The sequence below is a fragment of the Bacillus sp. SG20033 genome (assembly GCF_044570195.1).
In the GTDB taxonomy this organism is placed as follows: domain Bacteria; phylum Bacillota; class Bacilli; order Bacillales; family Bacillaceae; genus Bacillus; species Bacillus subtilis.
The window spans coordinates 3,225,001-3,282,671 of sequence record NZ_CP172606.1 but is presented as its reverse complement, the minus strand read 5'-3'; the positions used below and the strand labels follow the sequence as shown (position 1 = coordinate 3,282,671).

Genomic DNA, 57,671 nt, shown 5'->3' with positions numbered 1-57,671 from the left:
GATCAATATTTTTATCAAGCACCTGATCCAGGGACTTCATTTGTTTTACTTCTTTTCCGGAAGCGATAACTGTAAATGCAAACAATGGGATTATGCAAAGGAGCAAAATCCATCCGATTATTTTTCGTAACATGGTCACTCTCTTTTCTCCTAAATTCTAGCCATATCGTACCATTCTTTTGAGATTACGAGAAGGTTAAATTTAGAAGATTCCTCAGTTTTTTCTCGGAATCAGCTTGCTTTGGCATAAGAATCTTTCCGAAGTTTCTGCATGATCCAAAGCATGCAGGCGCCGGCGAAAAAGAGAAACGCCGTGACGTAAAAGGTGGCCGAAATGGTAAAATGGCTCGATATGATTCCGCCGAGCAGAGGCCCGAGCACGTTTCCTAAAAAGCGAAAGCTGACATTGTAGCCGAGAACTTCACCCTGAATGCTGCCGGGAGCCTGAACGCGGATCGCTGCCGTAATGCATGGCAGCAAACCGCCCATCGCCATTCCGAATAAAAATCTGAAAACAAGGAGCACGCTGAGTGAGGACGCGAGCGCCTGCGGAATAAAAAAGAAAGAGGCGGCGAGCAAAAGTCCGATTAAAATGCGGCGGTGGCCGTAGCGGTCGCCCAGATCACCCCATTTTCTAGCCAGCAGCAAACTTCCGAGCCCCGTTGCTGAAAATGCCATGCCGGAGAAAAAGGCAAGATTGACAGGCCCGTGCAGCTCATTTACATATAAAGCGAGCAGGGGCTGGATACTGAAATTGCCTGTTTGAATCAGCATGGTTAACAGCATCATGACCCACAGCGCCGGATGGTGAAAAATATAGGAGAGCACTTCTTTTCTCGAGTATGACGTACGTTTGGCTGTTTTCTCTGCAAGAGGCTTTTCTTTGACACCAAATAACACGAGAAGAACAGACGAGAAAATCACAAAGGATGTGATAAAAAAGGTATACGTAAAGCCGAAATGATCAGCAAGCATGCCTCCCAAAAGCGGGCCGAACAAGCTTCCGGACACTTGCCCCATTTGCAGCGTGCCAAGTGTTTTGCCGGCTGAGCTCTTCGGAGTCTGTGCCGAAATCATCGCAAGAGATGTCGGGATGAATCCGGTTACAAGACCCATTGCCATACGCAGAAAAAACAATTGGTACACCGATGTAACAAAGCCTATGAAGAAAATGCTGAGGGCAATGCCCGTTCCGGTTGCCATAAGGATTTTCTTGTATCCGCGTTTGTCTCCGAACCGTCCCCAAAACGGGGATACCAAAAACGCCATGAGAAATGTAATGCCGAACACATAGCCGCTCCACCTTTGCACAAAGCCGTTTGAAAAAGAGCTGAGCGTCTCAATGTATAAGGAGAGAAAAGGAACGATCATCGTTGTGCTAGCGGAGACAAAAAAGTTCGCCAGCCACACAATGACAAAGTTTTTCTTACGGATAGAAATAACATCACCTTCTTATTATTTCGGGTTCCTTACTAATTATAAAGAAACGATTCACAATTTAAAAGAAACGAAGCGGCTGGGAAAATTCATTATTTTTAGAAAATGAAGAAATGTCGAGAAGGGGAATTGATATACTATAAAGATAGCATTTTCTGATCGGAGGAAAGGCAGGTGTAAAAAGGTGACGACAAACAGCTTACTCATTATTGATTTCGAATTTACAATGCCCGATGGAAAGTACAGTCCTCAAAACTTCTTCCCGGAAATCATTGAAGCCGGGATTGTAAAGTCGATTGATGATGAAGTGGTTGAGACGTTTTCTAGCTATGTTAGACCGAAAAAGTTCCCGAAGCTTACGAAACGCTGCAAATCATTTTTAAAAATAACCCAAAAACAGGTTGACGAAGGAATGAGATTCGAGGATTTCATCCGTAAACTAAACGAGCTGGATCCTGAGAAAAACAGCACAATTATTACGTGGGGAAACATGGATATGAAAGTGCTGAAACAAAACTGTATGTTTAACCATATCCCTTTCCCGTTTAAGGGAGAAATGAGAGATTTATCGCTTGAATACAAAAACTTTTTTGGAGACCGGACATTGACGGGTTTATGGAAAGCTGCCGAAGAGTATGGAGATTCCGGAACCGGCACCCATCATAAAGCGCTTGATGATGCTCTCACAGCATATAAACTTTTTAAGCTTGTTGAGCAGGATAAGCAGTATCTCGAAAAGCCAAAACCGCCCACAATCGGCGAAAGAATCGATTTAACCGAACTGTTCAAGCGCGCGACGTGAAAAACCCAATCTTTTGTCAGACTGGGTTATGGCAGGTTAAAATATTCTTTTTCTAAAATGTCCAGATTATGAAGGGAGCGTTTTGCCCACTCCGAACCATCCTCATTCAATTTGGCTCTCAGCTGTGCTGTCGCCTCCCGCAGAGATTCGGTATAATCCGGCACTTCACCGTCATAAGGCTTCACCATATGGTGGGGGATATTGGTCTGTTCACCATATGCGAGCGCTTTTCTCTCATGGAAAAATGGCACATCCGCCTGTTTTGGATGATGAAGGTCTCCTTGAGAGGGATGGGTAAGAACCGCTTTCACTTTCACTAAATAGTGCTGCGGCCTGCAAGCCGTGATTTCTCCTATGTATACACCTGTTTTGTAAAATCCTTTAACGATAGAGCCTGTCTCAAACGTGCTCATCTGTCATCACCTCGCATTCATTCTATTAAAGTTCCAATAGATTTGCTAGTGAGGAAGATCAGCGGGAAGCTTAATGGTCACCGTAGTGCCTTTTTGGAAGCTGCTGTTAAATGAAATGGTCCCGTGATGATGTTCAATAATGGAAAAGGTTACGGTGAGGCCGAGTCCCGTTCCGTTCGTTTTTAAGGAATAATAAGGTTCGCCGAGTTTTTGCATTTGATGGTCTGTCATCCCGACCCCATTGTCAGTGATGTTAATCATGATCGTATGGCCGTTTCTTTTGGCTGATATGTGGATCATCCCCTTCCCGTGAGGAACCGCTTCAATACTGTTTTTCATCAGGTTGATGACAGCCTGCTTCAGCTTTGTTGCGTCTCCGTATATCAAAAGGTCCGGTTCTGTTTCAGCCTCGACGGTTACTGACTTGTAATTGGCGTACGACACCATAAGGGAGCTTGTCTCTTTGATAAGGGCTGATAGGTCAAAAACCTCTTTTTCGTATAATTGCTGTTTGGCCATATCGAGATAGTTTGTAATAATGCCTTGCGCCCGGTCAAGCTCTGACAGTACAAGCTTTTTGTAATCCGCACTCGACTTGTTTTGTAGGGTTTCGTCATTAAAAAGCAGCTGGACAAACCCGCGGACAACTGTCAGCGGATTCCTGACCTCATGAGCGACGCTCGCTGCCAGTTCACTCACAATCGTCATTTTTTCAGAATGGATAAGCTGTGAGCGCAGGGCGATATTTTCGGCGATGCTTTCGATAATATAGATGCTTAATAGAAGAACACTGGAGCGGAAAAGCCCTGAGATTGCCGCCTCGTAAACGAAAATTCCTGATTTTTGAAAATTTAAAATATTCAAGGCGGAAAGAATCCAGCTTGAGGCGAAAAATAGGAAAATCTCCACGCAGCTGATCAATAAAGACAGCAGCAGTTTTTTCGCTTTGGACATGAATGGCCATTTTTTCTGAAATAAGATTGGGATAATGATAAGAAAAGGCAGCAAAGTGAAAACAAATATTGCGGAAGGTTCGTAAAAAAGCAGTTCAAAACATAGGACAGATGCGGCGACTGTAAGTCCGGAAGCGGTACTAATGTAAAATAAACAAATGATAACGGGAATCATCTGAAGGCCGTATTGTATGTAGTCCATTTCATGAATCGGGAAAATAATGCATAAAACGGAGGCGCCGCAGGCGAAGAGCGTGACCAAACCGCTGTTTATTTTTGGCACAAGAATCGCAGGTTTTCCAAGCCAAAACACTTGGTAAAGAAGAATAGGAAACAAAATAAAGCAGATATGCAGAAGATAGTCTTTTAGAATTTCCATTCGTGTGAAATCCTTTCGTATAAAATATGAATCTATTATAACACTAAATATTAGAAGTAAAATATAAAATTCCTTTATTAAGAACGCCTTTACAAATGAAGACGTAAAGGCGTTTACAGCTATATTTACGATAATGCGGCTTTGATGCGGCGCAGGCCGTCCTGCAGGGTTGCAAGAGAGCATCCCGCGTTCAGGCGCATAAATCCTTCTCCGCCAGGCCCGTATTTCGTCCCGGGCTCTAAAATAACTTTTCCTTTTTTTAGCATTCTTTGCTGAAGCTCTGTATCGGACAAGCCGTAAGCGCTGAAGTCGAGCCAAATCAAGTATGATGCATCCGGCTTCATCATTTTGACCTTTGGCAACTCGGTGCTCAAAAAGGCTTCCGCTTCGTTCATGTTTTTCTCAATGTAAGAGATCAATTCATCAAGCCACGGTCCCCCTTTTGAATACGCGGCTTCGATTGCAGTGACGGCAAACGAGTTCAGTCCGCCTAAACCATTTCGCTGAAGGCTTGCGGAAAACTTGGCGCGCTTCAGGCGATCCGGAATAATGATCGCTGAAGCCTGCAATCCGGCGATATTAAATGTTTTGCTTGGAGCAGCACATGTCACAGAAATATCAGCGAAATCGTCAGAGAGCGAAGCGAACGGTGTGTGTTTGTGTCCGTACAGCATTAAATCGGAATGGATTTCATCCGATACAACTGTGACGCCATGCTCAAGACACAATTCGCCTAGCTTTAGTAAATCTTCCCGGCCCCATGAACGCCCAGAAGGGTTATGAGGATTGCATAAAATAAACAATGTAACGCTTGGGTCACGAAGCTTCGTCTCCAAATCTTCAAAATCCATTGCATATGCGCCGTCTTTTTCTAGCAGCGGATTATGTAAAATGTGCCGGCCGTTTTTCTCCACCATATGGTAAAAAGGCGTATAAACTGGAGGCTGAACAACTACTTGATCGCCAGGCTCCGTAAAAGCTTGTACCGCCATGCTCAAAGCTGTTACAACGCCGGGGCTGAATGTGATGCTTTCCGGATTCACCTTCCAGCCGTGCCTGTTTTGCATCCATCCGCACACAGCATCCTTCGTTTTTTGATCTGGAGTTGTATAACCAAAAATACCGTGGTCAAGACGCTCTTTTAACGCTTCAATTATCGCTTCCGGGGCGCGAAAATCCATATCCGCCACCCACATCGGGAGTGCGTCTGTCACGCCAAATAATTCGCCTGTTTTGTCCCATTTGACAGATTGGGTGCCAAGGCGTTCTTCTCGTTTATCAAAGTTCATTCTGTTACCCCCTCATGTATGTTTATTCTTCTAAGCTTCACTATGATAAGATAGAACTGCAAATTTTATTATAAGCGGTGATGAATATGGAAGAAAGTCAAGCGGTCAGGGAAATGATTAAGATCATTGCCAAATGGGACCCGTTTAAATATGGAGAAGAGTTTTACGAAACGGAGTCTGTTGATGTCGTGCAGGCAGTCTATGATGAAGACGATCCCGACGTGCTGGCGAAAAGCATTCAGCAAATATTTGAAACTTCTTTTGAACAAACGCTGCCGATCGACAGCTGCCGGGAAGTGGCTGGCCAGCTTTTATTCATTAAAAACAGCAGCTCCTGCACGCCTTAAAAAAACCGGTTCAGCACCGGTTTTTTTAATTGATAAAATGAGCAATGTGTTCAGAAACAAGTTCAGGGCGTTCTTCAGGCACCAGATGTCCGGTCTGGCCAAGTGAGTACAGCACGGAATTAGGCAAATCTGCGTGCAGCCGTTTACCGATCTCCATTGGGACAATTCGATCCTCCTCGCCCCAAATCAATAGAGCAGGCTTGTTCATTTTCTTCAATTGCTCGGGTTCTAAATCTCCTTCTCTGTGGCGGATAAACCTTGTCATGGCTTTGAAAATCTGCTCGTCCTGAAACGGTCTGCCATAGCCGTCAATCATCTCCTCATCAATCAGCGATTTGTCATGCACCACATTTAATAAATTTTTCATCACGCCTTCTTTCGAGAGCCAGCGTTTGATGTAAAGATGAAAATACGGGATATGGGTCCCGAAAATGATCGTCGGGTGTGAACGTTTTAAATACCCTGAACTGCAAAGCAGCACAACCTTTGAAAAAAGCTCAGGTTTTTGGAGAGCAGCAGACAGCGATATCTGCCCGCCCATAGAATGCCCGACAAGCACAGCCTGTTTCACTTGCAAGTGCTCCAAAATCCCAATGACAAGCTTAGCAAGGTTTTGATAGGTATAGATAAACGTTCTTGATTTTTCAGATTGGCCGAAAGGAGGCAAATCAAGCGCGATGATGTCGTACTTGTCCCGAAGGAGAGGAATTACTTTTCTGAAGCTGAATGCAGATGATAAAAAACCGTGTACGCAGACCAGCGTTTGCCTGCCAGGATTTTGATAATGTTCGTAGTATACATTGACTCCATCGACCGTAAACCGCCTTATTGGTGAAACCGCCTCCATTCTGTGTCACTCCCTTTTTTTGATGGTTGTATTATGCCCTGAAATTGTCAATTCTAGCGGAAGTTTCTCCTCGTTTTTTCTTAGCATTCGTCAAAAAACGTGATATAATGTCATGAGATTTCTTGACATTGCAAAGGTGTGAATCAAATGAAATTGACAGAAAAAGAAACAGAAATATTAGAAATTTTAGACGAAAACAGCCGCGCCGATTTAGAAACAATCGCAAAGATGGCGGGCATCCCTGTAAATGAAGTAAAAACCATTATTGACAAACTGGAGAAAGAAAAGGTTATTATCGATTATTCCGCTATGATTGATTGGCGAAAAGTAGACGGACATGAGGGCGTTACGGCCATGATCGACGTCAAAGTAACGCCGAAGCGAGGCGTCGGTTTTGATGAAGTGGCGGAACGGATTTACCGATTCCAAGAGGTTGAATCAGTTTACCTGATGTCAGGCGTATACGATTTGTCTGTCGTGATTCGCGGCAATTCGATGTCTGACGTAGCGCGTTTTGTTTCGGATAAACTCTCAACGCTTGATTCAGTTGTATCTACGACAACCCATTTTATCCTGAAAAAATACAAGCATGACGGCAAAGTGTTTGAAACAGGAGACGACGACAAAAGAATCGTGGTGTCACCGTAAATGACTTCGTATTTATCAGACTATGTACAACAAATAAAACCATCCGGCATCCGCAAATTCTTTGATTTGGCGGCAACGATGGAAGGCGTCATTTCTTTAGGCGTCGGCGAGCCTGATTTTGTTACCGCGTGGAATGTCCGCGAAGCAAGCATTCTCTCTCTTGAACAAGGATATACGTCATACACGGCCAATGCGGGTTTATACTCATTGCGGGAGGAAATCGGCCGTTATTTGAGCAACAGGTTTGATCTTAGCTACTCGCCAGATAATGAGCTGATTGTGACAGTGGGGGCAAGTCAGGCTTTGGATATTGCGATCCGCGCCATTGTGAATCCAGGTGAGGAAGTCATCATTCCTGAGCCGTGTTTTGTGGCGTATGATGCGCTTGTTTCTTTGGCAGGCGGTATCCCGGTTCACGTTCATACAACGGCAGACAAAGGATTTAAAGCAACGGCTGCTGATTTTGAAGCGGCAGTCACTGAAAAAACAAAGGCCATTCTCATCTGCTCACCATCGAATCCGACAGGTTCGGTTTATTCGAAGGAAGAGCTGAATGAGATTGCTGAGTTTGCCAAAAAACATGATGTCATCGTTTTAGCCGACGAGATCTACGCGGAGCTGACATATGATGAGGAATTTACAAGTATAGCGGCATTACCGGGAATGAAGGAACGGACGGTAGTCATCTCAGGCTTTTCAAAAGCATTTGCAATGACGGGCTGGAGGCTCGGTTTTGCCGCGGCACCATCCTTGCTTCGGGATGCCATGCTTAAAATTCATCAGTATGCGATGATGTGTGCGCCCGCAATGGCGCAGTTTGCCGCCCTTGAAGGCCTGAAGAACGGCATGGAAGACGTAGAAAAAATGAAAAAAAGCTATCGAAGAAGAAGGAATCTGTTTGTAGAATCGCTCAATGAAATCGGTCTCAGCTGTCATCATCCGGGCGGCGCTTTCTATGCTTTTCCATCAATTAAAAGCACGGGGATGAGTTCAGAACAGTTTGCCGAGGAGCTTCTGACGCAGGAAAAAGTGGCCGTTGTTCCTGGAAGTGTGTTTGGTCCGAGCGGTGAGGGATATATCCGTTGTTCATACGCAACCTCGATTGAACAGCTTCAAGAAGCGTTAGTCAGAATGAAACGCTTCCTGCACAAAACAACATAAAAAAAGATACGAACCTTTTGTTCGCATCCAATAAAAGGGGGGAATACTAGAAAGCCTTTGGTATTTTCAGTTTACCCCCTTTTTGCTGTGCATAAACCTGATTTTTTATAAAAAAGTTTTCTTTGCGGAAATAAGACATGTGTGATATAATTTTAAATTGCGTATAAACAGATATTTAATTTAACTTAGGAGTTGTTATGAATGGCAGCAAAATTTGAAGTGGGCAGTGTTTACACTGGTAAAGTTACAGGATTACAAGCGTATGGTGCGTTTGTTGCATTAGATGAAGAAACTCAAGGGTTAGTACACATTTCTGAAGTGACTCACGGTTTCGTAAAAGATATCAACGAGCACCTTTCAGTTGGCGACGAAGTACAAGTAAAAGTACTTGCTGTTGATGAAGAAAAAGGCAAAATCAGCCTTTCAATTCGTGCGACACAAGCTGCGCCTGAGAAAAAAGAAAGCAAACCAAGAAAACCTAAAGCTGCTCAAGTAAGCGAAGAAGCTTCTACACCACAAGGTTTCAACACATTAAAAGATAAGCTTGAAGAGTGGATCGAAATGTCCAACCGCAAAGACCTTATCAAAAAATAAGTATGAAAAAAAAGCACCGGACAGGAATGTTCGGTGCTTTTGATTTAAAGCAAAATCCTATTTCAGCGTGATTGATATCCTATCGCATTTCAGGATTTGCTGCTTCTTCACGTGATCTTTCCTCGTTTGGCTTAAATAGCAGACCGAGGTTGATTAAGCCGGCGATTCCGACAAGTCCGTAAATGATTCGGGAAAGAGCTGACCCTTGGCCGCCGAAGATAGCCGCTACTAAGTCAAATTGGAAAAATCCGATCAGTCCCCAGTTAATGGCGCCAATGATGGTTAATACAAGACAAATTCTTTGAATGGTACTCATGTTTTGCAACCTCCTCCATGAATTATTAAAACAGTTATAGATTGTGACATATTGGAGAATCTATACATGCATTCTCCATATGAGGGAAGCTGGCCTGCCCTCGCTTATATCAGCTTCTTTCCCAGCATCTTGCAAAATAAAACCATCTGGTATGCTGATCGGTGAGAGCTGATTGCTTTACATGTGGTGAGGACATTCTGCATAATAAAAAATCTAAGGAGGAGATGTCATGCAAAACTTTACATACTGGAATCCGACCAAATTAATTTTCGGGCGCGGCGAAGTGGAAAGACTTCCGGAGGAACTCAAACCTTACGGAAAAAACGTATTGCTTGTGTACGGAGGCGGCAGCATTAAACGCAGCGGCCTGTATGATCAAGTGATTGAACAGCTGAATAAAGCCGGTGCGACCGTGCATGAATTAGCAGGTGTGGAACCGAATCCGCGTGTGTCGACTGTTAATAAAGGTGTTGCCATCTGTAAAGAACAAAACATTGATTTCTTGCTGGCTGTCGGAGGCGGAAGCGTAATCGACTGTACAAAAGCGATTGCCGCAGGAGCGAAGTATGATGGTGATGCGTGGGATATCGTTACGAAAAAGCATCAGCCAAAAGATGCTTTGCCATTCGGAACGGTATTGACTCTCGCTGCGACTGGTTCAGAAATGAACTCAGGATCTGTGATTACAAACTGGGAAACAAAAGAAAAATACGGCTGGGGCAGCCCGCTCGTATTCCCTAAATTTTCGATTCTTGATCCGGTGAATACATTCACCGTACCTAAAAACCACACGATCTACGGGATGGTTGACATGATGAGCCACGTATTTGAACAATACTTCCATCATGTATCAAACACGCCGTATCAGGACCGCATGTGTGAATCACTTCTGCGTACAGTCATTGAAACAGCGCCTAAGCTGATCAATGATCTCGAAAATTACGAATTGCGTGAGACGATCCTGTACACAGGAACAATCGCATTAAACGGCATGCTTTCTATGGGGGCAAGAGGGGATTGGGCTACTCATAATATTGAACATGCAGTATCAGCCGTTTATGATATTCCGCATGCCGGCGGACTGGCGATTCTGTTCCCGAACTGGATGAGACACACATTGTCTGAAAACCCTGCCCGCATGAAACAGCTTGCAGTTCGCGTGTTTGATGTTGAAGAAGCAGGTAAAACAGATGAAGAAATTGCCCTTGAAGGAATCGATAAGCTGTCCGCATTCTGGACAAGTCTTGGCGCTCCGAACCGTCTTGCTGATTATGATATTAATGATGAGCAGCTTGACACAATTGCTGACAAGGCAATGGCTAACGGTACATTCGGCCAATTTAAATCACTCAACAAAGAAGATGTGCTGTCAATTTTGAAAGCATCTCTATAAAAAAAGGGGAAATAGCCGTTTGGCTGCTTCCCTTTTTCTTTTTGTCAACTTATGTTACAATGGAAAATCTGTTTTTCACCAGCATCATTTGGAGGTTTTACTATGGAAAATTTCACTTATTATAATCCGACAAAGCTGATTTTTGGAAAAGGTCAGCTTGAACAGTTAAGAAAAGAATTAAAACGATACGGCAAGAATGTACTGCTTGTTTACGGAGGCGGCAGCATTAAACGCAACGGCCTTTATGATCAAGTCACAGGCATTTTAAAAGAAGAGGGCGCTGTTGTTCATGAGCTGTCAGGTGTAGAGCCGAACCCGCGTCTTGCAACAGTGGAAAAAGGCATAGGACTTTGCAGAGAGCATGACATTGATTTTCTGCTTGCTGTCGGCGGAGGCAGTGTGATTGACTGTACAAAGGCAATTGCAGCTGGCGTCAAATACGATGGCGACGCTTGGGATATTTTCAGCAAAAAAGTAACAGCGGAGGATGCGCTGCCGTTTGGCACTGTTCTAACTCTTGCTGCAACAGGCTCTGAAATGAACCCTGATTCCGTGATTACAAACTGGGAAACAAACGAGAAATTTGTATGGGGCAGCAATGTCACTCATCCGCGTTTCTCTATTTTAGACCCTGAAAATACGTTCACCGTTCCAGAAAATCAAACAGTATACGGCATGGTTGACATGATGAGCCACGTATTCGAACAATACTTCCATAATGTTGAAAACACGCCGCTTCAGGATAGAATGTGCTTTGCTGTTTTGCAGACGGTCATCGAAACAGCTCCTAAGCTTCTTGAAGATCTGGAAAACTACGAACTTCGTGAAACGATTTTGTATGCTGGTACAATCGCTTTAAACGGCACGCTCCAAATGGGCTACTTTGGTGACTGGGCTTCTCATACAATGGAACACGCTGTTTCAGCTGTATATGATATTCCGCACGCGGGCGGTTTGGCGATACTGTTCCCAAACTGGATGAGATACACGCTTGATACAAATGTAGGCCGTTTTAAAAACCTTATGCTCAACATGTTTGACATTGATACTGAAGGCAAAACAGATAAAGAAATTGCGCTTGAAGGAATCGATAAACTGTCTGTGTTCTGGACAAGCCTCGGTGCGCCTTCTCGTCTTGCTGATTACAATATTGGAGAAGAAAAGCTTGAGCTGATTGCTGATATCGCAGCCAAGGAAATGGAACACGGCGGCTTCGGCAACTTCCAAAAACTGAACAAAGATGACGTGCTTGCCATCCTTCGCGCGTCTCTATAAACCCAAAGGGCGGAATCCAGTCATTCCGCCCTTTCTTCTTGACTTGATTTCACAGATAAGTTCATATAAAGTGAAAGATGAAAACATTATACCGTTATGGAGGGACAAGCAATGACGCATGTACGCTTTGACTACTCAAAAGCGTTGACTTTCTTCAACGAACATGAACTTACATATCTGCGGGACTTTGTAAAAACAGCACACCATAATATCCATGAAAAAACAGGCGCGGGCAGCGATTTTCTAGGCTGGGTGGACCTCCCTGAACATTATGATAAAGAAGAATTCGCGCGCATCAAAAAAAGCGCGGAAAAAATCAAATCTGACTCTGATGTCTTGCTTGTTGTCGGCATTGGCGGTTCTTATCTAGGAGCGCGGGCAGCGATTGAAGCGCTGAATCACGCGTTTTATAACACTTTGCCAAAAGCAAAACGCGGCAATCCGCAAGTCATTTTTATCGGAAACAACATCAGTTCATCTTATATGAGAGACGTCATGGATCTTCTTGAAGATGTTGACTTCTCTATTAATGTGATTTCTAAATCAGGTACGACAACTGAACCTGCAATCGCTTTCCGTATTTTCCGCAAGCTTCTTGAAGAGAAATACGGTAAAGAAGAAGCGAAAGCGCGGATTTATGCAACAACTGATAAAGAGCGCGGCGCATTAAAAACGCTTTCTAACGAAGAAGGCTTCGAATCATTCGTTATTCCTGACGATGTCGGCGGCCGTTATTCAGTTTTAACAGCTGTAGGTCTCCTGCCGATTGCTGTCAGCGGCGTCAACATTGATGACATGATGAAAGGCGCCTTGGATGCGAGCAAAGATTTTGCAACATCTGAACTGGAAGATAACCCAGCATACCAATATGCGGTTGTTCGCAATGTCCTTTATAATAAGGGCAAAACAATTGAAATGCTCATCAACTACGAACCAGCGCTTCAATATTTTGCGGAATGGTGGAAGCAGCTGTTCGGAGAAAGTGAAGGGAAAGATGAGAAGGGCATTTATCCTTCTTCAGCGAACTATTCAACAGACCTTCATTCTTTAGGCCAGTATGTACAAGAAGGCCGCAGAGATTTATTCGAAACGGTCCTGAACGTAGAGAAGCCTAAACATGAACTGACAATTGAGGAAGCGGATAACGATCTTGACGGCTTGAACTATTTAGCAGGTAAAACCGTTGATTTCGTTAATAAGAAAGCATTCCAAGGCACGATGCTTGCCCATACAGACGGAAATGTTCCGAACTTAATCGTTAACATTCCTGAGCTGAATGCATATACTTTTGGATACCTTGTATATTTCTTCGAAAAAGCCTGCGCGATGAGCGGTTATCTCCTTGGCGTCAATCCGTTTGACCAGCCTGGTGTAGAAGCGTATAAAGTCAATATGTTTGCGTTACTCGGCAAACCTGGCTTTGAAGAGAAAAAAGCAGAGCTTGAAAAACGTCTGGAAGATTAATGTGAGAAAGCTGACTGGCATTTGCCGGTCGGCTTTTTATAAAATCAGAAAGGTGCTGATGTTCATGAAACAATTGGTTAAACATCTCATCATTGCCGGTTTTTCTGCAGCTGTTTTAAGCATCCTTATCTCCTTTGATGCCGTGTATACAGAGTTTTCTTCAAGCTTTGGCGGCACGCTGTCACATGTTTTCATCCACGCCTTTCTTCTCATTGGTTTGCCGCTTGCCCTTTTTACCGATGCGGTACATCGGATTTTACATTTAAAACGAACCCATACTCTTTTCACTAAATTAGGACTCTATGCAACGGTTGTTTATGTGTCTTGGGATTCAGCTGCATGGCTTGCAGCGGCAATGGCTGTTTATTTCTTAATTGAATGCGCTTTCTTTTCTGTTGGCCGCGCGAAAGAAACAACGATTTCCATGTAGGCGCCTCTGAATGAAGTCTTGTTCGGCGGGACAGGATAAGTGAAAAAAGGGGCATTCTGATGATACCAATACCTTCCTTGATAGATGGGCAGTCTTTTCTGCTTCAAGAACTGGAACAAGTGATGAAGCCGCTCGGTTATGTGATAAACGGCGGCTGGGAATACGATCATGGCTACTTTGATTATAAAATTGATGATAGAGACGGCTATTTATTTTTAAGAATTCCCGTCAATGCGGTACAAGGCAGTCTCGATGAACGAGGGGCGGCCGTCCGGATCGGAACGCCGTTTATGCTGAGACAGGTGTTTCAGGCGGATGTTGACGATCACGCCGAGGGAGGGCCTTTCCAATCACTGTTTAATCAATTTTCCGAACCGGAAAGGCGGGACGCGGAAATTGATCCGGCATTTTTGGATATCGGCGCCTCTCTCGTGAAAGAACTGGAGGATGTTCTGTTACACTAGATGGCAAGGAATTGATCTGTTTCGAGCACCTTGTATGTAAGAGGAGGGGAAAGCATCGGTCCCTCCTTTTTTTGTACGCCTATAATTGTTGTGTTGTGATCAAGGAAATAGAGAACACAGGTTTTGTAAGCCGCTCCCTTTAGTTCGTCAGGAACAGCAAGAAGCTCCACATGCTGATCAAGTGTCAGCTTGATTCCGTTCTGCTGTTTAGACGGCCGTAACTTGACTTGGTAATGCTGCAGCATCGCCCGGCTGATAAATTCTGAAGTTCCGATGATTTGGTTTGCGCCTGCCCGCTCCGCATTGGTGACAAAACGGTCAGTCAAAATCTCGACGATGCAGTAAGCAAGGGGATTAAGCCCTTTAACAGATAAAAGAGTCAGCACTGACAGCATATCAGCATCAGTTTCACTTTTATACTGATCGGCAGTAATCATCACTGATTCCGCTTCAGTAATATTGGCCCGTTTCAGTGTCCCATCATCGGCAGCGTGCCCGCGTATGAAATGAACGTTTTCAATAAGCGGGCCTTCTGTTAAGGATTCATCGATTAGTACGACTGTTTTGGAAGGGGCGGCAAGCTGAAGGTCCTTCAAAAGCCGGTTTGTTTTTTCATTCCACCCGATCAGAATGATGTGGTCCCGGCCTTTGTAAGCAACTTTTCCTTCGATGTAGCGATGCTGTCTGCTGAATGCGGCCGCTGATAACGTAGCGAAATATGCTGTGACAAAGCTTGCTCCGCTCAAAATCAGCAGTATTCCGGCTGCCTGTCCCAGCGGCGTGTGCGGCACATAGTCTCCATAACCGACTGTAGAAACCGTAACGACAGCCCACCAAATACCTTCGAATACCGAAGTGAACTGCTTAGGCTCAAGTATATAAATGATTTGGCCGAACAAAAGAATCAGACATAAAATAATAACCCCGATTCGGATAAATAACGGCCACCTGAGCCATGAAATAAATATCCGATTTGATTTCATTCTTTTTCTCCTTCTTCAGATACTGAGATGGATAAAATCTGTTTAATAATTGTATTTAATTTCTCATTTAGCTTTTCCTGGCCGTACTTATCTCGGGCCTGCTTCATTAACTCGGCTGTATCATCATCAAGCTGAATAAGCGGTTCATCAATTTCCGATTCATTATACAGCTGGATAAACGCGTCCAGTCCTTCATTCATTCGGTCGATTGCTGTGCTCAGCTGTTCCTTTTCCTCACTCGTCACTTTCATAGCTTCCATCACACCCGTGCTTTTTTCTAACAGTATGTCCCACTTCCGGTGATGTTTTTCAAAAAATGTACAAAACATATAAAACCGGATTTCTCCATAAACTAAAACAAAAAGGATGAAAAAGATGACGATCTTTCAAAGAACGATCGTGGTTTTGATCGGTACGCAGCTGGCGGCATCCGCGGTGATTTTGTTTATTTTTGATTTGAATTCATATAATCACTTTTCCGGCAGCTTCTCCTGGCTTCATTTTCTGAAAGAACTGGCCGGCAGTTTCGCCTTTTATTTGTTTTCAGCAGGCCTGTTCTTTTTGCTGATTGGATTGTGTGCTCCAAGCCGGAAGAAAAAGCGCATTTCTGTACACGGGAAAGAAAACTCATTAAAATAATCGTAATAGAGAAATGATCATGGAAAAAGGATGATGAAAAAATGCTGTTTATATTTTTAACAATAGCCGCATTGGGATTGTCGTTTTGGGCACAATTTAAAGTAAAGAGCAACTTTGAAAAATATTCAAAAGTGGAAGCCTCAAGCGGACGTACAGGGGCAGAAACGGCAAGACGGATTTTAGATATAAACGGTCTTTACGACGTGCCGGTCGAACCGGTAAGAGGCACTTTAACAGACCATTACGACCCGACAAGACGGGTGGTGCGTTTATCTGAGCCGGTCTATTACGGCCGCTCAATTTCCGCCATATCCGTAGCTTCCCATGAAGTCGGACATGCCTTGCAGCATCAGGAGTCATATGGTGCGCTTGTGCTGAGACATAAAATCTTCCCAGTCGTGAATTTTGCATCCGGTGTAGCTCCTTTGCTTTTCTTAGGAGGCATGCTTCTCGGCAGCCTGAATTTGATCGGGCTTGGCATCATACTGTTTTCAGCGGCAGTCTTTTTCCAGCTGATTACATTGCCTGTCGAATTCAATGCAAGTTCACGCGCCAAGCAGATTATTGTGTCAGAAGGATTCATCCGAAACAATGAAGAAAATGGGGTAAATAAAGTGCTGAGCGCTGCTGCCTTAACGTATGTGGCCGCCGCCCTGGTTTCCCTGTTTGAGCTTCTTCGTTTTGTGATGATTTTCTTAAACGGTCGTGATGAGAATTAACGTTAAGGAGGTGGCCCCTTACCATTTATGGTAAGGGCTTTTTTTGCTTATTTTACAATTGATCGCCATTTTTGTTTTGATTGGCATTACGGCTGTTTTCGTTGCAGCGGAATTTGCGATCGTCAAAATCAGAGGTTCAAAAATCAATCAGCTCATCGAAAGCGGTGACAGCCGAGCACTAGCCGCACATAAAATCATCTCCAATCTTGACGAGTATTTATCAGCCTGCCAGCTCGGGATTACGATTACAGCCCTCGGCCTTGGATGGCTTGGTGAACCTACATTTGAACGTTTTCTTCATCCCTTATTTACAATGACAGGCATGCCGGAACCGTTTAACCACATTGTCACATTTGTAGTTGCATTTATCATCGTCACTTTTTTGCATGTGGTGATGGGGGAGCTTGCCCCAAAAACGGTTTCTATTCAAAAAGCTGAAGCTGTAAGCTTATGGATTGCAAAGCCGCTGATCTGGTTTTATAAAATCACGTACCCGTTTATTAAGGCATTAAACGGCTCTGCAAGCTTTCTTGTGAAATTGTTTGGCTTTCATTCAGTAAAGGAGCATGAGGTTGTCATCAGCGAGGAGGAACTAAGACTGATCCTTTCAGAAAGCTATGAAAAGGGGGAAATCAATCAGTCTGAATTCCGCTATGTAAATAAGATTTTTGAATTTGACAACCGGGTAGCGAGAGAGATTATGATTCCGCGGACAGAAATTGCGGTTATCTCTCTGGAGCAGTCGCTTGAAGAGGCAATTCATCACATCATTAATGAACGGTATACACGCTACCCTGTCATCAAAGATGACAAGGATCATATTTTAGGGATCATCAACAGCAAAGATATGTTTAAAGCTTATTTTCTCGGCCAGCCGATAAAGCTGGAGCAAATCATGAGGCCCGTTATCAGGGTCATTGAAAGCATTCCTGTTCAACAGCTTTTAATCCGCATGCAGAAGGAACGGATTCACATGGCGATTCTCGTAGATGAATACGGGGGAACGGCGGGGCTTGTCACTGTAGAGGATATTATAGAGGAAATCGTCGGGGAAATCCGCGATGAGTATGATCAAGATGAAACACCGCACATCCTGAAAAAGGGCGAGCACCATTATGTGATGGATGGAAAAGCGCTAATAGACGAAGTGAATGACCTTCTCGACATTGCGATTGAAAATGAAGAAATTGATACGATTGCAGGTTGGCTTCTAACGCAAAAAATGGAACTGAAAGCAGGAGATGTGATACACGCGGAGGGCTGTGAATTTAAAATCCTCGACGCCGAAGATCATCACATCCGTTTTGTAGAAATTAAAAAAACTGATTTTTGATAAAAAACAGCCGGGGAACAAACGGCTGTTTTTTGTGTCATCAAGTCATTTCTTAAAAAGCAATGCTGTAAAGACCTTTTTCTACATAGGATATATAAGAACGGTACACTGGGAAGGAGTGGCTGTATGAAAAAGGCTTGGTGGAAGGAAGCCGTAGTTTACCAAATTTACCCCCGCAGTTTTAAAGATTCAAATGGCGACGGAATCGGGGATATTCAAGGAATCAGATCCAAGCTTTCTTACATAAAAGAGCTGGGCGCTGACGTCATATGGATTTGCCCGCTGTATGATTCACCGAATGCCGATAATGGCTATGATATCAGGGATTATCAAAACATATTAAGCGAGTTTGGCACGATGGAAGATTTTGATGAGCTGCTTGGTGACATTCATGATCTGGATATGAAGCTGATTATGGATCTCGTTGTGAACCACACAAGCGACGAACATCCATGGTTCATAGAATCCCGTTCATCCATACACTCGGAAAAGCGCGACTGGTATATTTGGAAAGACGGCAAAAACGGAAAAACGCCCAACAATTGGGAAAGCATTTTCGGCGGGCCGGCTTGGGAGTATGATCAAAAGACAAGCCAGTATTATCTGCACCTTTTTGATAAAAAACAGCCTGATTTGAATTGGGAAAATGAACAGGTGAGGAATGCCGTTTATGACATGATCAATTGGTGGCTTGATAAAGGAATTGACGGATTTCGGGTGGATGCCATTACGCATATTAAGAAAAAAGAAGGGCTTCCCGACATGCCGAATCCAAAGGGGCTGGACTATGTCCCTTCCTTTCCTTATCATATGAATGCTGACGGCATTATGGATTTGTTAACAGAGCTGAAGGAAAACACATTTTCCCGCTATCCGATTATGACAGTTGGTGAAGCAAACGGCGTCGCTGCAAAAGAAGCAGCTGATTGGACTGGAGAAAAAAACGGCATATTCAGCATGATTTTTCAATTTGAGCATCTCGGCCTGTGGGATGTAGAGATCAATGAAAGTATTGATATCGTTGCATTTAAACGAATTTTAACTGACTGGCAGGACAGTCTGGAAGGGATCGGCTGGAATGCTTTGTTTATGGAGAATCACGACCAGCCCCGTTCAGTTTCTGTGTGGGGAGACGACGGAGTGTACCTGAAAGAAAGTGCAAAAGCGCTTTCCGCTGTTTATTTTCTCATGAAAGGCACACCGTTTATTTATCAGGGACAGGAACTCGGGATGACGAACGTGGCTTTTCCATCTATTGAGGACTATGATGATGTCGCGATGAAACGCCTGTATGAAACAAAAACAGCGAAAGGCACATCACACGAGGATGTGATGAAGATTGTCTGGAAAAAGGGAAGAGACAATTCGCGAACGCCGATGCAATGGAATGCTGGTCCATACGCCGGATTTTCTGAGGCCAAACCGTGGATCGGAATCAATGAGAATTACAAATGGCTGAATGCCGAGGCGCAAAAAAATGATAAAACATCCGTTTACCATTTTTACAAAAGCTTGATCAAGCTGCGCCAAACATATGATGTTTTTATTAACGGGACATACGAGCTCATTTTACCGGAAGATCAGCAAATCTTTGCATATCTTCGGAAAAACGAGAGCCATACTGCACTGATTGTGGCCAATCTGACAGGAACACCGGCGTTGTTCAAGCACTCTGGCTTGCCATTGTCATCAGATGCACTCGTCTTGTCAAATATTGAAGCAGAGCCGCACAAGCATATGACATCAGTACTCTTAAAGCCGTATGAAGCAAGAATATATCTATGGCGCTAATCTCCAGCCTTAGACTGGAGTTTTTTTGTTGTATCAGGTTTATGAGAGCGGTTTAACAGGAAAAAAAGAACACAGAAAGAATTAAGCGATGAGAGCGGACAAACGGAAGGAGAAACAAATGCTGAAAACACTGCAAATCCAAACAACCAAACGAGATGAAATGATTGATATCACCCGGGAGGTGGAAGCGTTTCTTCAAGAAACAGGTATAACGAGCGGCGCAGCGCTGATTTACTGTCCGCATACGACTGCGGGCATTACAATTAATGAAAATGCCGATCCGGACGTCAAAAAAGATATGCTCAGAAGGTTTGATGAGGTATATCCGTGGGAACATGAGCTGGACCGCCATATGGAGGGCAATACAGCTGCACACATGAAGTCGAGTACGGTCGGAGCTTCACAGCATGTCATTGTGGAAAACGGCCGGCTCATTCTTGGAACGTGGCAGGGCATTTATTTCTGTGAATTTGACGGCCCTCGCACCCGGACATGCTATATCAAAATGATGGGATAATAGGCTGTTTTTTTGACAAAAGCATGATCGCTGAACAAACGCCGATAGCCGGAGGGCTTGTCACACCCGCCCCGGCTGCCGCTTTATCGAATGAAGGCGCGCTTGGCATTCGGCTATCTCAGTCACGACATGCTCGAAAAGCTAATCCCTATGTGAAATAAAAAAAGGAAAGCCTTGCATGAGGGATAGTCAATCAATGGATGTAAACGTACCGAGCTTTGCCGAACGTAACTTGATAAACTGAGGTGACAGATATGAACATTCTTCAATATTCTTATAAAAAAAGAGGGAAAATTGAGTTTGTATTTGAAGGCTGGCCTCACTCAAAAGTTACAATGGTTCCTATCAAAGGCTACTATTTTGTCCGTTTTATCAAATGGAGCAGCCAGGATCCAATCGTGACAAGAAATGACCTTGAAAAAATGGAGTGGGCTGCGAACCAATATTTCGGCACAGCCCCCTTCTATCGAAAACGAAAGGCATTTGAAACCCCATCGTCCGGAAAATAGGCGATGGGGCTTTTTAGCGGACGATGCGGAAAAGAGACGGAACATCCAGTCTGGTCGCCTGAGACAGAAGGTAGGCTGACTGTAAGGCTCCTTTTTTCCTAAAAGAATTCAGCTTATCAATAATTTGCTTTCCGTTTAAGATTCCAAGACCATGGGCAAAATATTTATCTTCCCCCAGTAAAATCACATTTTCGCCTCTCCATTGCGCCTTTTGCGGATCAAATTCAGGATTCTTAAAATACAAACAATCTCCAAGGAAAAAGTGGTGTCCTGTTTCCGTATAGATCGGCAATTTCTCATAATGCCAGTCATATAAAATAATTCTGTCAAAGCTGGCATTGAATTTATCTTCTCCGATTGTATCGATTAAGGCCAAGTAATAAATGATAACGATTGCGGTTGCGCATTCAAACGCATAAAACGGGCCGTTCTCTGCAATGTCACGAATCGCTTTTGAAGGCGGCATTCTGTATTTCAGCTCCAAGGCGCCCTCCGGTGAAACCCTCCAATACGTTGTATTCCCGTATGTTTTTAAAAAAGTGGCAAACTTCGCCCCGCTTTTGTGCAGCGTCTTTGCCGCTGCTACAATATTCATCCGCAGTTTAAGCTCAAACATCAGTTCAGCAATTGAATGATAATCAAACTGAACAGGCGTCTCAATCATCTCTTTTAAGAGCGGATTCAGATTTTGATCAATCTGCCAATTTTCAATATCCTGGGGACGGAGCAATTGTCCTGATACAATAATCATGTTTAGCCCCCCTTGTTTTTTATAAGATATGCAAAGAGCTTGGGCAATGAAAGTTAAAAAGGCAGAAGACAGCCAAAAAGAACTTCTTCCATTTTTTATTTTAAAACTTTTTTAAGCAGCCGATATATACTGTATCAAACCTGAAGGAGCAAGTGACATGAAGACTTTTATCAATTGGCTGAAGAAACCGTCTATTTCAAAGAAATTAATCGTCTCATTTATTGCGATTCTCATTATCCCTATTCTTATATTAGAATTTAGCTCTTACCGAAGCGCCAGCGGAAAGCTGGATCAGGAAATTATGGGAAATGCGAAAAACAGTGTCGATACATTTAATACAACTGTTACAAATGATCTGGGAGAAAAAGCGAAAGCAGTCACCTTTTTCAGTGAATCTCTTAAAAGATCCGCATTCAAAGGGAAATCGAATCAAGAAGAGATCAAAGCTAAATTTTCACAATATGTATCTATTAATCAAGGAGTAGCCAGAATTTATGGGGGCGCAGATAACGGCACTTATGTACAAGCGCCAAAAGAAAAATTGCCGGAAGGATACGACCCGAGACAACGGCCTTGGTACCAGGATGCGATGAAGGCCGGCGGTGAAATTGTCGTGACAGATCCTTACGTGGCTGCGAGTGACGGAAGCATGGTCATTACCATTGCACAGGAGCTGAAGGACGGATCTGGCGTTGTCGCCATGGATATTACCATTGATAAATTGTTAGAACAAATGAAACAAATCAAGGTCGGAAAAGAAGGTTATGCTTTCATTGCAACAAAAAACAAAACCTATGTCGCCCACAAGAACCATAAGGCTGGAGAAAAGCTTTCAGGCGACTGGGTAGCCAAAATGTATGCGAATGACAGCGGTGAACTCCAGTATACTCTTAATAACGAAGATAAAAAGATGACCTATACTACAAACGAACTGACTGGTTGGAAAATAGCCGGCACAATGTATATGGATGAAATTAAGGATGCCTCAAAGTCTGTGCTGACAACAGGAATGATTGTGCTGATTGCTTCCATTGCGGCAGGCGGAATTTTAATTCTATTTATCGTTCGTTCGATTACAAAACCGTTAAAACGTCTTGTTCAATCATCGAAAACGATCAGCAGGGGGGATCTGACCGAAACGATCGAAATCCATTCAAAGGATGAGCTTGGAGAGCTTGGGGAAAGCTTCAATGAAATGGGACAATCTCTCCGCTCTCTGATCAGCGCTATTCAGGACTCGGTGAACAATGTGGCCGCATCTTCCGAACAGCTTACCGCATCTGCCGGGCAGACGAGTAAAGCCACCGAGCATATTACGATGGCGATTGAGCAGTTCTCAAACGGAAACGAGGAGCAAAGCGAAAAGGTTGAATCCAGCTCTCATCAGCTGAACTTAATGAATGAAGGACTCCAGCAAGTCTCACAAACATCGTCAGATATTACAAAGGCATCTATCCAATCAACGGAAATCGCCGGAACGGGTGAGAAGTTTGTGCAGCAGACAGTCGGACAAATGAACTCGATTAATCAATCTGTTCAGCAGGCTGAAGCTGTTGTCAAAGGCTTAGAAGGAAAATCAAAAGACATCACAAGCATTTTGAGAGTCATCAACGGAATCGCTGACCAAACAAATCTGCTTGCACTAAATGCAGCCATTGAAGCGGCGCGTGCCGGAGAGTCAGGACGCGGCTTCTCTGTCGTAGCGGAGGAGGTGCGCAAGCTGGCTGTCCAATCAGCCGATTCAGCGAAAGAAATCGAAAAGCTGATCCAAGAAATCGTCGCAGAAATCGACACCTCTCTTCACATGTTTAAAGAGGTCAATCAGGAAGTACAGTCCGGACTTGTTGTCACAGACAATACAAAAGAAAGCTTCCAGAGCATTTTCAGCATGACAAACGAAATCGCGGGCAAGCTGCAGACGATGAATTCCACCGTCGAGCAGCTGTCAGACCGTTCACAGCATGTTTCAGCAGCAGTCAGCGGCATCGCAGACGTGTCGAAAGAAAGCTCGGCAAGCATCCAGGACATTGCCGCATCAGCTGAAGAACAGCTTGCTTCCATGGAAGAAATCAGTTCCTCAGCGACGACTCTTGCGCAGATGGCAGAAGAGCTTCGCGATCTGACGAAACAATTTAAAATCGAGTAAAAACCGAAAAACAGCGCTATCAAAGCGCTGTTTTTTTATATGGTAAACAATAATAAAGTCCTAGTTTAACAGGTGAATTTAGAACTATTTTTCATTTTTTCTTCCATTTTCAATGTAATTTAAAGGAAGATCCGCCGATATAATTTGTAAATTATTGAAAGAAGGTTCAAAAGGAAATGAAAAAAACACTCACCACTATTCGCAGATCATCAATTGCAAGGAGACTTATTATTTCTTTCCTGCTGATCTTAATTGTTCCGCTAACCGCCCTTTCGGTTAGCGCTTATCAATCAGCAGTTGCCTCACTTGATGTACAGATGACGCAAAGCGCAAAGGAAAATGTTCAGATATTAGATCACATCATTGATGATAAAATCAGCACGACTGAAAAAAGCCTCGCATATTTCAGCGATTGGGCTACAGCAGAAAAATTTCAGGATAAAAAGAAAACAGAGCTGAAACAGGAATTTAAACAATTTATCCAAATGAATGATAATGTCGCTGCGGTATTTTCAAGCGGCAAAGACGGGGACTTCACACGTTATCCGTACGCTGACATGCCAAGCGACTTTAATGCTTTGGAACGAGATTGGTACAAAGAAGCAATGGCCAATAAAGGCAAAACAATTGTCACTGAGCCTTATGAATCGATTTCATCAGGAAAAATGGTCGTCACCATCGCCCGTCAAACGGTGGATGGATCAGGCGTTGTTGCCATTGATATGAAAATTGATGACTTAGTCACTACAGCGAAAGGAATCAATATCGGAAAAGAAGGCTATGCTTTTATCTTGAGCCAAAACAAGAAAGTCATCGCCTACTCCGGAGAAAAAGCGGGAAAAGAGCTAAAAGGGGACTGGGTTGATAAGCTCTACAAGGATAAAAGCGGGGACTTTGAATATACGTACAAAGGCAAAAAGAAAAAAATGGCATTTGCTACAAGCGAAACAACAGGCTGGAAAATCAGCGGCACGATGTATGCAAACGAGATTCACGATGCTGCAAGCAGGGTTCTGATCATGGCTTCAATCGTTCTGGCGATTGCCATCGGAGCTGGAATGACGGCGATTTATTTTGTGATTCGATCCATCACAAAGCCATTGAGACGCATTGTCGCATCAGCTGAAAAAATTAGTGAAGGCGATCTAACTGAAACGATTGAAATCAATTCAAAAGATGAACTCGGCGTTCTGAGCGAGAGCTTCAATCATATGGCACACTCGCTTCGCTCGCTCATTCACGGGATCAAAGACTCAGTAGAACACGTTGCCTCATCGTCCGAAGAGCTGACTGCATCGGCAGACCAGACAAGCAGAGCCACTGAGCACATTACGATGGCTATCGAGCAATTTTCAAACGGCAGCGAAAGCCAAAGCGAGAAAATAGAAACGACAACCGAACAAATTAATGAAATGAATGACGGATTGGCAGAGCTGGCGCGGGCTGCAGCAGTGATTACAGAAACATCCGCAGATTCAACAGAAGTGTCAAGCAAGGGGGAGACACTCGTCCAGAAAACAGCCGGCCAAATGAACACAATTGACCATTCCGTAAAAGCAGCAGAACAAGTGGTGAAAGGGCTGGAGATCAAATCAAAGGATATCACGAATATTTTGCGTGTCATCAACGGCATTGCGGATCAAACCAATCTTTTGGCTTTAAATGCCGCCATTGAAGCGGCCAGAGCGGGTGAATACGGACGGGGCTTCTCAGTCGTCGCTGAGGAAGTGAGAAAGCTCGCGGTACAGTCGGCTGACTCGGCAAAAGAAATTGAATCGCTGATCAGTGAAATAGTAAAAGAAATTCACACATCACTGAACGTGCTTCAGTCCGTAAACAAAGAAGTTGAAACAGGGCTTGTCATGACGGATGAAACTAAACAGAGCTTCAAACATATATCGCAAATGACCAATCAAATTGCTTCCGAGCTGCAAAACATGAATGCGACGGTTGAGGAGCTGTCAGCGGGAGCTCAAGAAATTTCCGCAGCTTCAAATGATATCACAGCCATTTCTAAGGAAAGCTCGGATGGCATCCAAGATATCGCCGCTTCAGCTGAGGAACAGCTGGCATCCATGGAGGAGATTAGTTCATCTGCACTGACGCTTGAAAGAATGTCTGAAGAACTCCGTGATCTGACAAAACAATTTAAAGTAGATAAATAATAGGTCTAAAATACTATTTATTTATGGGAAATTAGTTACTTTTGTTAAATTTCTTCTTTTTTGCTGTATATATTTACCCATTTCCAGCCGATATGAAGGGTAGCATAAAAAAGGAGAAATGAATGATGAAAAAAATACTCCAACTCATAAAACAAAGATCAATTACACGGAAGCTTCTCGTTTCCTTTCTGTCGATCCTCATCATACCGGTTGTCATATTGGCGATCTTTGCGTATCAATCGGCTAGCAGCTCACTCGACAGACAGATGATGGGGAGCGCATTGGAAAATGTACAGCAATTAAACGAAATCATTAACACCAGCATCGGCGAAAAAGAAAACAGTGCTGATTATTTCAGCGAATGGCTGACAAAAGAGAAATACAATGCAAAAAGCAATGCAAGCATTGCAGAGAAATTCTCACAATATATCAGCCTTAACAAGGATGTAGAATCCATTTATACAAGCGACACAAAAGGACACTTTACCCGCTATCCGGATCTTCCGATGCCAAGCGGCTACAATCCGGTTGAACGCGACTGGTACAAAAAAGCGGTTGCGAATAAAGGAAAAGTCGTTGTGACAGATCCTTATAAAACTGCGTCTACAAATACGATGGTTGTGACAATCGCCCAGCAGACAAAAGATGGTTCAGGCGTTATCGCAATCAACATGACGATTGAAAATCTGTTGAAAACAACCAAAAAAGTCAACATCGGCACACAAGGCTACGCATTTATCATGACGAAGGACAAAAAAGTTGTCGCTCATCCTAATGAAAAATCAGGAACTGAATTAAAAGGCGACTGGCTCGATAAGATGCTGAACGCTGATAAAGGTGATTTTCAATACACCATGGATGGCGATAAGAAAAAAATGGCCTTTGACACAAACAAGTTGACGGGATGGAAGATCGGCGGCACCATGTATTTGGATGAAATCCATGAGGCAGCCCAGCCTGTCCTTCACCTTGCTTTAATTGTCTTGGCCGCAGCTATTATCATAGGGATTATCGTCATGACTTTGATCATTCGGTCGATTACAACACCGCTGAAACAGCTTGTCGGTTCCTCTAAGCGGATCAGCGAGGGAGATTTGACGGAAACCATTGATATCCGTTCAAAAGATGAATTGGGCGAGCTCGGCAAAAGCTTTAACAATATGGCGTCGTCACTTCGTTCTCTCATACACGCCATCCAGGATTCGGTAGATAATGTTGCCGCTTCCTCTGAGGAGCTCACTGCATCAGCTGCGCAAACGAGCAAGGCAACAGAGCACATTACATTGGCGATTGAACAATTTTCTAACGGCAATGAAAAACAAAACGAAAACATTGAAACGGCAGCAGAGCACATTTATCAAATGAATGACGGGTTGACGAATATGGCTCAAGCTTCTGAAGTGATCACTGATTCATCTGTTCAATCGACAGAAATTGCAAGTGAAGGCGGCAAGCTTGTTCATCAAACCGTCGGCCAAATGAATGTCATTGACAAGTCCGTTAAAGAAGCGGAGCAAGTCGTACGCGGATTGGAAACGAAATCGAAAGATATTACAAACATTTTGCGTGTGATCAACGGCATCGCAGACCAGACGAACCTGCTTGCCTTAAACGCAGCAATTGAAGCAGCGCGCGCAGGCGAGTACGGCCGCGGCTTCTCCGTTGTAGCGGAAGAAGTAAGAAAACTGGCAGTACAGTCAGCAGATTCAGCAAAAGAGATTGAAGGATTAATCATCGAAATTGTGAAGGAAATCAATACATCTCTCGGCATGTTCCAATCTGTCAATCAAGAGGTGCAGACAGGCCTTGACATCACAGATAAAACAGAAATGAGCTTCAAACGCATTTCTGAAATGACGAACCAAATCGCCGGCGAACTGCAAAATATGAGTGCGACGGTTCAGCAGCTTTCTGCCAGCTCCGAAGAAGTTTCGGGAGCGTCTGAGCACATTGCATCGATTTCAAAAGAAAGCTCAGCGCATATACAAGATATCGCGGCGTCAGCCGAAGAGCAGCTTGCTTCCATGGAAGAAATCAGCTCGTCTGCAGAGACCCTTTCGTCTATGGCGGAAGAGCTTCGCGATATGACTAAACGATTCAAAATCGAATAATAAGCCTTAACACCCAAGCTTGTTGCGCTTGGGTGTTTTTTTTAGTTTTTTTATTAAACCTTTTATCCTAGTTTGACGATATTAGATTTATCTTAAAGGAGGAGTCAACAAGAATGGGAAAATTCATACATTGGATCAAACAGCCATCGATCAGCAAACCGCTAATCGCTGCGTTTCTGGCAGTGCTTATTTTGCCGGTTGGGGTTTTAGCATATTTCAGTTATCAATCAGCTTGGAACGCGTTAGACAGAGAGCTCATAAACAGTGCGAAGGGAAATGTTGAAGAACTAAACAGTACGCTGCAAAATAAATTAGAAGATAAAGTAAAAGCAATAGATTATTATAGTGAGACAGTCGATAAAGACATATTGCTAGGCAAAAACAAAACATTACTGAAAGAGAAATTTAAGCAGTACACGACACTTAACGACGATGTAGGCGCAATCTATGCTGCTTCAGAAGATAAGAAGCTTTATAAATATCCGGATAGCGGTGTTCCGAAAGGTTTCGATCCGACAGGACGTGACTGGTACAAACAGGCGGTTGCGGAAAAAGGACAAGCTGTTTTCTCAGAACCGTATACTGATGAAGCGACAGGAGATATCGTTGTCACAATTTCAAAACAATTAAAAGACGGTTCAGGGGTTATAGCGCTTGATTTAAACCTGGATGAAGTGCTTACTGCATCACAAAGAATCAAAATCGGTAAAGAAGGCTTTGCATTTATTACAACTGGCAACAAAAAATATATCGCCCATCCGACCATTAAGCCGGGGACAACCGGTTCCGGCGATTGGACAAACCAAGTATATTCCAAAAAAGAAGGCTCATTTGAATATACATTCGAAGGCAAAGAAAAGAAAATGGCCTTTACGACAAATAAATTGACTGGCTGGAAAATCGCAGGCACATATTTTGTCAGTGAATTGCAAGATGCTTCAAGCCCGGTGCTGAACACTGCGGTTATCATTCTATGCGTGTCAATTGTAATCGGCGGCATACTCATTCTCTATATTATCCGTGCCATCACCAAGCCGTTAAGAAAACTTGTCTCAACGTCTGCGAAAATCAGCAGCGGAGATCTCACAGAAGTCATTGACATTCACTCGAAAAACGAGTTTGGCCAGCTTGGCGAAAGCTTTAATGAAATGTCTGCATCATTGCGTTCTGTAATCGGCGTTATTCAAACGTCTGTAGAAAACGTTGCTTCATCTTCTGAGGAGCTGACGGCAAGCGCAGCCCAAACGAGCAAGGCAACTGAGCATATTACACTTGCCATCGAACAGTTCTCAGATGGCAACGAGGCACAAAGCGAGAAACTGGAAACAAGCTCAAATCATCTTTCTCAAATGAACGAGGGGATTTCAAAAGTGGCTCAGGCCTCTTCAACCATTACGAAATCATCGATTCAGTCCTCTGAGGCAGCGGGCAGCGGAGAAAAGCTGGTGGAGCATACAGTCGGCCAGATGAAAACAATTGACCAATCCGTTCAAAAAGCGGAAGCGGTTGTGAAGGGTCTTGAAACAAAATCGCAAGACATCACAAGCATCTTGAATGTGATTAATGGCATTGCTGATCAAACCAACCTGCTTGCATTAAATGCTGCGATTGAGGCGGCAAGAGCGGGAGAGTACGGAAGAGGTTTCTCAGTAGTTGCGGAAGAGGTTAGAAAACTTGCTGTACAATCAGCAGACTCCGCCAAGGAAATTGAAGGATTAATTCAAGAGATTGTCAGGGAAATCAGTACCTCACTTTCAATGTTCCAATCCGTGAATCATGAAGTGAAAGAAGGCTTGCAGATTACGGATCAAACAGCGGAAAGCTTTAAACAAATCTATGAGATGACAACCCAAATTTCCGGCGAATTGCAAAACTTGAACGCGACGGTTGAACAACTGTCAGCCGGATCACAGGAAGTGTCAAGTGCTGTTGAAGATATTTCTGCAGTGGCGAAAGAAAGCTCAGCAGGCATTCAGGATATCGCAGCTTCGGCTGAAGAACAGCTTGCGTCCATGGAAGAAATCAGCTCTTCAGCGGAAACGTTGGCAAACATGGCGGAAGAACTTCAGGACATTACGAAGAAATTTAAAATTGAATCATAATGAAACGAGAAAGCGGCATATCTGCTGCTTTCTTTTTTGTTAAAAACAAAAATAAACAAAAATAATTCAAAAACAAACAGAAATCATATATAATGAAAACGGATACAAATAAAAGGGGATGGAGGAATATCAAATATGGTGAAGCATATATGGGATTCAGAGCGAGCTGCACAGCTGCCTAAAGGTGTAGAGGAATTGGTGTACAGGTCCAATCTGATCGGGTCAGACCGCACTGTCTGCAACTGGGGCGGGGGGAATACATCTATGAAAACAGCGGAAAAGGATTTTAGAGGCCGTGAAATAGAAGTCATGTGGGTAAAAGGAAGCGGTTCGGATTTGGCAACAATGAAAACGCATAACTTTACCGGTTTGAAATTAGATGATATCCGCCCGCTGATTAAAAGGGACCAAATGCCAGATGAAGAAATGGTAGACTACCTGTCTCATTGTATGATAGACAGCAAACATCCCCGCCCTTCAATTGAAACGCTATTACACGCTTTTCTGCCATACAAACATGTTGACCATACCCATCCAGATGCGATTATCAGCATATGCTGTGCAGATAATGGAAAACAAATCGCTGAAGACATTTACGGAAACCGATTTGTATGGGTGCCATACGTTCGCCCTGGATTTACTTTGTCTAAAATGATCGCTGAAGGCGTAGCAAACAATCCCCACGCCGAGCTTATATTAATGGAGAAACACGGCTTAGTCACTTGGGGAGAGACGTCTGAAACATGTTATCAAAAAACGATATCCATCATTCAAGAAGCCGAGCAGTATGTTAACGATCGTATCAATCAGCATGAGGTATTCGGAGGCAAAAGGTATCAGCCGCTGCCGGAGGATAAAAGAAAACAAATCTTGGCAGGCATCATGCCTGTGATCAGAGGAGCAGTAAGTAAAGAAAAGAAAATGATCCTTTCCTATGATGATCATGACGATGTCTTGGAATTTGTAAACAGTGTCCAAGCGCCAGCACTTTCGCAAATCGGTGCGGCATGCCCGGATCACCTTGTTCACACAAAACGGGTTCCGCTGTACATTGATTGGAATCCGGAAACTCAAGATGTGCACAAGCTTGCAGATCTGATCAAGTCAGGAGTCGAGACCTTTACATCAGAGTATCAGGCTTACTTTACACGCAATCAGCAGGATGGGGATCAAATCTTTGAATCCGCCCCGCGGGTGATATTGATTCCTGGAATCGGAATGGTGAATACAGGAAAAAGTTATGCCATGTCTAAAGTAAGCGGGGCTTTATATCGGAGGGCCATCGCCGTGATGAAAGGAGCAACCGCTCTGGGGCAATTTGTTTCTTTACATGAAAATGAATCCTACCATGTCGAATATTGGCCGCTCGAACTATATAAACTCACGCTGGCCCCGCCGGAAGCAGAATTTTCCCGAAAAGTAGCGTTGATAACTGGAGGAGCCGGCGGAATCGGCAGTGCAGCATGCCGCCGATTTGCAGCTGAGGGAGGGCACGTGATCGTAGCTGATCTGAATATAGAAGGTGCACAGAAAATTGCCGGGGAAATAAACGATGCATACGGAGAAGGACGGGCAATGGCTGTCAAAATGGATGTGACAAAGGAGGAAGACGTACAATCAGCTTTTGAACGAGCGGCGCTTGCTTACGGCGGCATTGATATCGTCGTCAATAATGCCGGGCTGGCCACATCAAGCCCATTTGACGAAACAAGTCTAAAAGAATGGAATCTTAATATGAATGTTTTAGGAACAGGCTATTTCCTTGTAGCCCGTGAAGCGTTTAAACAGATGAAACACCAAAATAGAGGCGGAAGCATGGTATTTGTCGGATCGAAAAATTCGGTTTATGCGGGCAAAAACGCCTCTGCCTACAGCTCGGTTAAGGCGCTTGAAACCCATTTAGCAAGATGCATTGCTGCAGAAGGTGGAGAATTCGGCATTAGGGTCAACTCTGTTTTGCCTGATGCGGTTCTTCAAGGATCGGCAATCTGGGGTTCAAGCTGGCGGGAGGAACGAGCCGCGGCGTACGGGATTGAACCGGATCAGCTTGAGAAACATTACCGGAAACGGACAGCATTGCTCGTTAATATTTACCCGGAGGATATTGCCGAAGCCATTGCATTCTTCGCTTCTTCCAAAGCCGAAAAAACAACGGGCTGCATGATCACGGTAGACGGCGGCGTCCCTGCTGCTTTTACGCGTTAGAAATATGCTATGATAAAAAATATAAGACGGACTACGATATGAGGAAGGGCGTTACCGATGCTAGTAGCAGAACGGCAGCAAAAAATAGTGGAAATAGTAAATATGCGTTCAAGCATCCGCGTTTCCGAATTAAGTGACATATTTTCAGTCACAGAGGAAACCATTCGGCGTGATCTTGAAAAGCTTGAAAAAGAACATAGACTGAGCCGGAGCCACGGAGGAGCGGTCAGTATTCAGCAGAAGGAATCAGAAATTCATTTTTCTGAACGGGAAATTACGAATGTCATCGAAAAAAAAGCTATCGCTCACGAAGCGGCCAAATATGTAAAAAGCGGAGACCGAATCATTCTCGATGCAAGCACAACCGCTTGGTACATGGCGAAAATACTCCCTGACATTGAGCTCACCGTGATTACAAACTCAATGAAAGCAGCTATTGAACTCAGCAATAAAGAAAACATATCAGTCATTTCAACAGGCGGCATTTTGCTGGAAAAATCATTATCGTTTGCCGGCCCGTTAGCAGAGCGTTCACTTGAGACCTATCATGTCAATAAAACCTTTCTGTCATGTAAGGGATTTGACGTACACAACGGGATGAGTGATTCAAATGAGTGGCAGGCGCTGCTCAAAAAACGGATGATCGAAAGGTCGGACCAGACCATTTTGATGGCCGATTCAAGCAAATGGGGGAACCGCGAGTTTTCACATATCGCCTCGCTGCAAGATGTCAGCCGCCTAATTACGGATTCTGGACTTGATCTGGCATCGGTAAAAGCTCTTGAGGACAAAAAGGTGAAGGTGACAGCTGTTCCTCTTTCGAAGAGAGGGTGAAAGAATGATTTATACTGCCATTGATATAGGCGCATCAAGCGGGAGAATCATGGTAGGTGAACTGAATGAAGGGAAGCTTGACATACAAGAGATTCACAGGTTCGCTAACGGTTTCAGTCAAAGAGACGGGCATTGCTTTTGGGATATTGATCATTTGCTAAAACAAATCCTGCAAGGACTGCAAAAAGTAAAGACGCTTGGGTATGAACACTGCACCGTAGGCATTGATACATGGGCAGTTGATTATGTCTTACTGGACGAAAAAGGCGATCGGTTGCGGGAAGCAATCTCCTACCGTGATAGAAGAACAGATCATACAATAGACAAACTGGAACATACCCTCTCAAAAGCCGCAATTTATCAAAAAACAGGAATACAATTTCAGCCTTTCAACACGATCTATCAATTGTATGAGGAAGAACGTGAGCTGCTGATAAAGACAGACAAAATTATGATGATTCCTGATTATTTAGGCTATTGTTTAACCGGAAAAGCTGTAACGGAAATCACAAACGCGTCCACAACACAGCTTTTAAACGCCTCAACGGGAAATTTTGATCCTGAATTGCTTGAAGCCGTGTCCGTTCTGGAACAGCAATTTGCGCCGCTGACTGAACCGGGGGGTGAGCTCGGGAAGCTAAGAAATGAGTGGTTCCCAGATTATGATCTCCCGGCGTGCAAGGTGATGACAGTCGCAACACATGATACGGCCTCGGCCGTCATTGCGGCGCCAGGCGTACATGATGGCTGGGCGTATATCAGCAGCGGAACATGGTCGTTAATCGGGGTTGAAAACAAAACACCGATAATAACTGATCTTGCTTTAGAAAACAACTATACAAATGAACGCGGTGCAAACAACACTATTCGCTTTCTCAAAAACATTATCGGCATGTGGGTGATACAAGAAGTCAGACAGCAGTTACAAGCAGATTACTCTTTCCAGCATCTTGCAGAAGAAGCCGAAAAAACAGAACCATTCCAGCAATTTATAAACTTAAATGATAAACGATTCCTGAATCCAGAAAACATGATAAAGGAAATACAACATTATTGCAGACAAACCCGCCAAAAGATTCCCCGTACTGCAGGCGAACTTGCCTGCTGCATCTACAGCAATTTAGCCATCATCTATGCGATAGCCATCAAAGAGCTCGAAACAATCACAGAAAAACCGATCGAGCAATTTCATATCATCGGCGGCGGAGCCCGGAATGATTTCTTAAATCAATTAACGGCAGACATGAGTGGAAAAGCGGTATATGCAGGGCCGATAGAGGCAACTGCCACCGGAAATCTTTTGATGCAAATGATTGCTGCCAAAGAAGTCAAAGACATAAAAGAAGCCCGGCAAGTCGTCAGAAATTCCTTTCCGATCAAAGTGTTTACACCTAAAGACATTGACAGAAGCACGATCATTCAGTCATTTCAGCAAACTGTTTTGAAAGCGCTATCTAAATGATGAAGAGGTGAAAAGGTTTGAAAAGAAAAGCCAGTATCATGTTTGTCCATCAAGACAAGTACGAAGAATACAAACAGCGGCATGATGACATTTGGCCTGAGATGGCAGAAGCACTCAAAGCTCATGGAGCACACCATTATTCCATTTTTCTAGACGAGGAAACAGGCAGGCTTTTTGCATATTTAGAAATAGAGGATGAAGAGAAATGGAGAAAGATGGCGGACACGGAAGTTTGCCAAAGATGGTGGAAATCGATGGCGCCATTAATGAAAACAAATTCGGATTTCAGTCCTGTTTCGATAGATCTAAAGGAAGTTTTTTATTTGGATTAAAAAACCGATAAAGGGAGAGAGCCGTATGACCATAAAAGCCAATTATGACAGTGCAAAACAGGCATATGAAAAATGGGGAATTGATGTTGAAGAGGCGCTTCGGCAATTAGAGCAAGTGCCCATTTCGATCCACTGCTGGCAGGGTGACGACATTGGAGGCTTTGAAGTAAATAATGGCGAGCTTTCAGGCGGAATTGACGTGACCGGCAATTATCCCGGAAAAGCGCAAACTCCTGAAGAATTAAGAAAAGATTTGGAGAAGGCTCTTTCTCTCATTCCTGGAAAGCACCGCGTAAACCTGCATGCGATATACGCAGAAACAAACAGGGAAGCGGTAGAACGTGACGAATTGAAGCCGCAGCATTTTGAAAACTGGGTGAAATGGGCAAAAAACCTTGGTCTCGGTTTAGATTTTAATCCGACCTTGTTTTCGCATGAGAAAGCGGCTGACGGACTCACCCTTTCACACCCTGATCCGGACATCAGAGAATTTTGGATCAGGCATTGCATCGCTTGCCGCCGTATCGGGGAATACTTCGGGAAAGAATTAGGAACACCTTGCTTGACGAATATTTGGATTCCCGACGGCTATAAGGATATCCCGAGTGATAGGCTGACACCGCGTAAAAGACTAAAAGAATCACTGGATCGGATCTTCGCAGAGGAGATCAGTGAACAACACAATCTTGATTCAATCGAGAGCAAGCTGTTCGGGCTTGGCTCCGAATCATATGTTGTCGGATCTCATGAATTTTATTTAGCTTATGCTTTGACGAATCATAAGCTTTGTTTACTTGATACAGGCCATTTCCATCCGACTGAGACGGTATCAAACAAGATCTCGTCCATGCTGCTTTACACAGACAAGCTTGCCTTGCACGTATCTCGGCCTGTTCGTTGGGATAGCGACCATGTAGTGGTTTTGGATGATGAATTGAGAGAAATCGCTCTTGAAATTGTACGAAATCAGGCTCTTGAGAAGGTCGCCATCGGTCTGGATTTTTTCGATGCCAGCATTAACCGTGTAGCCGCCTGGACCATCGGAACGAGAAATATGATCAAAGCTTTATTGTATGCCTTGCTTCTCCCGAACGGCTATTTAAAACAATTGCAGGAAGAGGGCCGCTATACAGAAAGGCTGGCCCTGATGGAGGAATTCAAAACATATCCTTTCGGAGCCATCTGGGATTCCTACTGTGAGCAAATGGGCGTTCCGGTAAAAGAGGCATGGCTTCATGACATCAAAGAATATGAGCAACAGGTGCTTTTAAAAAGGAAGGCATCTTCTCCGATTGTCTAATAAAAAATCCGCCGCGGCATTTGCACGCGTGCGGATTTTTTTAAGCTTGATCAGCAGGGTATATAATTCCCATTTGCTTTCTTGCTTCTTCCATAATTTTTGCAGTGGTCAAAGACCGTTCAAATGTATTTTCTTCAGATTCCAGCTTATTCTCTTTTATGAGCGTGACAAATTCTTCTGCTTCATAGAACATCGCCGGTTTAGGATCAGGAATCGCAATGTTTTCAAGGCGGCCGTCCCGGTAGCGGATTTCAACACGTTCAGGCCGGTGAATCGTATCGATTACAATCGTCCCGTCTTCACCCTGGATTTCCGCCGGGGCATAGGAAGTAGAGATTTTGGAATGCATCAGAACAGCTTCGAACCCGTCGTAAGACAGAATGACAGTTCCCTCTCCATCCACTCCGGAAGATAAAACATATCCGTTTGCTTTTACATCCTTCGGCGCGCCAAACAACACAACAGCCGGATAAATACAATAGACGCCAATATCCATTAATGACCCATTGGAAAGCTCAGGCTGAAACGCATTCAAAACAGTTCCGCTTCTGAACGCGTCATACCGTGAGGAATACTGGCAGTAGCTTGCGGTAAATCTGCGGACAGTGCCAATTTTATGCAGGTGTTTTTTCAGCTCTTTGAAATTCGGCAGGAAAGTGGTCTTCATTGCTTCCATGAGAACAACGCCGTTTGCCTTAGCCGCTGAGATCACCTCTTCTGTTTCTTTTGTATTCGAAGCAAACGGTTTCTCACAAAGGACATGCTTGCCATGGTTCATAAAGAGAACGGCTTGTTCCTTGTGAAGAGCGTTCGGGCTGGCTATGTATACGGCATCAAAGCAATCGCTCGCCGCCATTTCCTGAAGGTCTGAGAAGGCATGCGCAGCGTTGTGTTTAGCAGCAAACTCGCCAGCGCGTTCAGCCGATCTTGAATAAACAGCAGTCAGCTGAAAATCTTCGATATCCGCTGCTGACTCAAGAAAGCGGTCTGTAATCCAGTTGGTTCCTATTATTGCAAAACGTATCACTCGTATCGCTCCTTTTGTATGATATAGCTAAATTATAGCTTAAAAAGAACAAAATCACATGATAGATATAAATAGAATGTTAAAACCGTGAAAGCTTTTCCAGCAATTAACGGTTTTTATTTTTCATTATAGGGACGATAGTGTACAATTTAATTAAACTATGTATGACGGAGGAACGATAGTGGAGACGTTGCAAACATGGAGCGGCAGATTCAAGCGATTCTTCTTGGACAATAAGTTTGTTTTATTTTTGCTTGTGCTGCTGCTGATTGGTTTAAATATTCTAGTATTTACAAAAACATCATTTATTTTCACCCCGATTATTGTTTTGCTCAAAACGATATCACTTCCGATTATTTTGACAGGCATTGTTTTTTATCTGTTAAACCCGGTCGTCGATTTCCTTGAGAGAAGAAGAATAAGAAGAATCTATTCTATTTTACTGTTGTATCTATTGATTATCGGGCTGATCACGATCACAATCGTGTCGATCATTCCCTTCTTAAAAGAACAAATTATGAGTTTAATCGACAACATCCCAAGATATGTGGATATCGTTGAAAATCAGACGAAACAGCTGATCGGCAGCAACTTCGTCAATCAGGCCCAGCAAACGACGAACATCAATATATCTGATCTCGCAACAAAGGTTTCAGATCAGGCAGCGACAATTGTGAACAGTACCTTTACCGGCGTTGGGAATTTTATCGGCGCCCTGACTGAGATTATCATTTCAATCGTTACGGTTCCGTTTATCCTTTTCTATTTGTTAAAGGACGGAAAAAAATTGCCGGTCTACATACTGAAGTTTGTTCCGACGCAATTGAAAGAACAGACATACACAGTCTTAAGCGAAATGAATCATCGGTTAAGCTCTTATATCAGAGGCCAGATCATTGTCAGCTTCTGTATCGGGTTTTTGCTGTTTATCGGTTATTTGATTATCGGGCTGGATTATGCTTCATTGCTTGCAGTCATTGCGGCTTGCACAAGCATCGTTCCGTATTTAGGGCCAACGATTGCCATTACGCCTGCGATTATCATTGCCATAGTGACATCGCCGCTCATGCTGCTTAAGCTGGTGATCGTTTGGACCATTGTTCAGCTGATTGAAGGGAAGCTGATCTCTCCGCAAATTATGGGAAAAAACCTTCACATCCACCCGATCACGATTATTTTTCTGCTATTAACAGCCGGCAAGCTGTTTGGCGTTGTTGGAATCATTCTTGCCATTCCGGGCTATGCAGTTGCTAAAGTCATTACGACACATTTATTTGACTGGTTTAAAATGCGCTCACATTTATACGACGAAGAAAAAAATGAAAATACACCGGGGCATAAAGTGTGATTTTCGTTTATAGTTATATAAGACGGGCTTTCCATTTATGGGAAGCTCCCGTTATGTAAAAAAATAAATGTCTAATGGGGAGAATCAAAATCATGACTCTATGGGAATTGTTTGTAGCCGCCATTTTAGGAATCGTAGAAGGATTAACAGAGTACGCGCCGGTTTCTTCGACAGGACATATGATCATAGTAGATGACATCTGGCTTAAATCAAGTAATCTGATGTCAGAAGAAGCTGCTAACTCATTCAAGGTGGTTATTCAGCTAGGCTCCATTTTAGCAGTAGCTATCGTGTTTAAAGACCGAATTTTAAATTTACTAGGCTTGAAAAAAAATATTACAAGCGACCAGGAGCAGGGACATAAATTAAGCATTGCCCAAATTGCCGTCGGACTCGTGCCTGCAGCTGTTCTCGGCTTTTTGTTTGAAGATTACATTGATGAATATTTATTTTCCGTTAAAACTGTGGCCATCGGTTTAATTGCCGGGGCAATCCTCATGCTTTTTGCTGACTGGGTCAATAAACGGAAAACAGCGACAGACACACTCGACCGCATTTCCTATAAACAGGCGATAGCAGTCGGCTTATTCCAATGTCTTGCCCTTTGGCCGGGTTTCTCGCGTTCAGGTTCAACCATTTCCGGCGGTGTTATTCTAGGATTAAACCACCGAGCTGCAGCCGACTTTACGTTTATTATGGCGATGCCGATCATGATGGGAGCCAGTTTTCTAAGCCTCGTGAAGCATTGGGACAGCTTAAGCTCGGATCTGATGCCATTTTTCATCGTCGGCTTTATCTGTGCCTTTGTGGTCGCACTGTTTGTCGTCCGTTTCTTTTTAAGGCTGATTAACAAAATCAAACTTGTCCCATTTGCAATCTATCGAATTATTCTCGGTGTGATTTTACTTTTGATCATGATGTAAGTCGAAAAATAAGGCTCTTTTCCGAGCCTTATTTTTTCTGTCAATTCAAGAGGAAACTGCTTGTTTTTCAAAAAAAAATCATCTATAATAAACATGACGTTACATACGGGGCCATAGCTCAGCTGGGAGAGCGCTACGCTGGCAGCGTAGAGGTCAGGGGTTCGAGCCCCCTTGGCTCCATACCTTTAAACCCTTATTCTATAAGGGTTTTTTTGTTTTGAGGAAAAGGTTTCATTCTCTGAATCCTCCAGTTGAGCGAAGTCAAAGTGAGCAGTTTATCTGTCAATCATGAATTTTCCAATACCTCCTTTTGTTCCTCAAAGACCGTCATGTCTTCTAAAGGGGGGGAGTAGACATGAAGAGACACCATTCGTTCGGATGTGGGATTAGACATTTTGTGAATTAAACCTTTGGTTGAAATAAGACATTCTCCTTCGTGGACAAAGTATGAATTGGAGAGTTCTGCGTGTTCGCCGGCTGAGCGATAAATAGAATTAAGAAGCTTTCCTTCTAGCACCATTGCACAACCAATGGATTGACCATGATCGTGTACTGTTGTCTCCTTGTGTGGTGGAATGTTAATCACGATAATTTCCAATTCATTATTTCGATAGATGGCATTTCGGCCGTAAGCGTACTGGTCTGGTTCCTTAATATACGGTTGACTCAATTTTGCCGCGTTTGGAATTTGTTTTAAAGATGTTGCTAAATCTTTAACCGATGGATTTTTCAAGCCGCCAAAAATGTCTTGGATACACTCATACAGTTCCATTCGTTTTTGCCTCCCGGAATATTCAAGATTTCCTTACATTGGTATTTCACAGGTTAATTCATGGTATTTACCCATATACAATTTAGAGGCGGCAAATGCCCAGTGAACACAAAAAAATGTGCGGCCAAAATGTTGTCTTATCACCAACTTATTCGAGTTTATTAGTTGGAATAGTGGATTGAAAGGGTTAAAACGGCCTGCTTTAATTCGCTTGAGGGAACGAGCAGGGATCCATAAGTGCAGTTCTAGACACAATATCGGGGAAAAGCTTTCAAGCTTTCTATGTTGTGCTTGAAATTTACTCCATTGACAAAACACAATCGATTTGAAATAATATTTGATTATATGCTCATTCATTCACATAATTATAATAAAATAATATCATTTCCCCTGAAAGGGAGAATATTAGAATGAAAGCTAATGGTATGCAAAATCTATTAGCTTCTTTTGGTTTCAAAAAATGATGTGTTTCGCATGTATTCATATAGGAAGGAATGACAACATGAAGACAAAACACTATTGGGTAATTTCTTTGCTCGCCGTCTTAGCGGTCGGGCCGGGATTGATGTCTAACACGGCATTGTCGTCAGTTCAAGGCCTTGTTCAGAAAGCGGTTGGAACAAGTGGCTTCACAACAGTAAATCCGATATTGATCGGCAATATGGCCTTTGCCTTGTTAGTTCCGGCAGGACCGCTGCTGAGGAAAAAATTCGGTGCTCGTCCCGTCTATCTGGCTTCATTACCTGTCTTTATACTAGGCTCACTGCTCATCGCATGTTCAGGCGATATTGCATGGATGGCGGCAGGGCGCTTTTTTCAGGGGGCGGCAACAGGCGTCATGCTGATGATTATGATTCCAATGCTTGTACTGTCATTCCCGATTGAACGCAGGAACTATGCACTACTTGTGCTGATCGGGGGATTCTATGGTTCTGTTATCATCGGCACAATCCTGGGAACCATTGCAACAAGCTGCGGGCATTGGAGATGGCTGTTTTTCATCTTTGGCACCTTGTCCCTGATCGGTGTTGCGGTGAGCTATTTCTTTCTTCATGACGAGCATCACGGAGCGGCGGATCAAGAACAGCCGCTTGATCGTGCGGGAATTCTTTTATCTGTTTTCCTTGCCGCAGCCTCAGCGGTTTCATTCATTTTTCTGCAAAAATGGGGGCTGTCATCGGGTTATGTATGGATTGGTTTCGGTGTGACGTTATGTTTGCTCATTGGTCTATTGATTGTGGAATATAAAGTGAAAAACCCCTTCATATCTATTAAACTGATGCTGCTGCCAAAACCGGTGCTTGGCTTATTGATCATAGCTGCAGGGACGATAACGGTAGCTGTCAGCCTGTCTGCTTTTCAAGGCTTGCTCCGTCAAATGGATGATATTTCTCAGGAGCATCTCATTTTTTTAAACTTGACTCTTTTAATCGGAGTGGCGATCGCGGCCATTTTGAGCGCTCTGTTATATGATAAAGTCGGACCAGGGATGCTCGGTATTATCGGCGGACTCATTCTCGTTTTTGTGAATTTCCAATGGCTGCATATGCAGGATCGATCATCTCTTTATATGTTCGCGGCACTGTTTATCATGCTTGCAGCGGGAACAGGCCTGACAGTCGCCGCAGGGCTGATGGGAGCTGCCATGGGAGGCCCGCTGCCTGATTTGGTCAAGAGAATGACAGCTGTTCAGTTTTTAAGATTGTTTGTCTATATGGGAGTTCCCATTCTCATCGGCTTTTTCACGAAAAAAGATGCTGCCAGACAAAGCGGTTCGGTACAGGATTCTATGATGACTGCTTATCATGATCTCTTCTTCATTTCTTTTATCCTTAGCGTGCTGCTCGTCTGCCTGTCATTTTGTATGAATGCCACTGGAATGGGGCACAAGCTGGCACATAAACCACATGATAAAGCGAAAACAGCTCCGGAAAAACCGGCCGTCTCAGCACAAGGTTTGTCGAAGGCAACTGTCAAATCATATAAAGTAATAAATGATACGGAATATCGGAATGCACTCAGAAATTTACAAAAATAGAAACATGGTAAAAACCTTTTCATTGAGCGAAAAGGTTTTTATTTTGCAATCTTTTCCCAACTTTATCCCTAAAGAATTGAAAAATATTAGAAGTGCAAGTAAAATTCTAAAAGGTAGATTCTTTTACATTCGTAATCTTTTAATTCGAAGGAAGGTTTTCATGGCCCGTAAAAAACTTAAAAAACGTAAACTCTTGATTTCACTATTTTTCCTTGTATCGATTCCGCTAGCTCTGTTTGTTTTAGCGACAACTTTATCAAAACCGATTGAAATATCCAAAGAAACTGAAGAAATCGATGAACAGCAAGTATTTATAGACAGTCTGTCCGGACATGCCCAAATTTTGTATGAAAAATACCATGTTCTCCCCAGCATCACAATTGCTCAGGCCATTCTCGAATCGGACTGGGGGAACAGTGAACTGGCTGCTAAGGCCAACAACCTTTTTGGCGTAAAAGGGAATTATAAAGGCCATCATGTCACGATGGAAACGGACGAAGTTGAAAAAGGGAAAAGAAAAACCATTCGCGCGAAGTTTCGAAAATACAGCACGTTTTTTGAATCTATGGATGATCACGCCCAATTGTTCGTCCGTGGCACATCGTGGAATAAAAAGAAGTATAAACCGGTGCTTGAGGCAGGGAATTATAAGGAAGCGGCAACCGCCCTGCAAACATCAGGATATGCTACAGACCCTGACTACGCTGACAAAATCAGCGCTATTGTGGAAAAATACGATTTAGATGAGTACGATGAGGTAAATCCATCCCTCAAATCTGTGGATTTAAACGCCTCTATTAAAGACAGTGCCGTTCAAGACGTATGGTCCAAGCCTTCTACTGATGATCGGTCCATAAGGCTTACCTCTGCCCAATCTTACGTTGGCAAAGACATAAAGGTTGTGTCTAAAAAACAGAAAGGCCAGTCTGTATGGTACCAATTCCAAATCAATGATAAACTTATTGGCTGGATTGATGATTCAGCTGTTGAAATAAAGGAGGCAACCTAAGCCCTTTTTACTGGTATTTTTAATTCTTTGTTCCATTCCGGGGAATTTGAGGTATAATATTCCACGGAAGTTATCACTTTTTAACTATGCTTTCGGGAGGGAACAAAGGTGCAGAAATATAGACGCAGAAACACGGTTGCCTTTACAGTATTAGCTTATTTTACTTTTTTTGCAGGAGTATTTTTGTTTAGTATTGGACTCTATAATGCTGATAACCTGGAACTCAATGAAAAAGGTTATTACATCGCTGTTATGATACTTGTAGCAGTTGGTGCGATTCTTACACAAAAAGTAACCCGTGATAACGCGGAGGATAACGAAATCATCGCGGAACAGGAAAAAAGACAAAATCAATCTCATATCGAATCATAAAAAAATCCGGCGACTGCACGCCGGATTTTTTGATATCACCCTGTAAACACTTCGCCGTCAGGGTAACGGATATTTGATTGCTCTGTTTTTGCGAATGAAAACACGAACGTTAAAGGACCAATTCTTCCGATAAACATGATGACAATAATGATACACTTGCCAGCTGTTGTCAGTTCAGGAGTAAGCCCCATCGTAAGACCGACAGTTCCGAATGCGGAAAAGGTTTCAAACACAATTTGAAGAAATGGCGCTTGTTCTGTGATCGTCAGGGCGAAAATCCCTAAAAACACGATGAACAAACTGGTGACGCTCACAGCTAAAGCTTTAATGATAATCGGATATTTGATGGAACGGCGGAAAATAACCGTTTCTTTTTTACCTCTCAAGTAAGCAATAACAGATGTTAAAATCACGATGAACGTAGTCAGCTTAATCCCGCTCGCCGTTGATGCGCTTCCTGCTCCGATAAACATCAATAATAAAGTAATTACAATTGTTCCTTCTCTCATGCTTCCGAAATCTAGAGAATTGAAGCCTGCGGTTCTCGGCGTCACTGCCTGAAAATAGGACGCCCACAGTTTATCCACTATATGCAGGTGGCCGAGCGTGCCGGGGTTGCTGTATTCTAAAATAAAGACCGTAAGCATAGCAATCGCATTCAACATCAGCGTTCCTGTAAGCATGAGCTTTGTATGTAAAGAAAAAGCTTTAAAACGCCGATTTTTCATCACATCAAACAGAACCGTAAATCCGATCCCTCCTGTAATAAATAAGAAAGTAATCACGAGGTTTACTGTAGGATCGCCAACGTAGCTCATCAAATTATCAGGCCACAACGAAAACCCGGCATTGTTAAAAGCAGAAATTGCGTGAAACAAACTTGCAAACAAGCCGGATGACCAGCCGTACTGAGGTACAAGCCGGATGGATAAAATGAGTGCTGCTATCAATTCAATACTGATCGAAAACAGAAACAGGACTTTGACAAGGCCAATGACACCGCCGATTGTCGGCTGGTTTAAGGCTTCCTGGACGAGCATTCGTTCTTTTAAGCCGATTTTTTTTCCTAATATCATGACGATCAAGACCGCAAATGTCATAAATCCAAGCCCGCCAATCTGAATCAGCCCCATAATTACTGTTTGCCCGAATACCGTAAATTGAGTACCGGTATCGACAACAGCAAGCCCTGTAACAGTTGTAGCGGAAGCCGCAGTAAAAAGGGCATCTATCCATGACAATGGCTTCGTAGTGGAAATCGGAAGCATTAATAGGACAGCCCCGATGATAATGGTAAGGAAAAAACCAATGGCAAGCACTTGAGGCGGTGTAAACCGAACCCATTTGATCACTTTATCCTTTTGAAGTGTCACCTTTGTCTACATCCCTTCGTTTTCAAAACGTTTAATATCCTTTTTGTGGCCCATGATCACCAGGCAATCTTGCTCGTGAATGATGTCTTCAGGCGCGGGGGAAAGACAGATATCTCCATGATGTTTAATGGCCAGGATCGTGCAGCCGTACTTTGCTCTTACATTCAGGTCAATAATCGATTTTGAATCAAGCTTGCGCGTAGCCAGCAGCTCGACAATACTGTATTCATCAGATAGATCAATGTAATTCAAAACATTTTCGTCTGAAAGGCTTTGTGCGATTTTAACCCCCATATCTTTTTCAGGATGAATAATGCGGTCAGCGCCGATTTTTTCAAGCACCTTGTGATGATAATAGTTTTGAGCCTTCACCCAAATATTTGGAATATCAAGCTCCTTTAATAATAGGGTGGTCAGCGTACTCGCTTGAATATTTGCTCCGATGGCAACAATCACATATTCAAAATTGCGTATTCCTAATGAAAGCAATTCGTTTTCTTCGGTGGCGTTGGCAATTACCGCATGAGTGGCGTAAGAAGCATATGCATTGACCTTTTCTTCGTTGATATCAACCGCAAGGACCTCATGCCCCATTCTATGAAGTTCTTTACAAATGCTGCCGCCAAACCGGCCCAGCCCGATCACGGCAAATTGCTTATTTTTAATTCTTCCCAATGTTCATATCTCCCTTAGTGAATTAACGTTTTTGAAGCAAAAAAGACCATTGCAAAGAATGGCCGATAATAGACCTCCTCTCTGTATACGCCTACGAGGTTAGCTGTCGGATTAGGGATTCAGAGTACCCCCTCTTACTTAGTAAGATTCACCCCAAGGCTGTTAATAAAACAGCCAATCGTTGGTTCCCCCGTTCGTGTTTGATTAAGCGGTAAAAGAGACTGTATGAAATTGAACACTCAAGAATTTACTCCTGTTTCTAGTGTTTGTCAATTTAAATTTTAAACCAGAAAAAAGATAACGGGGATTAGAGAAAAAGGGGAGGGTAAAACGCAAAAAAGACCGGCGTTAACCGGTCTTTTACATTAGTTGCAACCGCAAGGCTGAGTCGGAGGAGTGCTGCGCTTAGCCACGTCAATGCTGGCTTCTGCGTAAAATTTATTTCCGATGCTTAATGATTTATTCTCCGCACGGAAAGTATATGTACCTGCGGCAGGAAGTGTTTTATTATTCAGTTTTAATTTGAATTCGCCAGCTCCTAACAAATCAAGTGCCAAAGGAACTCTTACTGTTTTCCCGTTATTGAGGATCTGTGTTGTACGCAAGGCATTTCCGTTCAATGTGTCTTTCGTGTTTGCAGTAAATCCGCTTGGCAATGTAAACTCCATAACGCCAAGGCTGAGAAGCGTGTTTGGACGGTAAGTCAATTCGATATCTGAGAAAGACCATTCCGTTTTGCTGGCGCCAGTGATTGTTGCGAACAATGAAGCTGTAGACTGTGTTCTCATAGTAGATTCAGTATGAGCTTTAGTTGATGTAGATTCAGCCGCGAAAGAAGCTGTAGGTGCAGAAACGAGTAACCCGAGACTTAATGCACTAATTGCCAAAGAAGATAATAATTTGCGTTTCATAACAAAATTCCCCCTAAAAAATGATAAATTAAACAGGCCTGCCCGCTTTTCACCTCCTCTGAAAGGCCAAATACAAATTTTACCTACATAAAATTACCATCAAATATTTTGGAAGTAAATGGGGTGTTTTTCCCGTATTTTTCAAATTTGTAGTAGTTACATCAAAAAAACGCCTGGTTTCCCAGGCGTTTTCTGCTTTACTTTGTTTCGATCGGTATAAATTTAAAAATTTCTCCGGTCTGCACCGATTCAGCAAGCCGTTTCAGCCAGTCATAGTAAGCTTTAGAGCTTTCCAGCTGATCATATAACTGCAGTGCTTCATTTTTGATAGCCTCATCGAGATCTTCCTTGCTTAAAACCTTTTGTAAATCAGCTTGAGCTTCCTCGATCGCTGTTACATTCACTTGAACCTCCCGCTCCCATTTAGGTGGAAAGAAATTTGTGAAAAATTTAAAGAAATCCTTCTCAGCCACAAATGTATGCTTGCGGATACCCCGGTGAAATGTTTTTTTCACTACATTTAAGTCTTGAAGCTTTTTGACGCCAGTGCTCATGCTTGGTTTGCTCATTTGCAACTCCTCACGCATTTCGTCAAGCGTCATCTCATCCCTCATATACATCGTCCCATATAAAATCCCGACACTGCGGGTAATTCCGTAAAGATCCATCGTTTCAGCAATGGAGTCAATAACAAGATCCCGAGCCTGTTCTATAGCTGCAAATTCTGGATTTTCATCCATACTGACCCTCTTTTCCTTTAGAAAATTAAATTCGTTAAGTTATTTCTTTATGTTCTTTATCTTAACGAAACATGAGGAAAAGTCAAAAAGAAAAATCGAAATGGGACTTTGACAGTTTAAAAACCATATGTTAGATTAAGGTTGTTAAAAACATTAAATTTTTATTTAACAAACTTTATTTACGTCAAGGAGGCTTATATGAGTCAAACATTATTCATTGACGGAGAATGGATCAGTGCCGAAAAAGAACAGATCCGCAGTATTATCAACCCATTTAATCAAGAAGAAATTGCAACTGTAAGCGAGGGAGGGCGAGAGGACGCCATCAAAGCAATCGCAGCCGCACGCAGAGCATTTGACAAAGGAGAATGGTCTTCGCTATCCGGGCTTGAACGCGGGAAAATTGTTCTGAAAATTGCGGAATTAATCAGACGCGATCTTGAGGAGCTGGCTGAGCTTGAATCTCTTGATACAGGAAAAACACTCGAAGAAAGCAAGGCCGATATGGACGATATCGCCAATGTTTTTCAATATTACGCCGGCTTGGCAGACAAAGATGGCGGAGAGGTCATTTCATCTCCGATTCCTGATTCAGAAAGCAAAATTATTAGGGAGCCAATCGGGGTTTGCGGCCAGATCACTCCATGGAATTATCCGCTCCTTCAAGCGAGCTGGAAAATCGCCCCTGCACTGGCTGCAGGAAACACAATCGTCATGAAGCCGAGTGAGATTACGCCGCTGACGACAATCAAAGTCTTTAAGCTGATGGAAGAAGCCGGTGTTCCAAAAGGTGTCGCAAATCTTGTTCTTGGACCGGGAGCCACAGTGGGCGACGAGCTTGCCGTAAACAAAGACGTCGATTTGATTTCATTTACGGGCGGAATTGAAACAGGCAAAAAAATCATGCGGGCGGCAAGCGGAAACGTCAAAAAAATCGCCCTTGAACTTGGCGGGAAAAACCCAAATATTGTTTTCAAGGACGCGGATTTAGAAGTTGCGGTTGATCAGGCCTTAAACGCTGTATTTTTCCACGCCGGCCAAGTATGCTCTGCAGGTTCCCGCTTGCTTGTTGAGGATGCCATTCATGATCAATTTTTGGCGGAGCTGGTCAAACGGGCAAAACGCATAAAACTCGGAAACGGTTTTCATGCTGAGACAGAAAGCGGTCCGCTTATTTCGGCGGAGCACAGGGCAAAGGTAGAAAAATATGTAGAGATCGGAATAGAGGAAGGCGCGAAGCTGGAGACAGGAGGCAAACGCCCGGAAGATCCTGCGCTTCAAAACGGCTTTTTCTATGAACCTACTATTTTCTCAAACTGTAATTCTGACATGAGAATCGTTCAGGAAGAGGTTTTCGGTCCTGTATTGACAGTCGAAACCTTCAGCTCTGAAGAAGAGGTAATCGAGCTTGCGAATGATACCATCTATGGCTTGGCTGGAGCGGTATGGTCAAAAGACATTGAAAAGTGCGAACGGGTAGCAGCCCGCTTGAGAATGGGAACCGTTTGGATCAACGATTTTCATCCGTACTTTGCACAAGCGCCATGGGGCGGATATAAGCAATCCGGGTTCGGACGCGAGCTTGGAAAAATAGGCCTTGAAGAATACACAGAAGTCAAACATGTATACCGCAATACAAAACCGGCAGCGGTTAACTGGTTCAATTCATAAGAGGGGGAGATTGATGATGACATTAAATATGAAGGTAGAAAGCATGCAGAAATTCCACACATTTGAAATTCCGACTGTGATTAAGCATGGAATCGGAGCCATCAAGCATACGGGTGAGGAAGTAGCTGCACTGGGCGTTTCAAAAGCGCTCCTTGTCACAGACCCAGGAATTTATAAAGCCGGTGTTGCTGATCCTGTAATCGAATCACTTAAAGAAGCAGGCATTGAAGTGGTGCTCTTTAATAAAGTTGAGCCAAACCCGCCTGTCCGTCTGGTGAATGAAGGATCTGAGCTTTACAAAAAAGAGAACTGTAATGGTTTGGTGGCAGTCGGAGGCGGGAGCTCCATGGATACAGCAAAAGCAATCGGAGTAGAAGCGACTCACGAAGGAAGCGTGCTTGATTATGAAGCGGCAGATGGGAAAAAACCGCTGGAAAACCGCATTCCTCCGCTGACGACAATTCCCACTACAGCTGGAACAGGATCAGAAGTAACCCAATGGGCGGTTATCACAGATGAAGAAAGAGAATTCAAATTCAACACGGGCGGTCCGCTGATTGCAGCGCACTTGACCATCATTGATCCTGAGCTTCATGTTTCAATGCCTCCGCATGTAACAGCTATGACGGGAATTGATGCGCTCGCCCATGCCATTGAGTGCTATACAATGAAATTTGCACAGCCAATCACGGATGCGGTTGCCTTAATGGCGATTGAGTATGCCGCTCATTACATTAAGAGGGCATTTGCTGACGGAGAGGATCTGGAAGCAAGGTACGGAATGGCGCAGGCTGCGATGCTTGCCGGTCTTTCTTACGGAAGTGAATCAGCGGGCGCGGCTCATGCGATGAGCCAAACGCTTGGCGGTATTATCCCAGTCGCTCACGGCCAATGTGTAGCGGCGATGATGGGCCCTGTCATGGAATACAACTGGAAGGGCTATCCTGAGAAGTTTGCGCGTATTGCGAAAGCGTTCGGTATTGATACAAGCAAGATGACAACAGAAGAAGCTGCGAAAGCATCTGTCAATTGGATGTATGATCTGGTCGAAGATTTAGAAGTGCCGACTTTAGAAGAGCAGGGAGTATCACCTGATATGATCGAACGCTTGTCTAAAGAAGCTATGAAAGATCCGCAAACCTTCGGAAACCCTAGAGATTTAAATGAAAAAGCATACAACTGGATCTACAAGCGCTGCTTTAACCTTACGCCTAAAACGGTATAATCAAAATCCCGCTCCTTTACAGAGCGGGATTTTTTGGGATAATGAAGCATAGGTGGAAATTTTAGATAAGAAGGAAGGTGCCAGCTCATGTGGAAGCGTATGACTGCAAAAGCGGAAGGCTTATATATCGCAGATACACAAAGCTTCGTAACAAAGCAAATGGACAAGTTTGATTTTGATTATGGCGGCATCCCCGGCGACTTGCATTTTGGCCTGACCAAAAAAGCGGGAGCCAGAGAACCAATGTTTTCAAGAGGGACTGAAATTTTCAACCGCAGACAAATTTCAATTGTTTCAATAGAGGAATGCAACGAAATCGCTTTAAAAATGGGAGTGCCAAGGATTTTGCCGGAATGGCTCGGGGCGAATGTGGCAGTCAGCGGTATACCAGATCTTACTTTATTAAAAGAAGGAAGCCGGATTATTTTTCCGAGCGGAGCGGCTCTGCTGTGTGAGGGCGAAAATGATCCGTGTATCCAGCCGGGAGAAGTCATTCAGTCTTATTATCCGGACCAACCGAAGCTGGCGCCGGCTTTCGTCCGCCACGCACTGGGCATTAGAGGGATTGTCTGTATTGTGGAAAGACCTGGTGCTGTTTACACAGGTGATGAAATAGAAGTTCATTCCTATCAGCGAAAAGTCAAACGAAAAGCAGAAAGGGTCTGATGAAATCAGGCCCTTTCTATCTTTTCTTTAATTTCTTTCATTTGGCTGAGATGCCGTTTTTCATGATGGCCGATAAAATCGATCCACTGTCTGACAGTCAGCTCTTGAAACACAGGATGCGGAAGCACTCTTTCAAAATCTTCTTCTTTCAGAGAGGCAATCGCAGCAGTCAGCTGCTCTCTTACCACATCAAGCTCACGTTTCATTTGGCTGCCTGAAATAAAATCATGCGCAGGCTCAAGATGACTCGGGGCTTTCCGTTTATTATTTCTGTCCTGTGCGACCTCAAGCGGTTTTTCTTCAATTTCTTTAATCGGAGCGTCCTTTACACGTTCCTTCAACATTTTTTGTGCGGTCATATCGATTTTTTTCAAATGGTCAAGAACTTCCCGTATGCTCCATTCTTCAGCAGAAGGCTTTTGATTCAGCTTTTCGTCAGAAAGTCCTTTCAATTCGTTCCACGTTTCTAATCTGGCTTCATTAAAGATACTCATCATATCTCCTCCTAAAATGACATTACCATATATATAAGCAATTATCATTTATAAAGCACTTCAAATGGGTTATTTGTCTTAAAATTTTGAAACTTTTCCCGTGGTGTCTCGTATAAAGGGTAACGGCAGCCGTTCATCAATGCATTGATGAAGAAAGGATGAGGAAATTGGAGTTATTTGGAGTACCTATACAAACAATTTATCTTTATACGCTTATTATTGCGGGCAGCCTTACGCTGTTATTTCTGTTTTTCGGAGATGTATTTGCAGGGCTGCCAGAAGGCATTCCGTTTCTTAATCCGACATTAGTTCTCTCATTTTTCACATGTTTTTCAGCGGGCGGATATATAGGTGAACTCGTATTGCCTCTGCCAAGCTTGCTGATTGCGCTTTTATCTTGCATCCTTTCAATCATGCTGGTGGTATTGCTTCACATCTTTGTACTGGTACCATTATCATCTGCAGAAGAATCATTGGCATATAGAGAAGATGATCTCAGAGGAAGACTCGGTAAAGTGATTACAGCTGTGCCGGTTGACGGGTTTGGTGAAGTGGTCATAGAAGGGATAGGCGGGACCATTTCAAAGTCAGCGGTCAGTTTTGATAATCAGCAGATCAGTTACGGGACAACGGTGTTAGTCGTAGATATTAACAACGGAGTTCTTTCGGTTACTCCGCATGAACCCATTTAACATAAAAGGAGGAATTTGATATGACAATGCCGATTATAATGATCATCGGAGTTGTATTCTTTTTATTAATTGCACTAATAGCTGTGTTTATTACGAAGTATCGTACAGCAGGGCCTGATGAAGCGTTAATTGTAACAGGGAGCTATCTTGGGAATAAAAATGTTCATGTCGATGAAGGCGGCAACCGTATTAAAATCGTCCGCGGCGGAGGAACCTTTGTCCTTCCCGTCTTCCAGCAGGCAGAGCCGCTAAGCTTATTATCAAGCAAACTCGATGTTTCGACACCTGAAGTCTATACAGAACAAGGAGTGCCAGTAATGGCCGATGGAACTGCAATTATTAAAATCGGCGGTTCTATAGGAGAAATCGCTACAGCGGCCGAACAATTTTTAGGGAAATCAAAAGACGACCGTGAGCAGGAAGCGCGGGAGGTTTTAGAAGGCCACCTTCGTTCCATTCTCGGCTCAATGACAGTTGAAGAAATCTATAAAAACAGGGAGAAATTTTCTCAAGAGGTGCAGCGTGTCGCTTCACAGGACCTCGCGAAAATGGGGCTTGTGATTGTTTCCTTTACCATTAAAGATGTGCGTGATAAAAACGGTTATCTTGAATCATTAGGGAAACCGAGAATTGCCCAAGTAAAACGCGATGCTGATATCGCAACAGCAGAGGCTGATAAAGAAACCCGAATTAAGCGGGCAGAAGCCGATAAAGACGCAAAAAAATCAGAACTTGAACGGGCGACGGAAATCGCTGAAGCTGAAAAAATCAATCAGCTCAAAATGGCTGAATTCCGCAGAGAACAAGATACGGCAAAAGCGAATGCCGACCAAGCATATGATTTAGAGACTGCCAGAGCGCGCCAGCAAGTCACAGAGCAGGAAATGCAGGTTAAAATTATCGAACGCCAAAAACAAATAGAACTAGAAGAAAAAGAAATTCTTCGCCGTGAACGTCAATACGACTCAGAGGTAAAGAAAAAAGCCGATGCAGACCGTTATTCTGTTGAGCAGTCCGCAGCAGCAGAGAAAGCCAAACAGCTCGCGGAAGCCGATGCGAAGAAGTACAGTATTGAAGCAATGGCAAAGGCTGAGGCGGAAAAAGTAAGAATTGACGGGCTAGCAAAAGCAGAAGCGGAAAAAGCGAAAGGAGAGACAGAGGCAGAGGTTATCCGCCTGAAAGGTCTTGCAGAAGCGGAAGCAAAAGAGAAAATTGCGGCTGCCTTTGAACAGTACGGGCAGGCGGCGATTTTCGATATGATTGTCAAAATGCTTCCGGAATACGCGAAACAAGCAGCGGCACCTCTTTCAAATATTGATAAAATCACCGTTGTCGATACAGGAGGAAGCGGTGAATCAAGCGGAGCAAACAAAGTAACCAGCTATGCGACGAACTTAATGTCAAGTCTGCAAGAAAGTTTAAAAGCATCCTCAGGAATTGATGTAAAAGAAATGCTTGAGAACTTTTCAGGAAAAGGAAACGTAAAACAAAGCATTAATGAATTAACAAATGAAATCAAAGAAGCCAAAACGATCCAAAAATCAGAGTAAGGAAAGGGCAGAACCGTATGGTAACTGTACGTGAAGCGAAGTTAGAGGATATAAAGGACATTGCAAAAGTGCATGTAGACAGCTGGAGGACAACATACCACGAAATTATCCCGATTGATTATTTAAACAGCCTGAACTATAAGGAATTTGAAGACAAATGGAAAAGTCGCTCGTTAAAGGGAGTATTTGTTGCTCAGGACGAAAAGGGTTCAGTATTCGGCTTTGCTTCATTTGGACCTATTCGCTCTGAACAAGAGGGCTATGACGGCGAGTTATACGCTATTTATCTTCTGGAAGAGCGCCAGCGGCAAGGTGCAGGCAGGGCGCTCTTAGCAAAAGGCGCGGAGTTTTTGCTTCAACATGGCTTTTCAAGTATGTTTGTTTGGGTTATTGAGCAGAATCCCTCGATTATATTTTATCAGGCCTATTCACCTGAAAGAGTAGCGGAGGACAATTTTGAAATTGCCGGAGTAAGGCTGAAAGAAGTAGGTCTTGGCTGGCCGGATCTTTCAGCTTTAAAAACACTTCTTAACAGATAACGAACAATCCCCCAGCGGAATTCGCTGGGGGATTGTTATTTTTACGCTTTGTCACTTTTAAGCAAACGGGGTGCTGTCATAAATAATAAACATAGGACAATTGCACAAATAATGAATGAAGGAACCATGTAAGTCGCATTATAAGTTAAAGAATAAATCCATACCGGTGTTCCTTTTGGAGCAAAGCTGCCGAAAAACACAGCTCCTGAAATGACATGCGCGGCATAGCGCAGCAAACTGCCGATAAAAACTGCGCTGACCACTGAAACAATCAATTTCCCTTTTGTTTTTGATACAGCGGCTTTACGGACAGAAGAAGCGAAACAGCCGCTTATGCCGATTGCTGCGAAAGCGACAATGTAATCTAACAATAGCTGTACAGGATGTTGAGCAAACAAGTTTCCGATTGCTATTTGTACTAGACCTGTCAACAAACCTGTAGTAAGACCTGCTTTGACACCCCAGCGAAACGAAATTAAAAAGATCGGAATCATCATGATGGAGACCGAGCCTCCTTGAGGCATGCTAAGAAACATTCCTGAGACAATGTCTAAAATAACGGCTGCCGCTGTCATAATGGCAATTTCAATAAGGCGAACCAGTTGCTTAGATTGATTCATATCTATCTCCTTCCATTGACAGACAACCAAAAGGACAACAAAAAAGCAGCACGCGGAAGGATGAGAAAAGTTCCACGCACTGCTTTACGATCTGCAATTCATTTGACTTTGCCACATCCCTACGCCAGCGTTAACTAACAGGTTCAAAGGGTCAGAACGAAACCGCTCACTCTCAGCTTTAATGCTCCCCTTGTGGTCATCAGTATTTAGTTCGTTTCTACTATACAAGAAAACGAAAAAAACCACAAGATCACATGACTGATGTATATGTTCTTTTAAGAAAGTTATATGATACACACGCTTTAGAAATCATGGCGAGGATTATAGTTTATTTGTTTCATAGATTTTTTTAAAAAAACTATTGCAATAAATAAATACAGGTGTTATATTATTAAACGTCGCTGATGCACAGCGGACACAAACTAGAAGCTTCGAAATAACTTAAAAAAAGTTATTGACAAAAAAGAAGCTGGATGTTATATTAGTAAAGCTGCTTCATTGAGGAGTAACGAAATGATCTTTGAAAACTAAACAAGACAAAACGTACCTGTTAATTCGTTTTTAAAAATCGCACAGCGATGTGCGTAGTCAGTCAAACTAGGGCCTGCATGACGTAGGTCACACAGGTGTCGCCGCAGGATGCGGTGAGATTAACCTGTGATCCATTTATCGGAGAGTTTGATCCTGGCTCAGGACGAACGCTGGCGGCGTGCCTAATACATGCAAGTCGAGCGGACAGATGGGAGCTTGCTCCCTGATGTTAGCGGCGGACGGGTGAGTAACACGTGGGTAACCTGCCTGTAAGACTGGGATAACTCCGGGAAACCGGGGCTAATACCGGATGGTTGTTTGAACCGCATGGTTCGAACATAAAAGGTGGCTTCGGCTACCACTTACAGATGGACCCGCGGCGCATTAGCTAGTTGGTGAGGTAACGGCTCACCAAGGCGACGATGCGTAGCCGACCTGAGAGGGTGATCGGCCACACTGGGACTGAGACACGGCCCAGACTCCTACGGGAGGCAGCAGTAGGGAATCTTCCGCAATGGACGAAAGTCTGACGGAGCAACGCCGCGTGAGTGATGAAGGTTTTCGGATCGTAAAGCTCTGTTGTTAGGGAAGAACAAGTACCGTTCGAATAGGGCGGTACCTTGACGGTACCTAACCAGAAAGCCACGGCTAACTACGTGCCAGCAGCCGCGGTAATACGTAGGTGGCAAGCGTTGTCCGGAATTATTGGGCGTAAAGGGCTCGCAGGCGGTTTCTTAAGTCTGATGTGAAAGCCCCCGGCTCAACCGGGGAGGGTCATTGGAAACTGGGGAACTTGAGTGCAGAAGAGGAGAGTGGAATTCCACGTGTAGCGGTGAAATGCGTAGAGATGTGGAGGAACACCAGTGGCGAAGGCGACTCTCTGGTCTGTAACTGACGCTGAGGAGCGAAAGCGTGGGGAGCGAACAGGATTAGATACCCTGGTAGTCCACGCCGTAAACGATGAGTGCTAAGTGTTAGGGGGTTTCCGCCCCTTAGTGCTGCAGCTAACGCATTAAGCACTCCGCCTGGGGAGTACGGTCGCAAGACTGAAACTCAAAGGAATTGACGGGGGCCCGCACAAGCGGTGGAGCATGTGGTTTAATTCGAAGCAACGCGAAGAACCTTACCAGGTCTTGACATCCTCTGACAATCCTAGAGATAGGACGTCCCCTTCGGGGGCAGAGTGACAGGTGGTGCATGGTTGTCGTCAGCTCGTGTCGTGAGATGTTGGGTTAAGTCCCGCAACGAGCGCAACCCTTGATCTTAGTTGCCAGCATTCAGTTGGGCACTCTAAGGTGACTGCCGGTGACAAACCGGAGGAAGGTGGGGATGACGTCAAATCATCATGCCCCTTATGACCTGGGCTACACACGTGCTACAATGGACAGAACAAAGGGCAGCGAAACCGCGAGGTTAAGCCAATCCCATAAATCTGTTCTCAGTTCGGATCGCAGTCTGCAACTCGACTGCGTGAAGCTGGAATCGCTAGTAATCGCGGATCAGCATGCCGCGGTGAATACGTTCCCGGGCCTTGTACACACCGCCCGTCACACCACGAGAGTTTGTAACACCCGAAGTCGGTGAGGTAACCTTTTAGGAGCCAGCCGCCGAAGGTGGGACAGATGATTGGGGTGAAGTCGTAACAAGGTAGCCGTATCGGAAGGTGCGGCTGGATCACCTCCTTTCTAAGGATATTATACGGAATATAAGACCTTGGGTCTTATAAACAGAACGTTCCCTGTCTTGTTTAGTTTTGAAGGATCATTCCTTCGAAACGTGTTCTTTGAAAACTAGATAACAGTAGACATCACATTCAATTAGTAACACAAGATATCACATAGTGATTCTTTTTAACGGTTAAGTTAGAAAGGGCGCACGGTGGATGCCTTGGCACTAGGAGCCGATGAAGGACGGGACGAACACCGATATGCTTCGGGGAGCTGTAAGCAAGCTTTGATCCGGAGATTTCCGAATGGGGAAACCCACCACTCGTAATGGAGTGGTATCCATATCTGAATTCATAGGATATGAGAAGGCAGACCCGGGGAACTGAAACATCTAAGTACCCGGAGGAAGAGAAAGCAAATGCGATTCCCTGAGTAGCGGCGAGCGAAACGGGATCAGCCCAAACCAAGAGGCTTGCCTCTTGGGGTTGTAGGACACTCTGTACGGAGTTACAAAAGAACGAGGTAGATGAAGAGGTCTGGAAAGGCCCGCCATAGAAGGTAACAGCCCTGTAGTCAAAACTTCGTTCTCTCCTGAGTGGATCCTGAGTACGGCGGAACACGTGAAATTCCGTCGGAATCCGGGAGGACCATCTCCCAAGGCTAAATACTCCCTAGTGACCGATAGTGAACCAGTACCGTGAGGGAAAGGTGAAAAGC

General features: G+C 43.8%; 55 protein-coding genes, 1 tRNA gene, 2 rRNA genes, 2 pseudogenes and 2 riboswitches (2 of these 62 only partly in view). Of the genes and pseudogenes, 42 read left to right on the top strand and 18 right to left on the bottom strand.

Annotation, left to right across the window (positions count from 1 at the left end; all coding sequences use genetic code 11):
* Together ACFVP7_RS17390 and ACFVP7_RS17385 are read right to left on the bottom strand one after the other, a co-directional pair.
* Positions 1–139 carry the 5' end (the start) of a transglycosylase domain-containing protein gene (locus tag ACFVP7_RS17390; protein ID WP_216995468.1) on the bottom strand. It extends 1,736 nt beyond the left edge of the window, so 139 of the gene's 1,875 nt are visible here — the first part of the coding sequence; the start codon lies at positions 137–139; its stop codon lies beyond the left edge, outside the window.
* A 92-nt stretch (positions 140–231) separates the two neighbouring features.
* A complete protein-coding gene (locus ACFVP7_RS17385) occupies positions 232–1,440 on the bottom strand; it encodes a multidrug efflux MFS transporter (RefSeq protein WP_396583268.1) in 1,209 nt (402 codons plus the stop codon).
* On the opposite strand from ACFVP7_RS17385, the gene ACFVP7_RS17380 reads away from it, so the two are divergent.
* Positions 1,343–1,546, top strand: a complete 204-nt coding sequence (locus ACFVP7_RS17380; RefSeq protein WP_003243502.1) for a hypothetical protein — start codon at positions 1,343–1,345, stop codon at positions 1,544–1,546. The genes ACFVP7_RS17385 and ACFVP7_RS17380 overlap by 98 nt on opposite strands.
* Positions 1,547–1,621: 75 nt before the next feature.
* Positions 1,622–2,239, top strand: coding sequence for a 3'-5' exonuclease KapD (gene kapD, locus ACFVP7_RS17375; protein ID WP_014480688.1), 618 nt, complete (start codon positions 1,622–1,624; stop codon positions 2,237–2,239).
* Positions 2,240–2,265: 26 nt separating this feature from the next.
* Here the strand turns inward: kapD and kapB are convergent, their stop codons facing one another.
* The 3 genes from kapB to patB all read right to left on the bottom strand — a co-directional run bounded on the left by kapB (position 2,266) and on the right by patB (position 5,273).
* On the bottom strand, positions 2,266–2,652 hold the full coding sequence (kapB, locus tag ACFVP7_RS17370; RefSeq protein WP_336156412.1) for a kinase-associated lipoprotein KapB: 387 nt from the start codon (positions 2,650–2,652) through the stop codon (positions 2,266–2,268).
* Between the two features lie 45 nt (positions 2,653–2,697).
* A complete protein-coding gene (kinB, locus tag ACFVP7_RS17365; protein ID WP_375060241.1) occupies positions 2,698–3,984 on the bottom strand; it encodes a sporulation sensor histidine kinase KinB in 1,287 nt (428 codons plus the stop codon).
* Between the two features lie 125 nt (positions 3,985–4,109).
* Positions 4,110–5,273: a cystathionine beta-lyase PatB gene (patB, locus tag ACFVP7_RS17360; RefSeq protein ID WP_338730747.1), complete on the bottom strand. Its 1,164-nt coding sequence runs from the start codon at positions 5,271–5,273 to the stop codon at positions 4,110–4,112.
* Between the two features lie 86 nt (positions 5,274–5,359).
* On the opposite strand from patB, the gene ACFVP7_RS17355 reads away from it, so the two are divergent.
* Positions 5,360–5,620, top strand: a complete 261-nt coding sequence (locus ACFVP7_RS17355) for a YugE family protein (RefSeq protein WP_338730746.1) — start codon at positions 5,360–5,362, stop codon at positions 5,618–5,620.
* A 25-nt stretch (positions 5,621–5,645) separates the two neighbouring features.
* On the opposite strand, the gene ACFVP7_RS17350 is transcribed toward ACFVP7_RS17355, so the two are convergent.
* The gene (locus ACFVP7_RS17350; RefSeq protein WP_032726784.1) at positions 5,646–6,467 is read right to left on the bottom strand and encodes an alpha/beta fold hydrolase; all 822 of its coding nucleotides are present in this window, start codon (positions 6,465–6,467) and stop codon (positions 5,646–5,648) included.
* A 147-nt stretch (positions 6,468–6,614) separates the two neighbouring features.
* On the opposite strand from ACFVP7_RS17350, the gene ACFVP7_RS17345 reads away from it, so the two are divergent.
* From ACFVP7_RS17345 to yugI, 3 genes are all read left to right on the top strand, one after another.
* Positions 6,615–7,115 (top strand): Lrp/AsnC family transcriptional regulator, encoded by a 501-nt coding sequence (locus ACFVP7_RS17345; protein WP_009968070.1) that lies wholly within the window; start codon positions 6,615–6,617, stop codon positions 7,113–7,115.
* Positions 7,116–8,276: an aminotransferase gene (locus tag ACFVP7_RS17340; RefSeq protein WP_338730745.1), complete on the top strand. Its 1,161-nt coding sequence runs from the start codon at positions 7,116–7,118 to the stop codon at positions 8,274–8,276.
* Between the two features lie 201 nt (positions 8,277–8,477).
* On the top strand, positions 8,478–8,870 hold the full coding sequence (gene yugI / locus ACFVP7_RS17335; RefSeq protein ID WP_003228864.1) for a S1 domain-containing post-transcriptional regulator GSP13: 393 nt from the start codon (positions 8,478–8,480) through the stop codon (positions 8,868–8,870).
* Between the two features lie 79 nt (positions 8,871–8,949).
* On the opposite strand, the gene ACFVP7_RS17330 is transcribed toward yugI, so the two are convergent.
* Entirely contained in the window at positions 8,950–9,186 is a 237-nt protein-coding gene (locus tag ACFVP7_RS17330; RefSeq protein ID WP_003220771.1) for a DUF378 domain-containing protein, read from the bottom strand.
* A 229-nt stretch (positions 9,187–9,415) separates the two neighbouring features.
* On the opposite strand from ACFVP7_RS17330, the gene ACFVP7_RS17325 reads away from it, so the two are divergent.
* From ACFVP7_RS17325 to ACFVP7_RS17305, 5 genes are all read left to right on the top strand, one after another.
* A complete protein-coding gene (locus tag ACFVP7_RS17325) occupies positions 9,416–10,579 on the top strand; it encodes an iron-containing alcohol dehydrogenase (protein ID WP_003228869.1) in 1,164 nt (387 codons plus the stop codon).
* Positions 10,580–10,681: 102 nt separating this feature from the next.
* Positions 10,682–11,854, top strand: a complete 1,173-nt coding sequence (locus ACFVP7_RS17320) for an iron-containing alcohol dehydrogenase (protein ID WP_338730744.1) — start codon at positions 10,682–10,684, stop codon at positions 11,852–11,854.
* Positions 11,855–11,965: 111 nt separating this feature from the next.
* Entirely contained in the window at positions 11,966–13,318 is a 1,353-nt protein-coding gene (locus ACFVP7_RS17315; protein WP_003243401.1) for a glucose-6-phosphate isomerase, read from the top strand.
* A gap of 58 nt (positions 13,319–13,376) precedes the next feature.
* Positions 13,377–13,748: a hypothetical protein gene (locus ACFVP7_RS17310; RefSeq protein WP_338734172.1), complete on the top strand. Its 372-nt coding sequence runs from the start codon at positions 13,377–13,379 to the stop codon at positions 13,746–13,748.
* A gap of 59 nt (positions 13,749–13,807) precedes the next feature.
* A complete protein-coding gene (locus ACFVP7_RS17305) occupies positions 13,808–14,212 on the top strand; it encodes a YugN-like family protein (RefSeq protein WP_338730743.1) in 405 nt (134 codons plus the stop codon).
* On the opposite strand, the gene kbfO is transcribed toward ACFVP7_RS17305, so the two are convergent.
* Positions 14,209–15,195 carry a potassium channel protein KbfO gene (gene kbfO, locus ACFVP7_RS17300; protein WP_003228881.1) on the bottom strand — a complete coding sequence of 329 codons (987 nt, stop codon included), beginning with the start codon at positions 15,193–15,195 and terminating at the stop codon, positions 14,209–14,211. The two genes, ACFVP7_RS17305 and kbfO, sit on opposite strands and share 4 nt — an antisense overlap.
* Positions 15,192–15,524, bottom strand: a complete 333-nt coding sequence (mstX, locus tag ACFVP7_RS17295; protein ID WP_021480479.1) for a biofilm formation protein MstX — start codon at positions 15,522–15,524, stop codon at positions 15,192–15,194. Before mstX ends, kbfO begins: the two co-directional genes overlap by 4 nt.
* Positions 15,525–15,570: 46 nt before the next feature.
* Here mstX and ACFVP7_RS17290 point away from each other — a divergent pair, with 46 nt between their 5' ends.
* The 7 genes and pseudogenes from ACFVP7_RS17290 to ACFVP7_RS17260 all read left to right on the top strand — a co-directional run bounded on the left by ACFVP7_RS17290 (position 15,571) and on the right by ACFVP7_RS17260 (position 20,703).
* Positions 15,571–15,834 carry a membrane protein gene (locus ACFVP7_RS17290; protein ID WP_015483620.1) on the top strand — a complete coding sequence of 88 codons (264 nt, stop codon included), beginning with the start codon at positions 15,571–15,573 and terminating at the stop codon, positions 15,832–15,834.
* Between the two features lie 41 nt (positions 15,835–15,875).
* Complete coding sequence (locus ACFVP7_RS17285; protein ID WP_003228889.1) at positions 15,876–16,553, top strand: zinc metallopeptidase; 678 nt, start codon at positions 15,876–15,878, stop codon at positions 16,551–16,553.
* Positions 16,554–16,596: 43 nt separating this feature from the next.
* Complete coding sequence (locus ACFVP7_RS17280) at positions 16,597–17,886, top strand: hemolysin family protein (RefSeq protein ID WP_014665156.1); 1,290 nt, start codon at positions 16,597–16,599, stop codon at positions 17,884–17,886.
* Between the two features lie 126 nt (positions 17,887–18,012).
* On the top strand, positions 18,013–19,677 hold the full coding sequence (locus tag ACFVP7_RS17275) for an alpha-glucosidase (protein ID WP_338730742.1): 1,665 nt from the start codon (positions 18,013–18,015) through the stop codon (positions 19,675–19,677).
* Positions 19,678–19,702: 25 nt separating this feature from the next.
* Positions 19,703–19,836: pseudogene (locus ACFVP7_RS17270) on the top strand (hypothetical protein).
* Positions 19,796–20,194, top strand: a complete 399-nt coding sequence (locus ACFVP7_RS17265; RefSeq protein WP_227058403.1) for a secondary thiamine-phosphate synthase enzyme YjbQ — start codon at positions 19,796–19,798, stop codon at positions 20,192–20,194. The pseudogene ACFVP7_RS17270 and the gene ACFVP7_RS17265 overlap by 41 nt, the downstream one beginning before the upstream one ends.
* A 254-nt stretch (positions 20,195–20,448) precedes the next feature.
* The gene (locus tag ACFVP7_RS17260; protein ID WP_003244393.1) at positions 20,449–20,703 is read left to right on the top strand and encodes a hypothetical protein; all 255 of its coding nucleotides are present in this window, start codon (positions 20,449–20,451) and stop codon (positions 20,701–20,703) included.
* Between the two features lie 13 nt (positions 20,704–20,716).
* On the opposite strand, the gene ACFVP7_RS17255 is transcribed toward ACFVP7_RS17260, so the two are convergent.
* Complete coding sequence (locus ACFVP7_RS17255; protein WP_003228904.1) at positions 20,717–21,454, bottom strand: protein-glutamine gamma-glutamyltransferase; 738 nt, start codon at positions 21,452–21,454, stop codon at positions 20,717–20,719.
* Positions 21,455–21,611: 157 nt separating this feature from the next.
* On the opposite strand from ACFVP7_RS17255, the gene mcpB reads away from it, so the two are divergent.
* From mcpB to rhaA, 10 genes and pseudogenes are all read left to right on the top strand, one after another.
* Positions 21,612–23,600 carry a methyl-accepting chemotaxis protein McpB gene (mcpB, locus tag ACFVP7_RS17250; protein WP_032726777.1) on the top strand — a complete coding sequence of 663 codons (1,989 nt, stop codon included), beginning with the start codon at positions 21,612–21,614 and terminating at the stop codon, positions 23,598–23,600.
* A 176-nt stretch (positions 23,601–23,776) separates the two neighbouring features.
* Complete coding sequence (tlpA, locus tag ACFVP7_RS17245) at positions 23,777–25,765, top strand: methyl-accepting chemotaxis protein TlpA (RefSeq protein WP_283933725.1); 1,989 nt, start codon at positions 23,777–23,779, stop codon at positions 25,763–25,765.
* Between the two features lie 122 nt (positions 25,766–25,887).
* Positions 25,888–26,931: pseudogene (gene mcpA, locus ACFVP7_RS17240) on the top strand (methyl-accepting chemotaxis protein); the annotation flags it as partial.
* Entirely contained in the window at positions 26,926–27,876 is a 951-nt protein-coding gene (locus ACFVP7_RS17235; RefSeq protein WP_369877620.1) for a methyl-accepting chemotaxis protein, read from the top strand. The pseudogene mcpA and the gene ACFVP7_RS17235, both read left to right, overlap by 6 nt.
* 113 nt (positions 27,877–27,989) lie before the next feature.
* Positions 27,990–29,978, top strand: coding sequence for a methyl-accepting chemotaxis protein TlpB (gene tlpB, locus ACFVP7_RS17230; RefSeq protein WP_015251357.1), 1,989 nt, complete (start codon positions 27,990–27,992; stop codon positions 29,976–29,978).
* A 135-nt stretch (positions 29,979–30,113) separates the two neighbouring features.
* Positions 30,114–32,183, top strand: a complete 2,070-nt coding sequence (locus ACFVP7_RS17225; protein ID WP_338730741.1) for a bifunctional aldolase/short-chain dehydrogenase — start codon at positions 30,114–30,116, stop codon at positions 32,181–32,183.
* A gap of 57 nt (positions 32,184–32,240) precedes the next feature.
* The gene (gene rhaR / locus ACFVP7_RS17220) at positions 32,241–33,017 is read left to right on the top strand and encodes a rhamnose catabolism operon transcriptional regulator RhaR (protein ID WP_338730740.1); all 777 of its coding nucleotides are present in this window, start codon (positions 32,241–32,243) and stop codon (positions 33,015–33,017) included.
* Positions 33,018–33,021: 4 nt separating this feature from the next.
* Positions 33,022–34,479 (top strand): rhamnulokinase, encoded by a 1,458-nt coding sequence (gene rhaB, locus ACFVP7_RS17215; protein WP_338730739.1) that lies wholly within the window; start codon positions 33,022–33,024, stop codon positions 34,477–34,479.
* A 17-nt stretch (positions 34,480–34,496) separates the two neighbouring features.
* Positions 34,497–34,811: an L-rhamnose mutarotase gene (rhaM, locus tag ACFVP7_RS17210; protein ID WP_015714599.1), complete on the top strand. Its 315-nt coding sequence runs from the start codon at positions 34,497–34,499 to the stop codon at positions 34,809–34,811.
* A gap of 25 nt (positions 34,812–34,836) precedes the next feature.
* Positions 34,837–36,111, top strand: coding sequence for an L-rhamnose isomerase (gene rhaA, locus ACFVP7_RS17205; protein ID WP_338730738.1), 1,275 nt, complete (start codon positions 34,837–34,839; stop codon positions 36,109–36,111).
* Positions 36,112–36,151: 40 nt separating this feature from the next.
* Here rhaA and iolU read toward each other — a convergent pair whose 3' ends face one another.
* Positions 36,152–37,138, bottom strand: a complete 987-nt coding sequence (iolU, locus tag ACFVP7_RS17200; RefSeq protein WP_338730737.1) for a scyllo-inositol 2-dehydrogenase — start codon at positions 37,136–37,138, stop codon at positions 36,152–36,154.
* Positions 37,139–37,319: 181 nt separating this feature from the next.
* On the opposite strand from iolU, the gene ACFVP7_RS17195 reads away from it, so the two are divergent.
* From ACFVP7_RS17195 to ACFVP7_RS17185, 3 genes are all read left to right on the top strand, one after another.
* Positions 37,320–38,486: an AI-2E family transporter gene (locus ACFVP7_RS17195; protein WP_024571881.1), complete on the top strand. Its 1,167-nt coding sequence runs from the start codon at positions 37,320–37,322 to the stop codon at positions 38,484–38,486.
* A gap of 92 nt (positions 38,487–38,578) precedes the next feature.
* Positions 38,579–39,409 carry an undecaprenyl-diphosphate phosphatase gene (locus ACFVP7_RS17190; protein WP_014477785.1) on the top strand — a complete coding sequence of 277 codons (831 nt, stop codon included), beginning with the start codon at positions 38,579–38,581 and terminating at the stop codon, positions 39,407–39,409.
* A gap of 107 nt (positions 39,410–39,516) precedes the next feature.
* Positions 39,517–39,589, top strand: a tRNA-Ala gene (locus ACFVP7_RS17185).
* A gap of 106 nt (positions 39,590–39,695) precedes the next feature.
* Here ACFVP7_RS17185 and cdoA read toward each other — a convergent pair.
* On the bottom strand, positions 39,696–40,181 hold the full coding sequence (gene cdoA / locus ACFVP7_RS17180) for a cysteine dioxygenase (RefSeq protein ID WP_122894636.1): 486 nt from the start codon (positions 40,179–40,181) through the stop codon (positions 39,696–39,698).
* Between the two features lie 502 nt (positions 40,182–40,683).
* On the opposite strand from cdoA, the gene ACFVP7_RS17175 reads away from it, so the two are divergent.
* From ACFVP7_RS17175 to ACFVP7_RS17165, 3 genes are all read left to right on the top strand, one after another.
* Positions 40,684–42,219, top strand: coding sequence for an MFS transporter (locus ACFVP7_RS17175; protein WP_338730736.1), 1,536 nt, complete (start codon positions 40,684–40,686; stop codon positions 42,217–42,219).
* Positions 42,220–42,379: 160 nt separating this feature from the next.
* Entirely contained in the window at positions 42,380–43,228 is an 849-nt protein-coding gene (gene lytG / locus ACFVP7_RS17170) for an exo-glucosaminidase LytG (RefSeq protein WP_003228938.1), read from the top strand.
* Between the two features lie 108 nt (positions 43,229–43,336).
* The gene (locus ACFVP7_RS17165) at positions 43,337–43,600 is read left to right on the top strand and encodes a YiaA/YiaB family inner membrane protein (protein WP_003222348.1); all 264 of its coding nucleotides are present in this window, start codon (positions 43,337–43,339) and stop codon (positions 43,598–43,600) included.
* A 35-nt stretch (positions 43,601–43,635) separates the two neighbouring features.
* Here the strand turns inward: ACFVP7_RS17165 and ktrB are convergent, their stop codons facing one another.
* The 4 genes from ktrB to gbsR all read right to left on the bottom strand — a co-directional run bounded on the left by ktrB (position 43,636) and on the right by gbsR (position 47,299).
* Entirely contained in the window at positions 43,636–44,973 is a 1,338-nt protein-coding gene (gene ktrB, locus ACFVP7_RS17160; protein WP_396582556.1) for a Ktr system potassium transporter KtrB, read from the bottom strand.
* Between the two features lie 6 nt (positions 44,974–44,979).
* Entirely contained in the window at positions 44,980–45,648 is a 669-nt protein-coding gene (ktrA, locus tag ACFVP7_RS17155) for a potassium uptake protein KtrA (RefSeq protein ID WP_003228942.1), read from the bottom strand.
* Between the two features lie 72 nt (positions 45,649–45,720).
* Positions 45,721–45,869, bottom strand: a riboswitch (cyclic di-AMP (ydaO/yuaA leader).
* Between the two features lie 144 nt (positions 45,870–46,013).
* The gene (bslA, locus tag ACFVP7_RS17150; protein WP_003243556.1) at positions 46,014–46,559 is read right to left on the bottom strand and encodes a biofilm surface layer hydrophobin BslA; all 546 of its coding nucleotides are present in this window, start codon (positions 46,557–46,559) and stop codon (positions 46,014–46,016) included.
* Positions 46,560–46,756: 197 nt separating this feature from the next.
* A complete protein-coding gene (gene gbsR, locus ACFVP7_RS17145) occupies positions 46,757–47,299 on the bottom strand; it encodes a transcriptional regulator GbsR (RefSeq protein ID WP_338730735.1) in 543 nt (180 codons plus the stop codon).
* A gap of 198 nt (positions 47,300–47,497) precedes the next feature.
* Between gbsR and betB the strand changes: the two genes are divergently transcribed.
* From betB to ACFVP7_RS17130, 3 genes are all read left to right on the top strand, one after another.
* The gene (gene betB / locus ACFVP7_RS17140; RefSeq protein WP_041056042.1) at positions 47,498–48,970 is read left to right on the top strand and encodes a betaine-aldehyde dehydrogenase; all 1,473 of its coding nucleotides are present in this window, start codon (positions 47,498–47,500) and stop codon (positions 48,968–48,970) included.
* Between the two features lie 16 nt (positions 48,971–48,986).
* The gene (gbsB, locus tag ACFVP7_RS17135) at positions 48,987–50,195 is read left to right on the top strand and encodes a choline dehydrogenase (protein ID WP_003243227.1); all 1,209 of its coding nucleotides are present in this window, start codon (positions 48,987–48,989) and stop codon (positions 50,193–50,195) included.
* 87 nt (positions 50,196–50,282) lie between these two features.
* Complete coding sequence (locus ACFVP7_RS17130; RefSeq protein ID WP_338730734.1) at positions 50,283–50,861, top strand: MOSC domain-containing protein; 579 nt, start codon at positions 50,283–50,285, stop codon at positions 50,859–50,861.
* 5 nt (positions 50,862–50,866) lie between these two features.
* Here ACFVP7_RS17130 and ACFVP7_RS17125 read toward each other — a convergent pair whose 3' ends face one another.
* Complete coding sequence (locus tag ACFVP7_RS17125; RefSeq protein WP_003242867.1) at positions 50,867–51,355, bottom strand: DinB family protein; 489 nt, start codon at positions 51,353–51,355, stop codon at positions 50,867–50,869.
* A gap of 167 nt (positions 51,356–51,522) precedes the next feature.
* Between ACFVP7_RS17125 and ACFVP7_RS17120 the strand changes: the two genes are divergently transcribed.
* From ACFVP7_RS17120 to ACFVP7_RS17110, 3 genes are read left to right on the top strand one after another with little or no spacing between them, the layout of a single operon-like run.
* Positions 51,523–52,047: a hypothetical protein gene (locus tag ACFVP7_RS17120; RefSeq protein ID WP_082090427.1), complete on the top strand. Its 525-nt coding sequence runs from the start codon at positions 51,523–51,525 to the stop codon at positions 52,045–52,047.
* 20 nt (positions 52,048–52,067) lie between these two features.
* The gene (gene floT, locus ACFVP7_RS17115) at positions 52,068–53,597 is read left to right on the top strand and encodes a flotillin lipid rafts scaffold protein FloT (RefSeq protein WP_003228960.1); all 1,530 of its coding nucleotides are present in this window, start codon (positions 52,068–52,070) and stop codon (positions 53,595–53,597) included.
* 17 nt (positions 53,598–53,614) lie between these two features.
* Positions 53,615–54,136: a GNAT family N-acetyltransferase gene (locus tag ACFVP7_RS17110; protein ID WP_003228963.1), complete on the top strand. Its 522-nt coding sequence runs from the start codon at positions 53,615–53,617 to the stop codon at positions 54,134–54,136.
* Positions 54,137–54,177: 41 nt separating this feature from the next.
* Here the strand turns inward: ACFVP7_RS17110 and thiT are convergent, their stop codons facing one another.
* Positions 54,178–54,756 carry an energy-coupled thiamine transporter ThiT gene (thiT, locus tag ACFVP7_RS17105; RefSeq protein WP_003228966.1) on the bottom strand — a complete coding sequence of 193 codons (579 nt, stop codon included), beginning with the start codon at positions 54,754–54,756 and terminating at the stop codon, positions 54,178–54,180.
* Positions 54,757–54,855: 99 nt separating this feature from the next.
* Positions 54,856–54,957, bottom strand: a riboswitch (TPP riboswitch).
* A 465-nt stretch (positions 54,958–55,422) separates the two neighbouring features.
* On the opposite strand from thiT, the gene ACFVP7_RS17100 reads away from it, so the two are divergent.
* Both ACFVP7_RS17100 and ACFVP7_RS17095 read left to right on the top strand, forming a co-directional pair.
* A 16S ribosomal RNA gene (locus ACFVP7_RS17100) occupies positions 55,423–56,972 on the top strand.
* 170 nt (positions 56,973–57,142) lie between these two features.
* Positions 57,143–57,671 (top strand): 23S ribosomal RNA (locus ACFVP7_RS17095) (it continues 2,399 nt past the right edge of the window).
* Together the 16S and 23S rRNA genes form the textbook arrangement of a ribosomal RNA operon.

Coding starts and splice junctions, on each gene's coding strand:
- ACFVP7_RS17380 (WP_003243502.1), top strand. CDS start 1,343: ATGTATAAGGAGAGAAAAGGAACGATCATCGTTGTGCTAGCGGAGACA.
- gbsR (WP_338730735.1), bottom strand. CDS start 47,299: ATGGATGAAAATCCAGAATTTGCAGCTATAGAACAGGCTCGGGATCTT.
- kinB (WP_375060241.1), bottom strand. CDS start 3,984: ATGGAAATTCTAAAAGACTATCTTCTGCATATCTGCTTTATTTTGTTT.
- kbfO (WP_003228881.1), bottom strand. CDS start 15,195: ATGAAATCAAATCGGATATTTATTTCATGGCTCAGGTGGCCGTTATTT.
- ACFVP7_RS17310 (WP_338734172.1), top strand. CDS start 13,377: ATGTTCATGAAACAATTGGTTAAACATCTCATCATTGCCGGTTTTTCT.
- lytG (WP_003228938.1), top strand. CDS start 42,380: ATGGCCCGTAAAAAACTTAAAAAACGTAAACTCTTGATTTCACTATTT.
- tlpB (WP_015251357.1), top strand. CDS start 27,990: ATGGGAAAATTCATACATTGGATCAAACAGCCATCGATCAGCAAACCG.
- ACFVP7_RS17355 (WP_338730746.1), top strand. CDS start 5,360: ATGGAAGAAAGTCAAGCGGTCAGGGAAATGATTAAGATCATTGCCAAA.
- ACFVP7_RS17345 (WP_009968070.1), top strand. CDS start 6,615: ATGAAATTGACAGAAAAAGAAACAGAAATATTAGAAATTTTAGACGAA.
- ACFVP7_RS17290 (WP_015483620.1), top strand. CDS start 15,571: ATGACGATCTTTCAAAGAACGATCGTGGTTTTGATCGGTACGCAGCTG.
- ACFVP7_RS17340 (WP_338730745.1), top strand. CDS start 7,116: ATGACTTCGTATTTATCAGACTATGTACAACAAATAAAACCATCCGGC.
- ACFVP7_RS17110 (WP_003228963.1), top strand. CDS start 53,615: ATGGTAACTGTACGTGAAGCGAAGTTAGAGGATATAAAGGACATTGCA.
- ACFVP7_RS17235 (WP_369877620.1), top strand. CDS start 26,926: ATGGCGTCGTCACTTCGTTCTCTCATACACGCCATCCAGGATTCGGTA.
- mstX (WP_021480479.1), bottom strand. CDS start 15,524: ATGTTTTGTACATTTTTTGAAAAACATCACCGGAAGTGGGACATACTG.
- rhaB (WP_338730739.1), top strand. CDS start 33,022: ATGATTTATACTGCCATTGATATAGGCGCATCAAGCGGGAGAATCATG.
- ACFVP7_RS17350 (WP_032726784.1), bottom strand. CDS start 6,467: ATGGAGGCGGTTTCACCAATAAGGCGGTTTACGGTCGATGGAGTCAAT.
- ACFVP7_RS17125 (WP_003242867.1), bottom strand. CDS start 51,355: ATGAGTATCTTTAATGAAGCCAGATTAGAAACGTGGAACGAATTGAAA.
- mcpB (WP_032726777.1), top strand. CDS start 21,612: ATGAAGACTTTTATCAATTGGCTGAAGAAACCGTCTATTTCAAAGAAA.
- ACFVP7_RS17320 (WP_338730744.1), top strand. CDS start 10,682: ATGGAAAATTTCACTTATTATAATCCGACAAAGCTGATTTTTGGAAAA.
- gbsB (WP_003243227.1), top strand. CDS start 48,987: ATGACATTAAATATGAAGGTAGAAAGCATGCAGAAATTCCACACATTT.
- floT (WP_003228960.1), top strand. CDS start 52,068: ATGACAATGCCGATTATAATGATCATCGGAGTTGTATTCTTTTTATTA.
- ACFVP7_RS17315 (WP_003243401.1), top strand. CDS start 11,966: ATGACGCATGTACGCTTTGACTACTCAAAAGCGTTGACTTTCTTCAAC.
- tlpA (WP_283933725.1), top strand. CDS start 23,777: ATGAAAAAAACACTCACCACTATTCGCAGATCATCAATTGCAAGGAGA.
- cdoA (WP_122894636.1), bottom strand. CDS start 40,181: ATGGAACTGTATGAGTGTATCCAAGACATTTTTGGCGGCTTGAAAAAT.
- ACFVP7_RS17260 (WP_003244393.1), top strand. CDS start 20,449: ATGAACATTCTTCAATATTCTTATAAAAAAAGAGGGAAAATTGAGTTT.
- ACFVP7_RS17330 (WP_003220771.1), bottom strand. CDS start 9,186: ATGAGTACCATTCAAAGAATTTGTCTTGTATTAACCATCATTGGCGCC.
- thiT (WP_003228966.1), bottom strand. CDS start 54,756: ATGAATCAATCTAAGCAACTGGTTCGCCTTATTGAAATTGCCATTATG.
- yugI (WP_003228864.1), top strand. CDS start 8,478: ATGGCAGCAAAATTTGAAGTGGGCAGTGTTTACACTGGTAAAGTTACA.
- ACFVP7_RS17325 (WP_003228869.1), top strand. CDS start 9,416: ATGCAAAACTTTACATACTGGAATCCGACCAAATTAATTTTCGGGCGC.
- ACFVP7_RS17190 (WP_014477785.1), top strand. CDS start 38,579: ATGACTCTATGGGAATTGTTTGTAGCCGCCATTTTAGGAATCGTAGAA.
- ACFVP7_RS17285 (WP_003228889.1), top strand. CDS start 15,876: ATGCTGTTTATATTTTTAACAATAGCCGCATTGGGATTGTCGTTTTGG.
- ACFVP7_RS17175 (WP_338730736.1), top strand. CDS start 40,684: ATGAAGACAAAACACTATTGGGTAATTTCTTTGCTCGCCGTCTTAGCG.
- patB (WP_338730747.1), bottom strand. CDS start 5,273: ATGAACTTTGATAAACGAGAAGAACGCCTTGGCACCCAATCTGTCAAA.
- rhaR (WP_338730740.1), top strand. CDS start 32,241: ATGCTAGTAGCAGAACGGCAGCAAAAAATAGTGGAAATAGTAAATATG.
- bslA (WP_003243556.1), bottom strand. CDS start 46,559: ATGAAACGCAAATTATTATCTTCTTTGGCAATTAGTGCATTAAGTCTC.
- betB (WP_041056042.1), top strand. CDS start 47,498: ATGAGTCAAACATTATTCATTGACGGAGAATGGATCAGTGCCGAAAAA.
- ACFVP7_RS17255 (WP_003228904.1), bottom strand. CDS start 21,454: ATGATTATTGTATCAGGACAATTGCTCCGTCCCCAGGATATTGAAAAT.
- ACFVP7_RS17130 (WP_338730734.1), top strand. CDS start 50,283: ATGTGGAAGCGTATGACTGCAAAAGCGGAAGGCTTATATATCGCAGAT.
- ACFVP7_RS17265 (WP_227058403.1), top strand. CDS start 19,796: ATGCTGAAAACACTGCAAATCCAAACAACCAAACGAGATGAAATGATT.
- kapB (WP_336156412.1), bottom strand. CDS start 2,652: ATGAGCACGTTTGAGACAGGCTCTATCGTTAAAGGATTTTACAAAACA.
- ACFVP7_RS17225 (WP_338730741.1), top strand. CDS start 30,114: ATGGTGAAGCATATATGGGATTCAGAGCGAGCTGCACAGCTGCCTAAA.
- ACFVP7_RS17305 (WP_338730743.1), top strand. CDS start 13,808: ATGATACCAATACCTTCCTTGATAGATGGGCAGTCTTTTCTGCTTCAA.
- ACFVP7_RS17275 (WP_338730742.1), top strand. CDS start 18,013: ATGAAAAAGGCTTGGTGGAAGGAAGCCGTAGTTTACCAAATTTACCCC.
- rhaA (WP_338730738.1), top strand. CDS start 34,837: ATGACCATAAAAGCCAATTATGACAGTGCAAAACAGGCATATGAAAAA.